Origin of the sequence: Natranaerovirga pectinivora (assembly GCF_004342165.1) — a bacterium.
Taxonomy (GTDB): Bacteria; Bacillota; Clostridia; order Lachnospirales; family DSM-24629; genus Natranaerovirga; species Natranaerovirga pectinivora.
Map to the genome: position 1 here is coordinate 115,344 of NZ_SMAL01000007.1, position 56,080 is coordinate 171,423.

74 protein-coding genes and 1 other annotated feature (2 of these 75 only partly in view) are annotated in these 56,080 nt (G+C 33.2%); of the genes, 67 read left to right on the plus strand and 7 right to left on the minus strand.

All coding sequences use genetic code 11. The features are described from left to right. The 8 genes from EDC18_RS10535 to pseC all read left to right on the plus strand — a co-directional run. Nucleotides 1-6 carry the 3' portion of a glycosyltransferase gene (locus tag EDC18_RS10535; protein WP_132252953.1) on the plus strand. Its footprint begins 1,131 nt before the window's first position, so 6 of the gene's 1,137 nt are visible here — the last part of the coding sequence; its start codon lies beyond the left edge, outside the window; its stop codon occupies nucleotides 4-6. Between the two features lie 41 nt (nucleotides 7-47). After that, nucleotides 48-983, plus strand: a complete 936-nt coding sequence (locus EDC18_RS10540; RefSeq protein WP_132252956.1) for an ATP-grasp domain-containing protein — start codon at nucleotides 48-50, stop codon at nucleotides 981-983. Then, nucleotides 964-1,632: an HAD family hydrolase gene (locus EDC18_RS10545; protein ID WP_132252959.1), complete on the plus strand. Its 669-nt coding sequence runs from the start codon at nucleotides 964-966 to the stop codon at nucleotides 1,630-1,632. Before EDC18_RS10540 ends, EDC18_RS10545 begins: the two co-directional genes overlap by 20 nt. A 4-nt stretch (nucleotides 1,633-1,636) precedes the next feature. Beyond that, nucleotides 1,637-2,356 (plus strand): cytidylyltransferase domain-containing protein, encoded by a 720-nt coding sequence (locus tag EDC18_RS10550; protein ID WP_132252961.1) that lies wholly within the window; start codon nucleotides 1,637-1,639, stop codon nucleotides 2,354-2,356. A 19-nt stretch (nucleotides 2,357-2,375) separates the two neighbouring features. Beyond that, a complete protein-coding gene (locus EDC18_RS10555) occupies nucleotides 2,376-3,410 on the plus strand; it encodes an N-acetylneuraminate synthase family protein (protein WP_207669197.1) in 1,035 nt (344 codons plus the stop codon). A gap of 18 nt (nucleotides 3,411-3,428) precedes the next feature. Next, on the plus strand, nucleotides 3,429-4,406 hold the full coding sequence (gene pseG / locus EDC18_RS10560; RefSeq protein ID WP_132252967.1) for a UDP-2,4-diacetamido-2,4,6-trideoxy-beta-L-altropyranose hydrolase: 978 nt from the start codon (nucleotides 3,429-3,431) through the stop codon (nucleotides 4,404-4,406). Between the two features lie 28 nt (nucleotides 4,407-4,434). Next, on the plus strand, nucleotides 4,435-5,382 hold the full coding sequence (locus EDC18_RS10565; RefSeq protein ID WP_132252970.1) for a dTDP-glucose 4,6-dehydratase: 948 nt from the start codon (nucleotides 4,435-4,437) through the stop codon (nucleotides 5,380-5,382). Nucleotides 5,383-5,821: 439 nt separating this feature from the next. Then, a complete protein-coding gene (gene pseC, locus EDC18_RS10570; RefSeq protein WP_132252973.1) occupies nucleotides 5,822-7,018 on the plus strand; it encodes a UDP-4-amino-4,6-dideoxy-N-acetyl-beta-L-altrosamine transaminase in 1,197 nt (398 codons plus the stop codon). A 121-nt stretch (nucleotides 7,019-7,139) separates the two neighbouring features. Here the strand turns inward: pseC and EDC18_RS10575 are convergent, their stop codons facing one another. Further along, nucleotides 7,140-7,736, minus strand: a complete 597-nt coding sequence (locus EDC18_RS10575; protein WP_132252976.1) for a Fic/DOC family protein — start codon at nucleotides 7,734-7,736, stop codon at nucleotides 7,140-7,142. Nucleotides 7,737-7,738: 2 nt separating this feature from the next. Continuing rightward, nucleotides 7,739-8,071 (minus strand): toxin-antitoxin system HicB family antitoxin, encoded by a 333-nt coding sequence (locus tag EDC18_RS10580; RefSeq protein WP_165878558.1) that lies wholly within the window; start codon nucleotides 8,069-8,071, stop codon nucleotides 7,739-7,741. 159 nt (nucleotides 8,072-8,230) lie between these two features. Here EDC18_RS10580 and EDC18_RS10585 point away from each other — a divergent pair, with 159 nt between their 5' ends. From EDC18_RS10585 to tuf, 20 genes are all read left to right on the plus strand, one after another. Continuing rightward, a complete protein-coding gene (locus EDC18_RS10585; protein ID WP_132252981.1) occupies nucleotides 8,231-9,238 on the plus strand; it encodes a potassium channel family protein in 1,008 nt (335 codons plus the stop codon). A gap of 154 nt (nucleotides 9,239-9,392) precedes the next feature. Further along, nucleotides 9,393-10,025 (plus strand): hypothetical protein, encoded by a 633-nt coding sequence (locus EDC18_RS10590; RefSeq protein ID WP_132252982.1) that lies wholly within the window; start codon nucleotides 9,393-9,395, stop codon nucleotides 10,023-10,025. Between the two features lie 166 nt (nucleotides 10,026-10,191). After that, nucleotides 10,192-10,539 carry a flagellar protein FlaG gene (locus EDC18_RS10595; RefSeq protein ID WP_132252984.1) on the plus strand — a complete coding sequence of 116 codons (348 nt, stop codon included), beginning with the start codon at nucleotides 10,192-10,194 and terminating at the stop codon, nucleotides 10,537-10,539. A gap of 11 nt (nucleotides 10,540-10,550) precedes the next feature. Beyond that, nucleotides 10,551-12,071, plus strand: a complete 1,521-nt coding sequence (gene fliD, locus EDC18_RS10600) for a flagellar filament capping protein FliD (protein ID WP_132252986.1) — start codon at nucleotides 10,551-10,553, stop codon at nucleotides 12,069-12,071. A gap of 1 nt (nucleotide 12,072) precedes the next feature. Beyond that, on the plus strand, nucleotides 12,073-12,468 hold the full coding sequence (fliS, locus tag EDC18_RS10605) for a flagellar export chaperone FliS (protein ID WP_132252987.1): 396 nt from the start codon (nucleotides 12,073-12,075) through the stop codon (nucleotides 12,466-12,468). A 20-nt stretch (nucleotides 12,469-12,488) separates the two neighbouring features. Then, entirely contained in the window at nucleotides 12,489-12,971 is a 483-nt protein-coding gene (locus tag EDC18_RS10610; protein ID WP_132252989.1) for a hypothetical protein, read from the plus strand. A 226-nt stretch (nucleotides 12,972-13,197) separates the two neighbouring features. Further along, entirely contained in the window at nucleotides 13,198-13,347 is a 150-nt protein-coding gene (gene rpmG / locus EDC18_RS10615) for a 50S ribosomal protein L33 (RefSeq protein ID WP_132252990.1), read from the plus strand. Nucleotides 13,348-13,379: 32 nt separating this feature from the next. Then, the gene (gene secE, locus EDC18_RS10620; RefSeq protein ID WP_132252992.1) at nucleotides 13,380-13,577 is read left to right on the plus strand and encodes a preprotein translocase subunit SecE; all 198 of its coding nucleotides are present in this window, start codon (nucleotides 13,380-13,382) and stop codon (nucleotides 13,575-13,577) included. A gap of 19 nt (nucleotides 13,578-13,596) precedes the next feature. Then, the gene (gene nusG, locus EDC18_RS10625) at nucleotides 13,597-14,115 is read left to right on the plus strand and encodes a transcription termination/antitermination protein NusG (protein ID WP_132252994.1); all 519 of its coding nucleotides are present in this window, start codon (nucleotides 13,597-13,599) and stop codon (nucleotides 14,113-14,115) included. 114 nt (nucleotides 14,116-14,229) lie between these two features. Further along, nucleotides 14,230-14,655 carry a 50S ribosomal protein L11 gene (rplK, locus tag EDC18_RS10630; protein ID WP_132252996.1) on the plus strand — a complete coding sequence of 142 codons (426 nt, stop codon included), beginning with the start codon at nucleotides 14,230-14,232 and terminating at the stop codon, nucleotides 14,653-14,655. Nucleotides 14,656-14,720: 65 nt separating this feature from the next. Next, nucleotides 14,721-15,416 carry a 50S ribosomal protein L1 gene (gene rplA / locus EDC18_RS10635; protein WP_132252998.1) on the plus strand — a complete coding sequence of 232 codons (696 nt, stop codon included), beginning with the start codon at nucleotides 14,721-14,723 and terminating at the stop codon, nucleotides 15,414-15,416. 37 nt (nucleotides 15,417-15,453) lie between these two features. Further along, nucleotides 15,454-15,607: a sequence feature (ribosomal protein L10 leader region), on the plus strand. Between the two features lie 61 nt (nucleotides 15,608-15,668). After that, the gene (rplJ, locus tag EDC18_RS10640) at nucleotides 15,669-16,172 is read left to right on the plus strand and encodes a 50S ribosomal protein L10 (protein ID WP_132253000.1); all 504 of its coding nucleotides are present in this window, start codon (nucleotides 15,669-15,671) and stop codon (nucleotides 16,170-16,172) included. A 45-nt stretch (nucleotides 16,173-16,217) separates the two neighbouring features. Then, the gene (gene rplL / locus EDC18_RS10645) at nucleotides 16,218-16,589 is read left to right on the plus strand and encodes a 50S ribosomal protein L7/L12 (RefSeq protein ID WP_132253002.1); all 372 of its coding nucleotides are present in this window, start codon (nucleotides 16,218-16,220) and stop codon (nucleotides 16,587-16,589) included. 687 nt (nucleotides 16,590-17,276) lie between these two features. After that, on the plus strand, nucleotides 17,277-21,146 hold the full coding sequence (gene rpoB / locus EDC18_RS10650) for a DNA-directed RNA polymerase subunit beta (RefSeq protein ID WP_132253003.1): 3,870 nt from the start codon (nucleotides 17,277-17,279) through the stop codon (nucleotides 21,144-21,146). Between the two features lie 17 nt (nucleotides 21,147-21,163). After that, the gene (gene rpoC, locus EDC18_RS10655) at nucleotides 21,164-24,733 is read left to right on the plus strand and encodes a DNA-directed RNA polymerase subunit beta' (RefSeq protein ID WP_132253005.1); all 3,570 of its coding nucleotides are present in this window, start codon (nucleotides 21,164-21,166) and stop codon (nucleotides 24,731-24,733) included. A 154-nt stretch (nucleotides 24,734-24,887) separates the two neighbouring features. Continuing rightward, complete coding sequence (locus EDC18_RS10660; protein WP_132253007.1) at nucleotides 24,888-25,130, plus strand: ribosomal L7Ae/L30e/S12e/Gadd45 family protein; 243 nt, start codon at nucleotides 24,888-24,890, stop codon at nucleotides 25,128-25,130. Nucleotides 25,131-25,141: 11 nt separating this feature from the next. Continuing rightward, on the plus strand, nucleotides 25,142-25,555 hold the full coding sequence (gene rpsL, locus EDC18_RS10665) for a 30S ribosomal protein S12 (RefSeq protein WP_132253009.1): 414 nt from the start codon (nucleotides 25,142-25,144) through the stop codon (nucleotides 25,553-25,555). Between the two features lie 143 nt (nucleotides 25,556-25,698). Beyond that, nucleotides 25,699-26,169: a 30S ribosomal protein S7 gene (gene rpsG / locus EDC18_RS10670; protein WP_132253012.1), complete on the plus strand. Its 471-nt coding sequence runs from the start codon at nucleotides 25,699-25,701 to the stop codon at nucleotides 26,167-26,169. Between the two features lie 247 nt (nucleotides 26,170-26,416). Then, nucleotides 26,417-28,507, plus strand: a complete 2,091-nt coding sequence (fusA, locus tag EDC18_RS10675; protein ID WP_132253013.1) for an elongation factor G — start codon at nucleotides 26,417-26,419, stop codon at nucleotides 28,505-28,507. Between the two features lie 102 nt (nucleotides 28,508-28,609). Further along, nucleotides 28,610-29,803, plus strand: coding sequence for an elongation factor Tu (gene tuf / locus EDC18_RS10680; RefSeq protein ID WP_132253015.1), 1,194 nt, complete (start codon nucleotides 28,610-28,612; stop codon nucleotides 29,801-29,803). A gap of 71 nt (nucleotides 29,804-29,874) precedes the next feature. Here the strand turns inward: tuf and EDC18_RS10685 are convergent, their stop codons facing one another. Genes EDC18_RS10685 through EDC18_RS10695 form a run of 3 tightly spaced genes read right to left on the minus strand, consistent with a single transcriptional unit; the run spans nucleotide 29,875 to nucleotide 31,760 of the window. Further along, a complete protein-coding gene (locus EDC18_RS10685) occupies nucleotides 29,875-30,867 on the minus strand; it encodes a DUF4097 family beta strand repeat-containing protein (RefSeq protein WP_132253017.1) in 993 nt (330 codons plus the stop codon). Nucleotides 30,868-30,885: 18 nt separating this feature from the next. Next, complete coding sequence (locus tag EDC18_RS10690) at nucleotides 30,886-31,443, minus strand: HAAS signaling domain-containing protein (RefSeq protein WP_132253019.1); 558 nt, start codon at nucleotides 31,441-31,443, stop codon at nucleotides 30,886-30,888. Then, nucleotides 31,440-31,760, minus strand: a complete 321-nt coding sequence (locus EDC18_RS10695; RefSeq protein ID WP_132253021.1) for a PadR family transcriptional regulator — start codon at nucleotides 31,758-31,760, stop codon at nucleotides 31,440-31,442. Before EDC18_RS10695 ends, EDC18_RS10690 begins: the two co-directional genes overlap by 4 nt. Nucleotides 31,761-32,438: 678 nt before the next feature. Between EDC18_RS10695 and rpsJ the strand changes: the two genes are divergently transcribed. The 39 genes from rpsJ (at nucleotide 32,439) to rpsI (ending at nucleotide 54,753) form a co-directional block, all read left to right on the plus strand. Beyond that, on the plus strand, nucleotides 32,439-32,750 hold the full coding sequence (gene rpsJ / locus EDC18_RS10700) for a 30S ribosomal protein S10 (protein WP_132253023.1): 312 nt from the start codon (nucleotides 32,439-32,441) through the stop codon (nucleotides 32,748-32,750). Between the two features lie 90 nt (nucleotides 32,751-32,840). Continuing rightward, entirely contained in the window at nucleotides 32,841-33,470 is a 630-nt protein-coding gene (gene rplC / locus EDC18_RS10705) for a 50S ribosomal protein L3 (protein WP_132253024.1), read from the plus strand. A 29-nt stretch (nucleotides 33,471-33,499) separates the two neighbouring features. Next, complete coding sequence (gene rplD, locus EDC18_RS10710; protein ID WP_132253026.1) at nucleotides 33,500-34,120, plus strand: 50S ribosomal protein L4; 621 nt, start codon at nucleotides 33,500-33,502, stop codon at nucleotides 34,118-34,120. After that, nucleotides 34,120-34,419 carry a 50S ribosomal protein L23 gene (rplW, locus tag EDC18_RS10715; RefSeq protein ID WP_132253027.1) on the plus strand — a complete coding sequence of 100 codons (300 nt, stop codon included), beginning with the start codon at nucleotides 34,120-34,122 and terminating at the stop codon, nucleotides 34,417-34,419. Before rplD ends, rplW begins: the two co-directional genes overlap by 1 nt. Nucleotides 34,420-34,481: 62 nt before the next feature. Continuing rightward, the gene (rplB, locus tag EDC18_RS10720) at nucleotides 34,482-35,315 is read left to right on the plus strand and encodes a 50S ribosomal protein L2 (RefSeq protein WP_132253029.1); all 834 of its coding nucleotides are present in this window, start codon (nucleotides 34,482-34,484) and stop codon (nucleotides 35,313-35,315) included. A gap of 44 nt (nucleotides 35,316-35,359) precedes the next feature. Then, the gene (gene rpsS / locus EDC18_RS10725) at nucleotides 35,360-35,641 is read left to right on the plus strand and encodes a 30S ribosomal protein S19 (protein ID WP_132253031.1); all 282 of its coding nucleotides are present in this window, start codon (nucleotides 35,360-35,362) and stop codon (nucleotides 35,639-35,641) included. A gap of 38 nt (nucleotides 35,642-35,679) precedes the next feature. Next, nucleotides 35,680-36,066, plus strand: a complete 387-nt coding sequence (rplV, locus tag EDC18_RS10730; protein WP_132253032.1) for a 50S ribosomal protein L22 — start codon at nucleotides 35,680-35,682, stop codon at nucleotides 36,064-36,066. Between the two features lie 11 nt (nucleotides 36,067-36,077). Continuing rightward, entirely contained in the window at nucleotides 36,078-36,734 is a 657-nt protein-coding gene (rpsC, locus tag EDC18_RS10735) for a 30S ribosomal protein S3 (RefSeq protein WP_132253034.1), read from the plus strand. Further along, nucleotides 36,734-37,174 (plus strand): 50S ribosomal protein L16, encoded by a 441-nt coding sequence (gene rplP, locus EDC18_RS10740; protein ID WP_132253036.1) that lies wholly within the window; start codon nucleotides 36,734-36,736, stop codon nucleotides 37,172-37,174. The genes rpsC and rplP overlap by 1 nt, the downstream gene beginning before the upstream one ends. Continuing rightward, complete coding sequence (gene rpmC, locus EDC18_RS10745; RefSeq protein ID WP_132253037.1) at nucleotides 37,161-37,370, plus strand: 50S ribosomal protein L29; 210 nt, start codon at nucleotides 37,161-37,163, stop codon at nucleotides 37,368-37,370. Before rplP ends, rpmC begins: the two co-directional genes overlap by 14 nt. Nucleotides 37,371-37,392: 22 nt before the next feature. Beyond that, the gene (gene rpsQ, locus EDC18_RS10750; protein ID WP_132253039.1) at nucleotides 37,393-37,650 is read left to right on the plus strand and encodes a 30S ribosomal protein S17; all 258 of its coding nucleotides are present in this window, start codon (nucleotides 37,393-37,395) and stop codon (nucleotides 37,648-37,650) included. A 27-nt stretch (nucleotides 37,651-37,677) separates the two neighbouring features. Then, complete coding sequence (gene rplN, locus EDC18_RS10755) at nucleotides 37,678-38,046, plus strand: 50S ribosomal protein L14 (RefSeq protein ID WP_132253041.1); 369 nt, start codon at nucleotides 37,678-37,680, stop codon at nucleotides 38,044-38,046. Nucleotides 38,047-38,059: 13 nt separating this feature from the next. After that, a complete protein-coding gene (gene rplX, locus EDC18_RS10760) occupies nucleotides 38,060-38,386 on the plus strand; it encodes a 50S ribosomal protein L24 (RefSeq protein WP_243115114.1) in 327 nt (108 codons plus the stop codon). Nucleotides 38,387-38,408: 22 nt separating this feature from the next. Then, a complete protein-coding gene (rplE, locus tag EDC18_RS10765; RefSeq protein ID WP_132253042.1) occupies nucleotides 38,409-38,948 on the plus strand; it encodes a 50S ribosomal protein L5 in 540 nt (179 codons plus the stop codon). A gap of 14 nt (nucleotides 38,949-38,962) precedes the next feature. Then, nucleotides 38,963-39,148 carry a type Z 30S ribosomal protein S14 gene (locus EDC18_RS10770; RefSeq protein WP_132253044.1) on the plus strand — a complete coding sequence of 62 codons (186 nt, stop codon included), beginning with the start codon at nucleotides 38,963-38,965 and terminating at the stop codon, nucleotides 39,146-39,148. A 29-nt stretch (nucleotides 39,149-39,177) separates the two neighbouring features. Beyond that, nucleotides 39,178-39,579, plus strand: a complete 402-nt coding sequence (gene rpsH / locus EDC18_RS10775) for a 30S ribosomal protein S8 (protein ID WP_132253046.1) — start codon at nucleotides 39,178-39,180, stop codon at nucleotides 39,577-39,579. Nucleotides 39,580-39,613: 34 nt separating this feature from the next. After that, nucleotides 39,614-40,156, plus strand: a complete 543-nt coding sequence (rplF, locus tag EDC18_RS10780) for a 50S ribosomal protein L6 (protein ID WP_132253047.1) — start codon at nucleotides 39,614-39,616, stop codon at nucleotides 40,154-40,156. Between the two features lie 18 nt (nucleotides 40,157-40,174). Continuing rightward, nucleotides 40,175-40,543, plus strand: a complete 369-nt coding sequence (gene rplR / locus EDC18_RS10785; protein WP_132253049.1) for a 50S ribosomal protein L18 — start codon at nucleotides 40,175-40,177, stop codon at nucleotides 40,541-40,543. A 16-nt stretch (nucleotides 40,544-40,559) separates the two neighbouring features. Beyond that, nucleotides 40,560-41,069, plus strand: coding sequence for a 30S ribosomal protein S5 (gene rpsE, locus EDC18_RS10790; RefSeq protein ID WP_132253050.1), 510 nt, complete (start codon nucleotides 40,560-40,562; stop codon nucleotides 41,067-41,069). Between the two features lie 12 nt (nucleotides 41,070-41,081). Continuing rightward, the gene (rpmD, locus tag EDC18_RS10795; protein WP_132253052.1) at nucleotides 41,082-41,264 is read left to right on the plus strand and encodes a 50S ribosomal protein L30; all 183 of its coding nucleotides are present in this window, start codon (nucleotides 41,082-41,084) and stop codon (nucleotides 41,262-41,264) included. Nucleotides 41,265-41,293: 29 nt separating this feature from the next. Next, entirely contained in the window at nucleotides 41,294-41,734 is a 441-nt protein-coding gene (gene rplO, locus EDC18_RS10800; protein ID WP_132253054.1) for a 50S ribosomal protein L15, read from the plus strand. A gap of 1 nt (nucleotide 41,735) precedes the next feature. Further along, on the plus strand, nucleotides 41,736-43,019 hold the full coding sequence (gene secY, locus EDC18_RS10805; RefSeq protein WP_132253055.1) for a preprotein translocase subunit SecY: 1,284 nt from the start codon (nucleotides 41,736-41,738) through the stop codon (nucleotides 43,017-43,019). Nucleotides 43,020-43,168: 149 nt separating this feature from the next. After that, entirely contained in the window at nucleotides 43,169-43,801 is a 633-nt protein-coding gene (locus EDC18_RS10810; protein WP_132253057.1) for an adenylate kinase, read from the plus strand. Between the two features lie 4 nt (nucleotides 43,802-43,805). Continuing rightward, nucleotides 43,806-44,558 carry a type I methionyl aminopeptidase gene (gene map, locus EDC18_RS10815; RefSeq protein WP_132253059.1) on the plus strand — a complete coding sequence of 251 codons (753 nt, stop codon included), beginning with the start codon at nucleotides 43,806-43,808 and terminating at the stop codon, nucleotides 44,556-44,558. Nucleotides 44,559-44,571: 13 nt separating this feature from the next. After that, nucleotides 44,572-44,841, plus strand: a complete 270-nt coding sequence (locus tag EDC18_RS10820) for a KOW domain-containing RNA-binding protein (RefSeq protein WP_132253060.1) — start codon at nucleotides 44,572-44,574, stop codon at nucleotides 44,839-44,841. 16 nt (nucleotides 44,842-44,857) lie between these two features. Further along, nucleotides 44,858-45,076, plus strand: a complete 219-nt coding sequence (gene infA, locus EDC18_RS10825) for a translation initiation factor IF-1 (RefSeq protein ID WP_132253062.1) — start codon at nucleotides 44,858-44,860, stop codon at nucleotides 45,074-45,076. Nucleotides 45,077-45,162: 86 nt separating this feature from the next. Further along, complete coding sequence (gene rpmJ, locus EDC18_RS10830) at nucleotides 45,163-45,276, plus strand: 50S ribosomal protein L36 (protein ID WP_132253064.1); 114 nt, start codon at nucleotides 45,163-45,165, stop codon at nucleotides 45,274-45,276. A gap of 226 nt (nucleotides 45,277-45,502) precedes the next feature. After that, nucleotides 45,503-45,871 (plus strand): 30S ribosomal protein S13, encoded by a 369-nt coding sequence (gene rpsM / locus EDC18_RS10835; RefSeq protein ID WP_132253066.1) that lies wholly within the window; start codon nucleotides 45,503-45,505, stop codon nucleotides 45,869-45,871. Between the two features lie 21 nt (nucleotides 45,872-45,892). Next, entirely contained in the window at nucleotides 45,893-46,288 is a 396-nt protein-coding gene (rpsK, locus tag EDC18_RS10840; protein ID WP_132253067.1) for a 30S ribosomal protein S11, read from the plus strand. Nucleotides 46,289-46,311: 23 nt separating this feature from the next. Then, nucleotides 46,312-46,938: a 30S ribosomal protein S4 gene (rpsD, locus tag EDC18_RS10845; RefSeq protein ID WP_132253069.1), complete on the plus strand. Its 627-nt coding sequence runs from the start codon at nucleotides 46,312-46,314 to the stop codon at nucleotides 46,936-46,938. Between the two features lie 83 nt (nucleotides 46,939-47,021). Next, entirely contained in the window at nucleotides 47,022-47,981 is a 960-nt protein-coding gene (locus EDC18_RS10850; RefSeq protein ID WP_132253071.1) for a DNA-directed RNA polymerase subunit alpha, read from the plus strand. Between the two features lie 81 nt (nucleotides 47,982-48,062). After that, nucleotides 48,063-48,599: a bL17 family ribosomal protein gene (locus EDC18_RS10855; protein WP_132253072.1), complete on the plus strand. Its 537-nt coding sequence runs from the start codon at nucleotides 48,063-48,065 to the stop codon at nucleotides 48,597-48,599. Between the two features lie 612 nt (nucleotides 48,600-49,211). Then, complete coding sequence (locus EDC18_RS10860; RefSeq protein ID WP_132253074.1) at nucleotides 49,212-50,066, plus strand: energy-coupling factor transporter ATPase; 855 nt, start codon at nucleotides 49,212-49,214, stop codon at nucleotides 50,064-50,066. Then, the gene (locus tag EDC18_RS10865; protein ID WP_132253076.1) at nucleotides 50,051-50,908 is read left to right on the plus strand and encodes an energy-coupling factor transporter ATPase; all 858 of its coding nucleotides are present in this window, start codon (nucleotides 50,051-50,053) and stop codon (nucleotides 50,906-50,908) included. Before EDC18_RS10860 ends, EDC18_RS10865 begins: the two co-directional genes overlap by 16 nt. Before the next feature lie 73 nt (nucleotides 50,909-50,981). Then, nucleotides 50,982-51,773 carry an energy-coupling factor transporter transmembrane component T family protein gene (locus EDC18_RS10870; RefSeq protein WP_132253077.1) on the plus strand — a complete coding sequence of 264 codons (792 nt, stop codon included), beginning with the start codon at nucleotides 50,982-50,984 and terminating at the stop codon, nucleotides 51,771-51,773. A 22-nt stretch (nucleotides 51,774-51,795) separates the two neighbouring features. Beyond that, on the plus strand, nucleotides 51,796-52,545 hold the full coding sequence (truA, locus tag EDC18_RS10875; RefSeq protein WP_132253079.1) for a tRNA pseudouridine(38-40) synthase TruA: 750 nt from the start codon (nucleotides 51,796-51,798) through the stop codon (nucleotides 52,543-52,545). Further along, nucleotides 52,542-53,675, plus strand: coding sequence for a YibE/F family protein (locus tag EDC18_RS10880; RefSeq protein ID WP_132253080.1), 1,134 nt, complete (start codon nucleotides 52,542-52,544; stop codon nucleotides 53,673-53,675). The genes truA and EDC18_RS10880 overlap by 4 nt, the downstream gene beginning before the upstream one ends. Nucleotides 53,676-53,898: 223 nt before the next feature. Further along, nucleotides 53,899-54,333: a 50S ribosomal protein L13 gene (gene rplM, locus EDC18_RS10885; RefSeq protein ID WP_132253082.1), complete on the plus strand. Its 435-nt coding sequence runs from the start codon at nucleotides 53,899-53,901 to the stop codon at nucleotides 54,331-54,333. A gap of 27 nt (nucleotides 54,334-54,360) precedes the next feature. Next, entirely contained in the window at nucleotides 54,361-54,753 is a 393-nt protein-coding gene (gene rpsI / locus EDC18_RS10890) for a 30S ribosomal protein S9 (protein ID WP_132253084.1), read from the plus strand. 209 nt (nucleotides 54,754-54,962) lie between these two features. On the opposite strand, the gene ymfI is transcribed toward rpsI, so the two are convergent. Both ymfI and EDC18_RS10900 read right to left on the minus strand, forming a co-directional pair. Further along, nucleotides 54,963-55,694, minus strand: a complete 732-nt coding sequence (gene ymfI / locus EDC18_RS10895; RefSeq protein WP_132253086.1) for an elongation factor P 5-aminopentanone reductase — start codon at nucleotides 55,692-55,694, stop codon at nucleotides 54,963-54,965. Next, nucleotides 55,687-56,080 carry the end of a deoxyribonuclease IV gene (locus tag EDC18_RS10900; RefSeq protein ID WP_132253087.1) on the minus strand. The gene runs 473 nt beyond the window's last position, so 394 of the gene's 867 nt are visible here — the last part of the coding sequence; the start codon falls outside the window, past its right edge; its stop codon occupies nucleotides 55,687-55,689. The genes ymfI and EDC18_RS10900 overlap by 8 nt, the downstream gene beginning before the upstream one ends.

Below are 56,080 nucleotides of genomic sequence, written 5' to 3' on the forward strand. Positions count from 1 at the left end.
AAATAATAAAAGGTCCCCTAAAATTAATTTAATAATTGGAGCTAAAAATGAATATATTATTAACTGCAATAGGAAAAAGAGTGCAACTAATTAAGTATTTTAAAGAGAAGTTTAATATTATAGGAGTTGATGCTTCTAATCAAACTCCAGGTAGTCATTTTACCAATAAATTTTACACTGCACCTCCTTGTACCCATAAACAATATATTAATGTTTTACTTGAAATTTGTTTAAAAGAAAAAATTAATATACTAATACCACTTTTGGAAAGTGAATTTTTTTTATTAGATATGAACAGAGAAAAGTTTCAAGAAATTGGTACCTTTATTATGCTTTCTGATATTGATGTATTAACTATATGCAATGATAAATGGGCAACATATAAATTTTTTAAAGAAAACAGTATTAATACGCCAATTAGTCATATAAAAATTATTGACGAAAAATTAGAATTTCCTTTGATAATTAAACCTAGACAAGGTATGGGGAGTAAGCAAGTTTTTAAGGTGAAAGACAAAGAAGAATTAGAATTCTATATTAAAAGAATAGAAAAACCATTGATTCAAGAGTTTGTACAGGGAGTAGAGTATACTATTGATTGTTTCTGTGATGAAGAGGGATGCCCTATTGCAATTATACCAAGAGAAAGAATTGAAATAAGGGCTGGCGAAGTATCAAAATCAAAAACAATTAAGAGTTGGGATATTATTGATGCAGCAGTAAATGTTTGTCGAAAGTTAAAAGCTATAGGTCCCATTACTATCCAATGTATTAAGATGCATACAGGAGAAATAAAGTTTATAGAAATAAATAGCAGACTTGGTGGAGGCGTCCCGTTAGCATTTCAAGCAGGTGTAAATTATGGAGAATTAATGATGCAACTTGCTATGAAAGAAAAGATTTATCCGATGATTGGTGAATTTAAGGAAATTACTATGTTAAGATATGATGAGGCGGTATTTTATGAAAGCTGTAATATTTGATTTAGATGATACATTATATAATGAAAAACAATTTGTATATGGAGCATTTTATGAGGTAGCAGAATATTTAGGATGTAAATATGATTTGACCCCGGCTGTATTGTATCAAGAAATGATAAATGAGTTTAGAATTAATGGTCGAGGTAAAGTATTTAATAAAATATGTTACAAATATAAATTTAAAGAAGATATAAATGTCTTAGTAGAAATATATAGAAGGGCTAAACCACCTCTGAAACTATATGAAGATGGAAAGAAATTTATTCAAAGCAGTAGAGGAAGGTATAGACTTGGATTAATTACAGATGGACTTCATTACGTTCAATGGAATAAAATAAAAACCCTTGGGATAGAGTCATTATTTGATGCCATCATTGTAACAGATGATTTAGGAAAAGAGTATTGGAAGCCTAGTAAAGTACCCTATATAAAAATAGCTGAAGAATTGAATGTTTCATTTAAAGATATGGTTTATATTGGTGATAATCCAAATAAAGATTTTTATAGTGCAAAGGAACTAGGAATGTTAACAATTCGAATTATTAGAGAAGATGGAGATTATAAAGATATTTTTCTAGAAAAAGAGTATGAGGCAAATTACATGGTCAAAGATCTTTTTGATTTAGAAAAATTTTTTATAAAGGAGTGAAGTAATGGTAATTTGTATTGTACAGGCTAGAACAGGATCGACCAGGCTAAAGGGAAAAGTGCTTAAAAAAATCTTGGATATTCCAATGATATTAATAACATTAAAAAGATTAGAAAATGCACGCTATATAGATAAACTTATTTTAGCTACATCTGATAAAGAAGAGGATGATAATTTATATAATATAGTTAAGGGGGAAGGCTACATTGTTTTCAGGGGAGACGAAAACAATGTATTACAAAGATTTGTAAATTGTATTGATGTATATGGTGGAAATACAATCATTCGTATCACTGGTGACTGTCCTTTGATTGATCCTGATATAGTAGACTATGTAGCATCTTATTATAAAATGCATTGTTATGAGTATGTAAGGCTTGATGTGCCTAATAGTTTTATCAGGGGATTTGATGTAGAGATTTTTTCTAGGGAAGCATTATTAAAAACCTATGAATTATCTTCACAAGATAAACATAAAGAACATGTTACTTTGTTTATGTATAATAATCCACAATATTTTAATTTAGGAACAATAAAGGGAAATGATTTTTATAGCAAAGATTACAGGCTTTGTGTAGATACTGCAGAAGATTTTAAGCTAGTAGAAATTATTTTCAGTAAATTTAATAACATTTTTGTTTCTTCTAGAGAGGTAGTGCAATTTTTGGATAGTAACCTAAATATAGCGAAAATGAACCAAAATGTTATTCAAAAAAAATTTTAGTATAAGAGAGGGACACTTAGTGGAAAGAATAACCTTAGATAATAGTAGGGTAATAGGTAAAAATGAGCCTTCATATATTATTGTTGATGTAGCAGCAAATCATAACGGAGACTTGGAGACAGCGAAGGAATTAATTAGAGAAGCGGCTATAGCTGGAGTAGATGCAGTAAAGTTTCAGACTTATGAAGCAGATAAGCTTTATTCAATAAAAACACCTAAATTCTCTAGAGATTCAACGAAACCATATGATCTAATTAAAAGTGTACAACATCCTAGAGAGTGGATTCAAATACTATCTGAATATGCAAAGAAACTAAACATTCAGTTTCTTTCGTCGCCATTTGACTATGAAGCGGTAGATTTATTAGAAGCAATAAACACTCCGCTATACAAAGTGGCTTCTGCTGAGATTGTAGATCTAAAACTTATTAAATATATGGCTCAAAAAGGTAAGCCAATGATTATTTCAACAGGAATGTGTAATATTGGAGAAATAGAAGATGCAATAGAGGTTTGTAGAGAAGTAAATAATAACAATATAATATTGCTACAATGTAATACTGTCTATCCAACGCCTCCTAATATTGTTAATCTAAATGCTATGGATACTTTAAAAACTACATTTAAGCTACCTGTAGGTTTTTCAGATCATACATTAGGTTGGCATGTTCCTATAGCGGCCATTGCTAAAGGCGCGTCAGTTATAGAAAAGCATTTTACTTTAAGTAGGAATCAATTAGGTCCAGATCACTCCTTTTCTATAGAGCCTGATGAATTAATAACTATGGTAAATCAAATTAGAGACGTAGAGAGTGCTCTTGGTAATGGTATCAAAAAAGTTTTACCAGAGGAAATGGAAAGCTATAATTACGGGAGAAGAAGTATTATTGCAGGAAGAAATATACAAAAGGGAACCATTATTACGGAAGAAATGCTTATCATAAAGAGACCAGGATATGGTATAAAGCCAAAGTTAATGAACATTTTAATTGGAAGTAAAGCTAATGTAGATATATTAGAGGATGATGTTATAACTTGGGAAATGATTTTCTAAAATAGGAGAAAGTGAAAAATGAGAGTGATTATAAGAGCAGATGGTGGTAGTAATATTGGTATGGGACATATTATGAGAACGTCAGTAATAGCTCAAAAATTACAGGAGTTTTCAGAAGTTATATATGTGTGTAAAAAAGGCAACGAATTTGAGAATGGAATTCAGTATTTAAAAAAACAAGGGTACGAAGTAAGAGAAACAGATAGAGTTAACATTATATCAGACTTGAGTTTACTAAAAGGGAACTGTCTTATTACAGATAGTTATGATATTGATGAAAAATATTTTGCGCTTACTAAGGATATTTTTCCTATTACTGGATATATAGATGATTTGAATCAGTATAAACTGAATGTAGATTTTGTTATCAATCAAAATATTTATGCTCAAGACTTAATATATGATGTTTGTACAAATACCCAACTTTTTTTAGGTCCTCAATATGCTCTTCTAAGAGATGAATTTTTAAATCCACCTAAAAATAGAATCAATAAAAATATTAAAAATATTATAATTACGTTAGGTGGATGTGACACACAAAATTTAACCGGAGAAATTATAGAGAATTTATATAGAGATTTTTCGGATATAGTTTTTCATGTTGTGGTTGGACCAGGTTTTAGGAATACGGAGCTTAGAAAACTAGAATTAGAGAATGTTAAACTATATTATAATCCTAAAATGGTTGAAATAATGTTAAAGAGTGATTTAGCAATATCAGCTTGTGGAAGTACATTGTATGAGTTAGCAGCTTGTGGTATACCAACCATAGGTGTTATAGTAGCGGAAAATCAAAAGAGAGCCGCCTTAAAGATGAAAGAATTAGGAATCATAGAGTTAGCTGAAGAACATAGTGCATTAAAACAAGCTATTAAAGTTCTGGATTATAATAAAAGAAAAAAGATGTCACAATACTTAAATAAACTAGTAGACGGATTTGGCGCTAAAAGAATATCAGAAGAAATATATAGTCTACTTACCAATGGAGATAAGTAGAAATTATAATCTAGAAAGGAGCATTAAGTTGAAAGTATTAGTAACTGGTGGAGCAGGATTTATAGGACGATGGGTGGTAAAAAAACTTCTTGATGATGGACATATGGTATGGATATTAGATAATTTGTCTAATGGTCGAAAAGAAAACATAGTTAATCTTTTGGAAAATGAAAATTTAAAGGAATTTTGTATAGGAGATATAAAAGATAAAAAGGTATTAAAACATTTATTTGATAACAAATTTGATATTTGCTACAACTTAGCAGCTAGCATTAATGTTCAAGATAGTATTGATGATCCTCAAACTACTTTTGATAATGATGTAGTAGGAACATTTAATATACTTGAAGAATGCAGGAAATATAATACAAAATTAGTTTTTATGAGTACTTGTATGGTTTATGATAGAGCCTTAAATAATGAAGGTATTTCTGAGGAACACTCAACGAAGCCGGCATCACCTTATTCTGGAAGCAAACTATCTGGTGAAAATATGGTATTGTCTTATTGGCATGCATATAAAATGCCTATTGTAATAATTAGGCCATTCAATACCTATGGGCCTTTTCAAAAAACTGGTGGGGAAGGTGGCGTAGTTGCAATATTTATTAAGCAAAAACTTGAAGGTAAGATGCTAAATATATATGGAGATGGAACTCAAACTAGAGATTTGCTATATGTAGAAGATTGTGCGAAATTTGTAGTTGATTCAGGGTATTCAAGTAAGGTAAATGGAGAAATTATTAATGGTGGATTAGGCAGAGATATTACTATTAATGATTTGGCTCATTTAATAGTAAAATCTGAAAAATGTATTAAACATGTACCCCATATACATCCTCAAAGTGAGATACAAAAGTTATTGTGTAATGCTAATAAAGCAAAGAAACTATTACGCTGGGAACCGAGTATAAGTTTAGAAGAAGGAATAAGAAGAACAGAAGAGTGGATAAAAAACAATCCATTGTTAATTTGAATATACTACAGACGATTAATGATTAAGGGAAAAATTAGTTAACAAAAAATTAAAAGAGAATATCTTGTAGAATAAAGTAAAGAACTTTCGGTGGCTGTGTATTAGCCTCTGGTTCTTAATTTAGAAACAATTAGGTCCCTAAGACGATTTTTCTTGCTGCATCTGATATATTTTTTCTTGACCTAGTTTGATAAGGATTGTGCAAGAGCACACGGCACATTGGTATTGCTCTAATGTTAATTAAATAGAGTGTAATTAAATTCATAACAATGACTTTCCTTTGGGCTGTTTTTAGTGTTGTGGTGACTTAGATTATACAAGAAATAGGGGGTCGTTGTTTTTTTATTTAAAACAACTCTCAAATTCTTTAAATAAAAGAGGTAGCAAAAAATTAGTGTAAAAACTTTAAAATTAGCTTCAGGAAGAAAGAGGGATTAATATGAAGGAGTTATTAGCTGTTCAAGGTGGGAAACCTGTGAGAAAGAACTTTCTTCCATATGGTCAGCAATGGATTGGTAAGGACGATATAAAGGCGATAGTAAAAACTTTGAAGAGTGAGTACTTAACTACAGGTCCAAAAATTAGTGAATTTGAAGAAGAAATTGCAAATTATGTTGGAGCAAAATATGCAATTGTATTTTCGAGTGGGACAGCAGCATTGCATGCGGCATGTTTTGCAGCTGAGATTAAGGAAGAAGATGAAGTAATCACTACGCCTATGACATTTGTAGCAACTGCAAATTCAATATTATATCAAGGTGGAAAACCTGTGTTTGCAGATATTGATAGAAGAACGTACAATATAGATCCTAAGGATATTAACGCTAAAATAACAAAGAAAACAAAGGCAATTATTCCTGTAAGTTTTACGGGACAACCTGTTGATCTTGAAGAAATTATAAACAGTGCAAAAAGAAATAATATCCTAGTGATTGAAGATGGATCTCATTCATTAGGCGCAAATTATAAGGATAAAAAGGTAGGAACAATTGCTGATATGACGGTTTTTAGTTTTCACCCAGTAAAAAACATTACTACTGGTGAAGGGGGAGCTGTAACTACAAATAGTAAAGTATTGTATCAAAAGTTGCTATTATTTAGAACACATGGAATAACTCGTGATAAAAATTTAATCAATAATTCTCAAGAGCCTTGGTATTATGAACAATTAGAACTAGGTTTTAATTACAGGATTACTGATATTCAGTGTGCAATGGGAATTAGTCAATTAAGAAAAATAGATTGGTTTATTAATAGAAGGAAAAAAATAGCAAATAAATATAATGAAGCTTTTAAAGATAATGAATTATTATCAGTTCCTTATCAAGAAGATAATTGTTTTTCTAGTTGGCATTTATATATAATTCAATTAAACCTTAATAAGCTAAAGGTTGGAAGAAAAGAAATATTTGAAGCATTAAGAGCAGAAAATATAGGTGTAAATGTCCACTATATTCCAGTGTATTACCATCCTTATTATAACAAGATAGGTTATTATAAGGGGATATGTCCTAATGCTGAATTTATATATGACAGGATTATAACCTTGCCTCTTTTTCCAAAAATGAAAAATAGAGATGTGAGAGATGTAATTGAATCAGTAATAAAAGTTTTAGAATATTTCAAAAAGCACTAAAAATAATAGGATGTATGTATTGTTAAAGGTTTTTGCTCTTTGTCAGTAGTAGGGTGGGATTGGTTTCAGTTTCGCATATTTTCACCCTAACATTTATTTTAGAGCCCGAAACTTAGGTAAGTTAAATTAAGTGTGAAAAATCTCTTATTATATGTTTAAAAAAATCTTTTAAAAGAGTAACATTAGAAGGAGAGGCCTTCATAGCTTCTATATAACTACTTTTATCAAGAGGATAAATGATCTCGTAGCCATTGTAATGTGCTAAGTTTCGGATAAATTCTCTAATAACTCTTCCATTACCTTCTCTAAAGGGGTGAAGCATATTAATTTCTGATTTATAAAAGGCCAATCGTTCACAAAATTCATCAAAGGATAACCCCATCAAATGATTTTCTCTATTCAATAAAGAAAAGACTTTTTTACTTTCATCTTCTATATGTTCAGGATAAGCAAACATTACCCCTTTTGCTATTCTTATTATGCGTAACTCGCCAGCCCAAACGTAGATGTCTTGAAAAATATATCTATGGATGTCTTGTAAGTGAACCAAATCAAAATGTCCTTCAATAGGATTTTGTATGAGCTCATTAATCCTTAAAGCCGTTAAGTCTCTTTCAAGAGATTCTAGTTTTAAAGCATCTTTAATATTAAATTTATTAATTAGAACATCAGTATTGGGATAACAGTAAACAGTATCATTGTTATAAATATAATCCATATCTACACCAACCTATGTTTTTCTAGTATTAATCGACGAGCTTCATCGTTAGAGTACTTCCCGCTTATATTGCCTTTAATAATTTTTAAAGTATCTTCTGGTACATCTAGATTTTCATAAGCCATAGTAGCTTTTATATATTCTATTCCTTTTGTATTAAAGCTAGAATTATTCTCATTAATTTCTTTTGCTATTGCCATTTGATTGTCAAAGTCAGGTATATTTAATTTAATTAAATTGGTAATAAATTCGTTAATAGATACATCCTTTTCAATGCAATTAAGCTTTAAAAGTTTATGAATATCACTATCAAGTCGTATTGTTAATTTTTTCAATTTGATTCACACTCCTATAAGTTAATTATATCACCTATGCCGTCATGACGTCAAACGTATAGATCAATTTAATAGAAGTGGGGTGGTAGCAAAATATTGAATTCTTTGGTAAAATAATGTTAGATTATCATCATTAGATTGTTTACGGAAGGTGCGGTTATGAGAGAGAGTAGGAAGTTTATTTTTATTGTTTTGGCTCTTATTTTTTTAATTATAGGGGGAACATTAGGGTATTTGTTTTTGCTTGGGGTTTCTTTTATTGATGCTTTATATATGACCATTATTACGATTTCTACTGTTGGTTATCAAGAAGTTGCTGAGATGACTGATGCATCTAAGTTATTTTCAATTTTTTTAATTTTATGGGGATTGGGAATTGCAGGTTATGCATTTACGAGTATAGTAGCTATGTTTTTTGAAGGTGAGTTTAGAAAGGCTTGGAGGAAGAGGAAGATGGAATCAAAGATAGCGCAGTTAAAAGATCATTATATATTATGTGGCGCTGGTGAAACAGGGCATACGGTTATAGAGCGTTTTATGGAGAGTAAGGAAGTTTTTGTTGTTGTAGAGAAGGATGAGGAAAAGGTTAAGGAGTTGGAGCGAGAAGGGGTTCTTGCTATTCTTGGTGATGCTACCCATGAAGAGGTTTTGAGTCAAGCTAGGATAGAAAATGCCAAGGGTCTTATTACCAGCTTATCTAATGATGCAGATAATGTTTTTACTGTCCTTACTGCTAGGGAAATGAATAAGGATATTTACATAGTTTCTAGAGCTATTGAAAAGAGTGCAGGTATTAAATTAAAAAAAGCAGGAGCCAATAATAGTATTTCTCCTAACGAAATCGGTGGAAGAAGAATGGCTGCTATTGTTCTTAGGCCGTCTATTGTTTCTTTTCTTGATGTTATTACAAAAGCAGGAGATATAGAGCTTGATTTAGAGGATGTTGTTGTAGGTAAAGGCTCCATTTTAGCAGGCAAGACTTTAAGAGAGGCAAAAGTGCCAGAGCGGACGGGGTTAATGATTATAGCCATTAGGAGAAAGGATGAACGTAAGTTTTTGTTTAATCCTAGTTCAGAAAAGACCCTTGATCTTGGAGATGTCATGATGGTTTTAGGTAGAGAAGAACAAGTGGATAAATTAAAAAAATTGGCTTGTGATTTTTCATAGAGTGAATGGAGCTGGTATGTACGTTGGTATATATTGGCTCTTTTTTTTGGGTGTAGTAGGTTAGATTATATATTCTATAGGCATTGGTTATGTTCTACATATAGTCAAACTCAAATATAATTTAGTGATAAAAATTTTTAGGGTGGGTGTATGTATGGATACAAATCTAAAGCATAGTCTTGGGGATATAACGATGAAGCAAAGTAAAATTAGCTGCCATAATGTTAAAAATTTTAATGCTTATGGTGTTAACATCAACGGTAAGATGTTTTTAAAGAAAGAATTTGACACGAGTGAAGCAGGAATTGAATGTTTTAACAAAGAGAAAGAGGCTAATTTTAAGTTCGGAAAATACCCTTGGATGTCTCATTGGATTCAGAGTGGTGAGAACTGGTTTGTTCGAGAATACTACCCTAAAGAATGTCGATTAGATAAAATTGCTATAAATTTATCGTGTAAAGAAAAAGAAGAAATGGCGGTTGAAGTATTATCTATTGTATTAGATTTGTATAAAGAAGGGTATGCTCACAGAGATATTCATGGAAAGAATTTTTATTATATAGAGGGTCAATTAAAACTCATTAATTATGATAGTATTGTTGCTTATGTAGAGGGATGCAAACCTACATTTGAGAACTGTTACGATTTAACAGGAAAGGGTTTGAAGATCCCTTTTTATATTGGTAATATGCGGTTTTCTAATATGCACCCATTATCAATCTCGAATATACTTGGTATTTCTTTAGAAAAAGCATTACTAAAGTTAAAAGAAAGTAGTCTTTGGTAGATTGTCATACTTGAGGGGGGGTATAAAAATTAAGTTAATGCAATAAGAGCATGATGACTTAATGTAAAATACTTAAGACAAAAATATAAAGATATTCATAAAGTAGTCGATATATTTAACAAAGGACTTTATAAACTAATTTAAAATGTTTAAGGGGGACTCACGGATGAGAATAGAAAGTATGTCAAATACTATGCCCGTTCAAAGTAGTAAAGCTGTTGAAAGTGTAATCAAGGTAGGACAGGATCAGCAGAGTAAAGCGCAAAGTAATCCACAAGATAAACAAGTGCAAGAAAGAGATATTATACACGCAATAGAAAAAGCAAATAAAGAAATACGTACATATGATAGAAAACTTGAATTTTCAATACATGAAGGTACTAAGGAGATAGTGGTTAAAGTTATTAATACTTCAGATGATACAGTAATACGTGAAATACCATCAGAAAGAATACTAGATATGGTAGCTAAAATGTGGGAGATGGCAGGATTACTAGTAGATGAAAAACGATAGGCGGTGAAAGAATGACAATAAGATTTACAGGATTAGCTTCTGGTTTAGATACAGACAATATGATTCAACAAATGATTAGAATTGAAAGAATGAAAGTAGATAGAGTTATTAAGCAAAAAACAAAATTAGAATGGCAACAAGATATTTGGCAAGATATGAATAAGAAGTTATATGATTTTTATAGAAAACCATTATTTGATCTAAGATCTGCTAGTAATTTTAATAAAAAATCAGTTATAAGCTCTAATACAGGCGTTGCAAGTGTTACTGGGAATGCAAGTGCTGTTAATGGCATGCATACACTTGAAGTAGAGAGAATGGCTAAGGCGTCATATTTAACAGGGGCAAAGATGCAAAAGATTACCATTGGTGAGCAGGATGTTAAAATAACTTCTCAGACTAAGTTATCTGATGTAGTAGATTCTGTTGAGGGATCAATAATTCAAATAAGTAGTACAACTAATGGGGAACCAAAGACTATAAATATTGATGAAAATGAAACGGTAGGTAGTTTGATTAATAAAATAAGAGTAAATGATTCAAATATAAATATGAATTTTGATACCAATTTTGACCGTATCTTTATGTCTACTAAAGGTACAGGGGAAAAAATGAGAATTGAAGTGACTGCTGTAGGAGATAAAAGTGAATTAGGTAATGAATTGTTAGAAAAGTTAGGATTAATCGGTTTAGAAACAATTAATGAAGCAGGTGTTAATGCTGAAGTTAAATACAATGGTGCAATTCTAACTTCTGATACAAATAATTTTGCTGTAAATGGATTAACCATTAATGTCTTATCAGAAGGAACAACCAACTTATCTGTAAGCCAAGACACAGATGCAATTTATAAATCAGTAAAAGATTTTATTTTAGCATATAATGAATTGGTGATGGATATAAACGGCAAGATTAATGCAGATACAGCAAGAGGTTATGAACCATTAACTAGTGAAGAAAAAAAAGCTATGTCTGAAGATGAAATTAAAAAATGGGAAGATACCATTAAAAACTCACTATTAAGAAGAGATGGGGTTTTAACAGGGCTATCTCAAACAATGAGAAGTATTTTAGTGACTAGCGATGGTGTTAGCTTAGAGAATGATGCAGCTTTTAAGTTTATATCTCAAATTGGTATTGTAACAGGTGATTATAGTGAGAGAGGGATTCTTCATATAGAAGGTGATTCTGACTTTGGTTTACATGGAGATATGGAAAATAAATTAAGAAAAGCCATAGAAGAAGATTCAGAGGGTGTATCGAAACTTCTGAATGCTTTAGCAAACAAACTTTATGGAACTATGCAAGATAGAATGAAATCTACTCAATTAAGTAGTGCATTAACATTCTACGATGATAAACAAATGCGAAATAAGGTTAGGGAGTTTGACACTGAAATAGCTAGATTAGAACAAAGGTTAATCGATGTTGAAGAACGTTACTATAGACAATTCGCAGCCATGGAAAAGGCAATGCAAGAGGCCAATAGTACAATGTCTTGGTTAATGCAGCAATTAGGAGGAGGAATGTAATATGGTACAAAGCGGGGCAAACGCATATATGAACAATTCAGTTTCAACAGCGTCACCACAGGAATTGACACTAATGCTATATAATGGTGCCATTAAATTTGCTAATCAAGGATTAGTTGAATTGGATAATAAAAATATAGAAAAAGTCAATAATAACTTAATGAGAGTACAAGACATCATAAGTGAATTTAGAATCACACTTAATAGAGATGTCCCAATCGCAAAAGAAATGGACAAACTTTACGAATACATGATTTGGAGATTAACAGAAGCCAATATGAGTAAAGACAAAGCCATGGTAGAAGAAGTAATTGAAATGTTAAGAGAGCTAAGAGATACTTGGAAAGAAGCTATGAAGTTAGCCAAAACAGGTAATAAGCCAGCATCAGGCGAATAGAGAAGAGGGGTATAGCTATTATGGAAGAAACTACTAGCTATATAGAAATATTAATTGATTCTTTAAAACAAAAAAAAGCAGTCCTAATCAAAATAAAAGAAGAAAACCATAAGCAAGCTGATATTGCTAATAAAGAAGATTTTAAGCTTGAAGAATTTGAAGATACCATTACTCAAAAGGATAGCTTAATAAAACAAATTGGTGTTATAGACGATGGGTTTAATATTGTATATGATCGTATTAGAAATACACTTATTAAGGAAAAAGATAAATACAAAGATAAAATCATTGAGTTAAAGCACTTAGTAAGTGAGATTGCTGAGCTAAGTGTATCTATACAAGTAGAAGAACAAAAAAACAAAAGTGCCATTGAAAGAAAACTTTCAAGTTACAAAAAACACATCAAACAATTTAAAACCAGTAAGAAAACTGCAACCAGCTATTATAAAAATATGAACAATCAAAGTGATAGTCAATCTTACTTTGTAGATAAAAAAAATTAAAAAATGTATAGTGATTCTAAACATGGGAAGTCTTTCTTTATATAGAGGATATTCCTGTGTTTAGAATGACATATTACACCTTGAGATTCCAAGTAATTCCAAGTGATTAACAATCAATAAAATACTTGACGAATTAAAAACTTATATGTTATATTATAAAAGCAGTGAAGTAGGGCTTTTTTTTTATGCCTAAATTTCTGATGAAAAATAAGTGGAGGTGGAAGTTGTGCGTGTGAAAATTACTCTAGCTTGTACAGAATGTAAGCAACGTAATTATGACTTAACTAAAGAGAAAAAACAACATCCAGAAAGAATGGAAACAAAAAAATATTGCAAATTTTGCAAATCACACACGTTACACAAAGAAACAAAGTAATGTGTTAAAAAATTTAAGGGATGTGATTTTATATGGGAGAAGCGTCAGCAACTAAAAGAAGTTGGTGGAAAGAATTTAAGGGTGACTTTAAAAAAATCATATGGCCAGATAAAAAATCACTATTCAAACAGACTACTGTTGTTTTACTAGTAACAATTTTTATTGGGGTAATCATTACGATACTAGACTTGATACTTAAATTTGGAATTGGATTGTTACCACTCAAATAAAAAATTAAAGGTGATTTTAATGTCAGATACTACAAAATGGTATGTTGTTCATACTTATTCAGGTTATGAAAACAAAGTTAAGGCCAATATTGAAAAAATTATTGAAAACAGGAAGCTTCACGATCAAATCACAGAAGTTATTGTTCCTTTGCATGATGTTGTGGAACTTAAAAATGGTACTAAAAAACAAGTTCAAAAGAAATTGTTTCCAGGTTATGTTCTATTAAAAATGAATATGACTGATGAAACATGGTATGTAGTACGTAACACAAGAGGTGTTACAGGATTTGTTGGTCCAGCATCAAAACCAGTTCCATTATCGGAAGATGAAATCAAAGCATTAGGAATAAAAATTGATGAGATACAAATTGACATTGCTCTTGGTGATGTAGTAAAAATCATTACAGGACCTTTTGAAGGTTCAGTAGGGGTTGCTAAAGCTATCAATAACCATAAGAGAACGGTTACAGTACACTTATCTGTGTTTGGTAGAGAAACCCCTGTAGAGCTTAACTTTTCAGAGATTCAAAAAATGTAATTAAATATTACGACGTAAGGGAAAACCTAAGCAACAAATATTTGTCTATCTAATGATAGACAGTGGGAGGGACATCCCCCGTTAAATACCACAATTTTCAGGAGGTGCGCTAATATGGCGAAAAAAATTACAGGTTACATTAAATTACAAATTCCTGCTGGTAAAGCAACACCAGCACCACCAGTTGGACCTGCATTAGGACAACACGGTGTTAATATTATGCAATTTACAAAAGAGTTTAATGCTAAAACGGCTGATCAAGCAGGTATGATTATTCCTGTTGTAATATCAGTATACCAAGACAGAAGTTTCAGTTTTATCACTAAAACGCCACCAGCTGCTATTTTATTAAAAAAAGCTGCTAAAATTGAATCTGGTTCTGGCGAACCAAACAGAAAAAAAGTAGCAACAATCTCAAGAGAAGAAGTTAAAAAAATCGCTGAATTAAAAATGGAAGATTTAAATGCTGCTTCAATTGATGCTGCTATCAGTATGATTTCTGGTACTGCTAGAAGTATGGGAATTGTTGTTCAAGACTAATTAATGTTGAAATTTAAAACTGTGGGAGGGTTCACTCCCGATATTACCACAAGGAGGTTAATAGTATGAAAAGAGGAAAAAGATATCAAGAATTAGCTAAATTAGTTGATCGTACAAAAGCGTACGAAGTTAAGGAAGCTATTGATTTAGTTCAAGAAGTTGCAAAAGCAAAATTTGATGAGACAGTTGAAGCACACATTAAGTTAGGTGTTGATAGCCGTCATGCAGATCAACAAGTTCGTGGTGCGGTTGTATTACCACACGGAACGGGTAAAGCTGTAAGAGTTCTTGTTTTTGCAAAGGGTGACAAACAAAAAGAAGCGGAAGCAGCAGGCGCTGATTTCGTAGGAGCGGAAGATTTAATTCCAAAGATCCAGAACGAAGGATGGTTAGAGTTTGACGTAGTAGTTGCTACTCCAGATATGATGGCTGTTGTTGGTCGTTTAGGACGTGTGCTTGGACCTAAAGGTTTAATGCCAAATCCAAAAGCAGGAACAGTTACTATGGATGTAGCTAAAGCAGTAGAAGATATTAAAGCTGGTAAAATTGAGTACAGATTAGATAAAACTAACATTATTCACGTTCCAATTGGTAAAGTATCATTTGGAAGTGAAAAGCTTTCAGACAACTTCCACACGTTAATGAATGCAGTTATAAAAGCAAAACCAGCAGCTGCTAAAGGACAATACCTACGTAGCGTAGCCATTACATCAACTATGGGACCTGGAATCAAAATTAATCCAGCAAAAATAACTGAATAAGTATTGACAACATAGATGTAAGGTGTTATAATTCCAAATGTCAATTGAATATTGGCCGTAGACAGTAGGTGTTATTATTATAACATAAAGGGCAACCGCCTACCGAGGAATTGATTTGACTATTGTATAGTCTTATAAATTAATGATCAACCTCTCTGTCTATTTTGATAGAGAGGTTTTTTGGTAGATAAATGTCCTACGAAAATTAAGGTGGTAACACACTGATAAAGTAAGAAAGGTGGTGCAACCAGTATGGCAAAAATTGAACAAAAATCATCAGTAGTAAATGAAATTAAAGCAAATATCGAAGGTGCTCAATCAATCGTTCTTGTAGATTATAGAGGTCTTACAGTAGAACAAGATACAGAACTTCGTAAAAATTTAAGAGAAGCAGGCATCACTTACAAAGTTTATAAAAACACAATGATGCGTTTTGCTTTTAAAGGTACAGAATTTGAATCATTAAACGATGATTTAGCTGGTCCAAGTGCTATTGCTATTAGTAAAGATGACGCTACAGCTCCTGCAAGAGTTCTTAGCGAAACTGCTAAAAAGTATACTAAACTTGAATTCAAGTGTGGTGTAGTAGATGGACAATACTATGATGGAGAAGGCATTAAATTAATTGCTTCAATCCCATCAAGAGACGAGTTACTTGGCAAGTTACTTGGAAGCATTCAGTCACCAATTACCAATTTGGCAAGAGTGCTTAATCAAATCGCTGAAAAAAACGGTAGCGAAGTAGCTGCTGAATAATAACAAAAAACTAATTGAAAGAAAATTAATCGGAGGTGCTTTATAATGGCAAAATTAACAGTTCAAGAATTTATTGAAGCTATAAAAGAATTATCAGTAATAGAATTAAACGATTTAGTTAAAGCTTGTGAAGAAGAGTTTGGAGTTTCTGCAGCAGCAGGTGTAGTAGTTGCAGCAGCAGGTCCAGCAGCAGCTGAAGAAGAAAAAACTGAATTCGACGTAGAAATCACTAGCGCTGGAGCAAACAAAATTAAAGTAATCAAAGTAGTTCGTGAAATTACTGGATTAGGATTAAAAGAAGCTAAAGAATTAGTAGAAGGTGCTCCAAAAGTAGTTAAAGAAGGAGCTTCTAAAGACGAAGCTGAAGAATTAAAAGCTAAACTTGAAGAAGTTGGAGCTCAAATCACTCTTAAATAATACAGCAATTCTAAAAGCTCTCAGTAATATTTTACTGGGGGCTTTTATACTTGAAGAAAATTTGTTATGATCTATAAGTCAAAAATAAAAAGGTAATAGAGGCAGAAGTTAAGTTGAAAATGATATTGATTACATAAGTAATTAATTTTATATAAATTAAATATAGAAATGTTTGTGAATCTAGATAAAAACAATAACACTTTAATTATAAATTAAACTTGACTTGCTTGACTATATGTGTTAATATTTGATAATGCATTAGTATGGGTAGTTATGCTCATTATTAGAAAACTAAATAAATTAATTTCATTTAATAATAATCTGCTTTTGCAGAGTCATAGGAATAGGAAAGTTCGCTCTGTTTTTTAGAGCTTGAAGTTTCCTGTTTCACACGAAATTAATAATATAAGTCTAAGTGGTAAAAAGTATCTTTTTTAGCAAAAACAGTAAAAATACGTATACTTGGAAAAAACTTGGAAATAATCTTAAAAGTTAACTAGTAAATTTAAAAAGGTAATTTGCAAAGGTCCTTACAAGGATTTGGAAATTATATTTTCAGTGAAGCTTGTGTCTCTTGGGAAGCAAGAGGTAGGCTAAGTCAATATGGTATGATATTTTATGTCTTTATTTACATAATATGTTGTATCTTGTGATAAATTATATTTTTTCAAGGGGTGAAACGTCAATATGGAAAAAAACAGGATTCGTCCTACAAAGATTGGCAAAGGTCAAAGGATGACTTATTCAAGACAAAAAGAAGTTCTTGAAATGCCAAACTTAATTGAAGTTCAAAAAAACTCCTATAAATGGTTTTTAGAAGAAGGGTTAAAAGAAGTATTTGAAGATATTTCTCCAATATCTGATTACAGTGGTAACCTTATTCTTGAATTTGTGGACTTTTATCTTAATGAAGACGATGTTAAATACACAATTGAAGAGTGTAAGGAAAGAGATGCTACATATGCAGCTCCACTTAAAGTAAAAGTAAGGCTTATTAACAAGGAAAAAGACGAAATTAATGAGCATGATATTTTTATGGGTGACTTACCACAAATGACCGAAACAGGAACCTTTATAATTAATGGTGCTGAAAGGGTAATAGTAAGTCAATTAGTTCGTTCGCCAGGTATTTATTATGATGTTCAATATGATAAAATTGGTAAGGAGCTATATTCTGCTACTGTTATTCCTAACAGAGGAGCTTGGTTAGAATATGAAACAGATTCAAATGACATTTTTTATGTTCGTGTAGATAGAACGAGAAAAGTGCCTATTACTGTATTAATCCGTTCTCTAGGTATAGGTACAGATGCAGAAATTAAGGAGCTTTTTAGTGAAGAGCCAAAAATTCTTGCGAGTATTGAAAAAGACAGTACTAAATCCTATGAAGAAGGTTTAATTGAAATCTACAAACGTATTAGACCAGGTGAACCACCAACAGTTGAAAGTTCAGAATCTTTATTAAATAGTATGTTCTTTGATCCAAGAAGATACGATTTAGCAAAGGTTGGACGTTATAAATTCAACAAAAAATTAGCATTTAAAAACCGTGTTAGAGGTTTTGCTTTAGCAGAAGCGGTTGTTTCAGCTGATACAGGTGAAGTTATTGCAGATGCTGGTGAGATTATAACAGAAGAACTTGCAGTACAAATTCAAAATAGTGCAGTGCCATATATATGGGTAAATACAGATGAGCGTAAAGTAAAAGTATTATCCAATTTAATGGTAGACATAAAAGAGCATATTGATGTTGACCCTAAAGAATTAGGCATCACAGAGCCGGTTTATTATCCAGCATTAAAAGAAATATTAGAAAAATATGATGACATAGATGAAATAAAAGAAGTTATTAAGAAAAGCATTAATTCTTTAATTCCAAAACATATTACAAAAGAAGATATTTTAGGTTCAATTAACTATAATATTCATTTAGAGTATGGTCTTGGACATAAAGACGATATTGACCATTTAGGTAATAGAAGAATTCGTGCTGTTGGAGAATTGCTACAAAATCAATATAGAATTGGTTTATCAAGAATGGAACGTGTTGTTAGAGAACGTATGACAATACAAGACATCGAAGGTGTATCTCCTCAAACCCTTATTAATATAAGACCAGTGACAGCTGCAGTAAAAGAATTCTTTGGAAGTTCTCAGTTATCACAGTTTATGGATCAACCTAACCCATTAGCAGAGTTAACACATAAAAGACGTTTATCTGCACTAGGTCCAGGGGGTCTATCAAGAGAGAGAGCTGGTTTCGAGGTTAGGGACGTTCACCATTCTCATTATGGTAGAATGTGTGCTGTAGAAACACCAGAGGGTCCAAATATCGGACTAATCAACTCCCTTGCAACTTATGCAAGAATTAATGATTATGGATTTATTGAAGCACCATATAGAAAAATAGACAAATCTGGTGAAGAACCAGTTGTAACAGAGGAAATTGTTTATTTAACAGCAGATGAAGAAGACAACTACAGAGTTGCTCAAGCCAATGAACCATTAGATGAGCAAGGCAGATTTGTTAACAATCACGTTACAGGACGTCATAATGAAGATATTATTGATGTAGAAAAAGATAAAATTGACCTAATGGACGTTTCTCCTAAACAGGTATTTTCTGTTGCTACATCATTGATTCCTTTCCTTGAGAATGATGATGCCAACCGTGCCTTAATGGGATCAAACATGCAACGTCAGGCAGTACCACTTTTAACAACTGAAGCACCTGTAGTAGGTACAGGGATGGAGCATAAGTCTGCTGTAGATTCAGGGGTAGTAAAGGTTGCTAAAAATGCAGGTATTGTTGAAAAAGCATCTGCTAGAGAGATTATCATTAAAACAGAAGACGGTAAAAAAGATGTTTATAAATTATTAAAATTCTCACGAAGTAATCAAGGTACATGTATTAATCAACGTCCTATTGTTGTAAAAGGTATGCATGTAGAAAAAGGCGAAGTAATTGCTGATGGACCATCAACATCTCAAGGTGAATTAGCAGTAGGTAAGAACCCACTGATTGGATTTATGACTTGGGAAGGATACAACTTCGAGGATGCTATTTTAATAAGTGAAAGACTTACTCAAGATGATGTTTATACATCTATCCATATAGAAGAATACGAAGCAGAATCAAGGGATACAAAATTAGGACCAGAAGAAATAACAAGAGATGTACCAGGTGTAGGTGATGAGGCCCTTAAAGATTTAGATGAGCGAGGAATCATTAGAATTGGTGCAGAAGTGATATCAGGAGATATTCTAGTTGGTAAAGTTACACCAAAAGGTGAAACGGAATTAACAGCAGAAGAAAGATTGTTACGAGCTATTTTCGGTGAGAAGGCTAGAGAAGTAAGAGATACTTCCTTAAGAGTGCCTCATGGAGAATCAGGAATAATCGTCGATGTAAAAGTATTTACAAGAGAAAATGGGGATGAATTACCTCCAGGTGTAAATCAATCTGTAAGAGTATACATTGCTCAAAAGAGAAAAATTTCAGTTGGGGATAAAATGGCAGGAAGACATGGTAATAAAGGGGTTATCTCTAGAATATTACCAGCGGAAGATATGCCTTTCTTACCAAATGGTAGACCACTGGATATCGTACTAAATCCACTAGGGGTTCCATCACGTATGAACATCGGTCAGGTATTAGAAGTCCATTTAGGATTAGCGGCAAAAGCCTTAGGTTTTAACATTGCTACACCTGTATTCGATGGTGCAAACGAGTTTGATATTATGGATACTTTAGACTTAGCTAATGATTATGCCAATATGCCTTGGGATGAATTTACAGATAAATGGAAAGACGTGTTACACCCAGGTATTTATGAGTATTTAGAGAACAATAAAGCTCACAGATTAGAATGGGCTGGCGTACCAATTACTAGAGACGGTAAAATACCTCTTAGAGATGGACGTACAGGAGAATATTTTGATAGTAAAGTAACTGTAGGATATATGCATTACCTAAAACTTCATCACTTAGTTGATGATAAAATCCATGCTCGTTCAACTGGACCATACTCACTGGTTACACAACAACCATTAGGTGGTAAAGCTCAGTTTGGTGGACAAAGATTTGGAGAGATGGAAGTTTGGGCACTAGAGGCATATGGCGCAGCATACACACTTCAAGAAATATTAACAGTAAAATCGGATGACGTAGTTGGACGTGTTAAAACTTATGAAGCGATCATTAAAGGTGAAAACATTCAAGAACCAGGGACGCCAGAATCCTTTAAAGTATTATTAAAAGAGCTTCAGTCATTAGCACTTGATGTTAAAGTATTAAAAGATGATGCAACTGAAATCGAAATTCACGAAAGTATTGATGAAGCTGATGAAGATTTAGTAGTTAATATTGAAGGAAGAGAAGATGAAATAATAGAAGCATCAAGGCCATATAGTGAGTTTGTACCAAATTCTGATGACGAAGATTCGTTATTTGCAGATGAAGAAGATGACGACAGTGATGATATAGATTTTGACTTAGAGAAAGAATTTATAATAACATCTGAAGACGACGATTCACTATTCGATGACGAAGATTAGAAAGGGGTGTCGTTCCAATGCCAGCTGGTAATTTAGATCAAGCAATAAACTTTGATGCAATCCGTATAGGTTTGTCTTCTCCAGAACGTATAAGAGAATGGTCTCGCGGAGAGGTAAAAAAACCAGAAACCATCAACTACAGAACATTAAAACCAGAAAAAGAAGGTTTGTTCTGTGAAAAAATATTCGGGCCTAGTAAAGACTGGGAATGTCACTGTGGTAAATATAAAAAAATACGTTATAAAGGTGTTGTTTGTGACCGTTGTGGCGTAGAAGTAACAAAATCAAAAGTAAGAAGAGAGAGAATGGGGCATATTGAATTAGCTGCTCCTGTATCTCATATTTGGTATTTCAAAGGGATACCAAGTAGAATGGGACTTATCCTTGATATGTCACCAAGAATCTTAGAAAAAGTACTGTATTTTGCATCATATATTGTATTAGATCCAGGTGAAACAGGATTGCAATACAAACAAATTCTTACTGAAAAAGAATACCGTGATGCATATGATAAATACGGTAATAAATTTAGAGCTGGAATGGGTGCAGAATCCATTAAAGAAGTTCTAGAAAACATTGATTTAGAAAAAGAAGGTAAAGAACTTAGAAAAGGTCTTAAAGAAGCAACTGGACAAAAAAGAGCAAGAATTATTAAAAGACTAGAAGTAGTTGAAGCTTTCCGTGGATCTACTAATAGCCCTGCTTGGATGATTCTTTCTGTAATACCAGTAATACCACCAGACCTAAGACCAATGGTACAGTTAGATGGTGGTCGTTTTGCAACATCAGACCTTAACGACTTATACAGAAGAGTAATTAATAGAAACAATAGATTAAAAAGGTTATTAGATCTTGGAGCACCAGATATCATTGTAAGAAATGAAAAAAGAATGCTTCAAGAAGCAGTTGACGCACTAATTGATAATGGTCGTCGTGGAAGACCGGTTACAGGACCAGGTAACCGTCCATTAAAATCATTATCAGACATGTTAAAAGGTAAGCAAGGTCGTTTTAGACAAAACTTACTTGGAAAACGTGTTGACTATTCTGGTCGTTCAGTTATCGTAGTTGGACCTGATTTAAAAATATACCAATGTGGTCTTCCAAAAGAAATGGCTATTGAATTGTTCAAACCATTTGTTATGAAAAAACTTGTTGGAGATGGATTAGCACATAATATTAAATCAGCTAAAAAGATGGTAGAGAGACTTCAATCAGAAGTTTGGGATGTATTAGAAGAAGTTATTAGAGAGCATCCGGTTATGTTAAACCGTGCCCCTACACTTCACCGTTTAGGTATTCAAGCATTTGAACCTGTACTAGTAGAGGGTAAAGCCATTAAGCTTCATCCACTTGTATGTTCTGCTTATAATGCAGACTTTGATGGGGATCAGATGGCGGTTCACGTTCCATTATCAGTAGAAGCTCAAGCTGAATGTAGATTCTTATTATTATCATCTAATAACTTATTAAAACCTTCTGATGGAGCACCAGTTGCGGTACCATCACAGGATATGGTACTTGGAATATATTACCTTACTCTTGAAAAAGATGGTGAAAAAGGTGAAGGTAAAAGTTTCAAGAGCGAAAATGAAGCAATTCTTGCCTATGAAAATGGAGTAGTTACTCTACATGGTAAAATAAATGTAAGAAGAACAATGACAATTGATGGAGAAATCCAATCAAAAATTGTTAAAACTACAGTTGGTAGAATAATATTTAATGAGGCAATACCTCAAGATTTACGATATGTAGATAGAACAATAAAAGAAAACTTATTCGAATATGAAGTAAACTTCTTAGTAGGTAAAAAACAACTGCAAAGTATATTAGATAAAATTATTAATTTCCACGGATCTACTATGACTGCTGAAGTTTTAGATAATATCAAAAAACTTGGTTTTAAATACTCTACAAGAGGTGCTATATCAGTTTCTGTATCTGACATGGAAGTACCAGAAGCAAAACCTGAGATTCTTGCAGAAGCAGAAAAAACTGTTGAAAAAATAACAAAGCAATTCCGTCGTGGTTTCTTAACCAATGAAGAACGTTACCAAAAAGTTATTCAAACATGGAAAGAAGCCGATGATAAAATAACAAAAGCGCTACTATCAGGACTTGATAAATATAATAATATATTTATGATGGCTGATTCAGGAGCCCGTGGTTCTGATAAGCAGATTAAACAGTTAGCTGGTATGCGTGGTCTTATGGCCAATACGTCAGGTCACACATTCGAGTTACCAATTAAATCAAACTTCCGTGAAGGTCTTGACGTATTAGAATACTTCAACTCTGCTCACGGTGCTAGAAAAGGTCTTGCAGATACGGCTTTACGTACTGCTGACTCAGGATACCTTACTAGACGTCTAGTTGACGTTTCTCAAGATGTTATCATTAGAGAAATTGATTGTGGACATAGCACTGGATATATACCAGGGTTAGAAATAAAAGCATTTAAAGATGGTGCAGAGGTTATTGAAAGCCTTCAAGAAAGATTAACAGGCAGATATGCTGTTGAAGATATAGTCCATCCAGAAACAAAAGAAGTACTTGTTAAATCAAATAAAATGATCTATCCATTAAAAGCTGCAAACATTGTGGATGCTGGTATAGAAAAAGTTAAGATAAGAACTGTATTAACTTGTCGTTCAAATCTTGGAGTATGTGCTAAGTGTTATGGTGCCAATATGGCAACAGCACAGCCAGTTCAAGTTGGAGAAGCAGTAGGTATTATTGCAGCTCAATCCATCGGGGAACCTGGTACACAGCTTACAATGAGAACATTCCATACAGGTGGTATTGCCGGAGAAGATATCACACAAGGTTTACCTCGTGTTGAGGAGTTATTTGAAGGTAGAAAACCAAAAGGTCTAGCAATTATTGCAGAATTCGGTGGTATTGCTGTAATAAAAGATACTAAGAAAAAACGTGAAGTTATCATTACAAATAATGAAACTGGGGAATCAAAAGCTTACTTAATACCTTATGGTTCAAGAATCAAAATCCAAGATGGAGATATTCTTGAAGCAGGGGATGAGCTAACAGAAGGTAGTATCAATCCTCACGATATTCTTAAAATCAAAGGCGTTCGTAGTGTTCAAGACTATATGATCAAAGAAGTTCAAAATGTTTATAGGTTACAGGGTGTTGAGATTAACGATAAACATATTGAAGTAATTGTTCGTCAAATGCTTAAGAAAATAAGAATAGAAGATGCTGGAGATGCTGATTTCTTACCAGGAACATTAGTAGATAGACTTGAGTTTGAAGCTGCAAATGAAAAGTTAAGAAATGATGGCTTAGAAGAAGCAGTAGGAAATCAAGTATTACTTGGTATTACAAAAGCTTCATTAGCAACAAACTCCTTCTTATCAGCTGCATCATTCCAAGAGACAACTAAAGTCTTAACAGAAGCTGCGATAAAAGGAAAAATAGATCCACTAATTGGATTAAAAGAAAACGTAATCATTGGTAAATTAATTCCAGCAGGTACGGGAATGCCAAGATACCGTGATGTTGAAGTATATAAAACTAACTATGATTACGATAATGATAATGAAGAGCTAGACTTAGATCTAGAGTAAAAAGTGAAGCCTTAGGGCTTCATTTTTTTACTTGCTATACCATAACAAAAAAAGAAAACTCAAAAAAACCTTGACAATTGTATTTATATTTGATAAAATTCATCAGTGTGCATTCTTGAAAATAGTTTATGAACCTAAAGAGGTGAGGGATTAAATGCACAGATTAAAACAGGAACCTAAAGTAATAGGGACCAAACAAACCATTAGAGCACTTGATAAAGGGATTGCAGAAACATTATTTGTTGCAAAAAACGCACAAAAGCAAGTAACTTTAAGAGCTCTAGAACTTGCTGAACGTCAAGGAATTGATGTAGTATTTGTTGATACTATGGAAGAACTTGCCAAAGCATGTGAAGTTGAAGTTGAAACGGCAACCGCAGCACTTATAAAAAATTAGGAGGTGAAATAATGCCAACTTTTAACCAATTGGTAAGAAAAGGAAGAAAAACTGTTGAGAAAAAATCAACTGCTCCAGCACTACAAAAAGGATTTAATTCATTAAGAAAAAAATCTACTAATATCTCTGCACCACAAAAGAGAGGTGTTTGTACAGCAGTTAAAACAGCTACTCCTAAAAAACCAAACTCAGCGCTTCGTAAGATTGCCAGAGTTCGTCTTACTAACGGTATCGAGGTAACTGGATACATTCCTGGAGAAGGTCACAACTTACAAGAGCATAGTGTTGTTCTTATAAGAGGTGGTAGGGTAAAAGACTTACCAGGTACAAGATATCATATCGTTAGGGGTACTCTAGATACAGCTGGAGTAGCAAATCGTAAACAATCAAGATCTAAATACGGAGCTAAAAGACCAAAAAAATAAGCGGTAATTAAAAGTGCCAGGTAAAGCATTCTATACCTGTATGGTTGCAGGATTATATATATATAGTAAGCAAAAACCAGGCACGATCACACAGTGTGAGTACCGAAGATTTAATTCTATTAATTGATTAAGGAGGGAAGACCGTGCCACGTAAAGGACATATTCCAAAAAGAGATGTATTACCAGATCCATTATACAACAACAAAGTGGTTACAAAGCTAGTTAATAACATTATGTTAGATGGTAGAAAAGGAATTTCTCAAAAGATAGTTTACGGTGCATTTGCAAAAGTTGCTGAAAAAACAGGCAAAGATGCACTTGAAGTATTCCAAGAGGCTATGAATAACATAATGCCAGTTCTAGAAGTTAAAGCTAGACGTGTTGGTGGTGCTACTTACCAAGTACCTATGGAAGTAAGACCAGACAGAAGACAAGCATTAGCGTTACGTTGGATAACACTTTATTCACGTCAACGTGGAGAAAAAACTATGATTGATCGTCTTGCAGGAGAACTTATGGATGCTGCTAACAATATGGGCGCTTCAGTTAAGAAAAAAGAAGATATGCACAAAATGGCAGAAGCTAATAAAGCATTTGCACATTACAAATGGTAATTTGGAAGTATTGATTTGAAACTTGCTTGCAAGGATTTAAAATAATACTTTTAACGAAACTTATAGAGCTTACATCAGTAGGAGATATAAGTTGAGTCTTTTGTAATAGAAATAATTAATTAAGTTTATACTAATTCTTGAGCACAATAGTAATATTGTGCAAAAAGGATTTTAACTAATGATAAACAACATCGAAACGAAAAATTAATGGTCACATATGTGTACGAAATATTAAGGAGGAATTACCTTGTCAGGAAGACAATTCCCACTAGAGAAGACTAGAAATATTGGTATTATGGCACACATTGACGCAGGAAAAACAACGTTAACTGAACGTATTTTATTCTATACAGGACGTAGCCACAAAATCGGTGAAACTCACGAAGGTGCTGCAACTATGGACTGGATGGAACAAGAGCAAGAAAGAGGTATCACAATTACTTCTGCTGCAACAACTTGTTCTTGGTTAGAGAATAGAATAAACATTATTGATACACCAGGCCATGTTGACTTTACAGTTGAAGTTGAACGTTCTTTACGTGTATTAGATAGTGCAGTTGGTGTTTTCTGTGCCAAAGGTGGAGTTGAGCCACAATCAGAGACAGTATGGCGTCAAGCTGATAAATATAAAGTACCTAGAATGGCATTTGTAAATAAAATGGACATTATGGGTGCAGATTTCTACAATGCTGTAGAAATGATGAAAGATAGATTAGGTGCTAATGCAGTACCAATCCAATTACCAATTGGAAAAGAAGAAGATTTCCTTGGTATTATTGACTTAATCAAAATGAAAGCATATATCTACAAAGATGAATTAGGTCAAGATATTTCTGAAGAAGATATTCCAGCAGATATGCAAGATGAAGCTGATGAGTATCGTTTAGCTATGGTTGAAGCCATTGCAGAAACGGATGAAGATCTAATGATGAAATATTTAGATGGTGAAGAATTAAGTGAAGAAGAATTAAAAGCTGCACTTAGACTAGCTGTTATAAATGTTCAAATCATCCCAGTTATGTGTGGATCTGCATACAAAAATAAAGGGGTTCAAAGATTACTTGATGCTGTTATTGCATATATGCCAGCACCAGTAGATATCCCACCAATCAAAGGTATATTACCAGATTCATTAGAAGAAGCAGATAGACCTTCATCAGATGAAGAGCCTTTCTCTGCATTAGCTTTTAAAATCATGGCTGACCCATTCGTTGGAAAACTTGCTTTCTTTAGAGTTTACTCTGGAACACTTAACTCAGGTTCTTATGTATTAAACTCAACAAAAGATAAAAAAGAGCGTGTAGGTCGTATACTACAAATGCATGCTAACAAAAGAGAAGAAATTGATAAAGTTTACTCAGGAGATATTGCTGCTGCAGTAGGTTTAAAGATTACAACTACAGGTGATACTCTATGTGATGAAAAGGCTCCTATTATATTAGAGTCTATGGATTTCCCAGAGCCAGTTATCTCTGTTGCTATCGAACCAAAAACAAAAGCATCTCAAGAAAAAATGGGTATAGCTTTACAAAAATTAGCTGAAGAAGATCCAACTTTTAAAACATTCACTGATGAAGAAACTGGTCAAACAATTATTTCTGGTATGGGTGAGCTTCACCTTGAAATTATCGTAGACCGTATGCTTCGTGAATTTAAAGTTGAAGCTAATGTAGGTCAACCACAAGTTGCATACAAAGAAACAATTACAAAAGCTGTTGACGTTGATGGAAAATTCATTCGTCAGTCAGGTGGACGTGGACAATACGGACATTGTAAAGTTAAATTTGAGCCAATGGATGTTAACTCAGAAAAAAGTTATGAGTTCGTTAATTCAACTGTTGGTGGAAGTATTCCTAGAGAGTATGTTCCAGCTGTTGATAACGGTATCCAAGAAGCAATGCAAAGTGGTAACATCGCTGGATATCCTGTATTAGGTATTAAAGCGAATGTTTATGACGGTTCATACCATGATGTTGACTCATCTGAAATGGCATTTAAAATAGCTGGATCTATGGCTTTTAAAGAAGCTATGAAAAAAGGTGAAGCAACTTTAGTAGAACCAATTATGAAAGTTGACGTAATCGTTGCTGAAGAATACATGGGAGACGTTATTGGAGACATTAACTCTCGTCGTGGACGTATCGAAGGTATGGAAGCGAGAAATGGTGCACAACTTATCAAAGGTTATGTTCCATTATCTGAAATGTTTGGATACGCAACAGACTTACGTTCAAAAACTCAAGGTAGAGGAAATTACTCAATGCAATTTGATCATTATGAGCCTGTACCAAAGGGTATTCAAGAAAAAATTATTTCTAATAAAGCTAAAAATGACTAATATTAGAAAAAACTTGAAATTATACTGCTTTTAAAATATAATGTATAATGAATAAAGAAAAAATATGGCATATCGCCTATATATATTAAGGAGGAATTATCAATGGCTAAAGCTAAGTTTGAAAGAACTAAACCACACGTTAACATTGGTACAATTGGACACGTTGACCATGGTAAAACTACATTAACAGCTGCGATTACTATTACATTAAATAAGAGATTAGGTACTGGGGAAGTTGTAGCATTCGATAAAATCGATAAAGCTCCAGAAGAAAGAGAGCGTGGAATCACAATTTCTACTTCTCACGTTGAGTATGAAACTGAAAACAGACACTACGCTCACGTAGACTGCCCAGGACATGCTGACTATGTTAAAAATATGATCACTGGTGCTGCTCAAATGGACGGAGCTATCTTAGTAGTTTCTGCAGCAGATGGTCCAATGCCACAAACTCGTGAGCATATCTTACTTTCTCGTCAGGTAGGTGTTCCATACATCGTTGTTTTCTTAAACAAATGTGATATGGTTGATGACGAAGAGTTATTAGAATTAGTAGAAATGGAAGTTAGAGAGTTATTAAGCGAATATGACTTCCCAGGTGATGATACACCAATCGTTAAAGGATCTGCTTTAAAAGCATTAGAAGATCCAAGCAGTGAGTGGGGAGACAAACTTCTTGAATTAATGGCAGAAGTAGACTCTTACATCCCATCTCCAGAAAGAGATATTGACAGACCATTCCTTATGCCTGTTGAGGACGTATTCTCAATCACAGGACGTGGAACAGTTGCAACTGGTAGAGTAGAGCGTGGAACACTTCACGTATCTGACGAAGTTGAAGTTATCGGTATCGTAGAAGAGAAAAGAAAAGTAGTAGTTACTGGAGTAGAAATGTTCCGTAAATTATTAGATTCAGCTCAAGCTGGAGATAACATCGGTGCATTACTTCGTGGGGTTCAAAGAACTGATATTGAAAGAGGTCAAGTATTAGCTAAGCCTGGTTCAATTACACCACATACAAAATTCAAAGCTCAAGTATACGTTCTTAAAAAAGAAGAAGGTGGACGTCATACGCCATTCTTCACAAACTATCGTCCACAATTCTACTTCAGAACAACTGACGTAACTGGTGTTTGTAACTTACCAGACGGAGTAGAAATGTGTATGCCTGGAGATAATATCGAAATGTCAATCGAGCTTATCAATCCAATCGCTATGGAAAAAGGTTTACGTTTCGCTATCCGTGAGGGTGGAAGAACTGTAGGCGCTGGTTCAGTAGCTGATATCGTAGAGTAATCTATAATAAGAATATAATTCGTAAGATTTATATAGAAAAAGCATCCAATTTATTGGATGCTTTTTTCATGTTAATAAGTAATATCTAAATTTCCGGATACTGAATTTGCTTTAATGCTTAAGTTAGAGGGGTTATTTCCAATAACACCTGACATTTGCCTTTTCCCTTGTGTCCTATATACCATAGAAAACTGGTTATTGAATTTACCAGAGACAGTACTAAAGTCAAGGTCAAACTCACTGCTGGCAGGCAATTTAAGATTGGTTTTACCAGAAGTTGTTTTGATCACAATATTATTATTAAAAGTTTCAATAGTGCCATGTAAATTCCCTGATACAGAAGAGAAGTTTAGTTTGCCTGGATTTCCTGAAAGGGTAGCATTCCCTGATGTTGTACTGATTTCTGTAGAATTACTTTTTATATTAGATATTTCAATTCTACCTGATACAGAACGAAAATATATAGAATCACATATTACTGAGGTTTTAAATCTTCCAGAAGTAGTGTAATAATTAATATCAGTTGCTTCTATATTATAAGCAGTAAGATTACCTGAAGTTGATTTGAAACTAAAGTTATTGAAATGGTAATCCATTATACTAACAGAGCCAGATATTGTAGACACATCTAAGTTACCCATATAACTAGTAGGTAAGTAAATATCAAGAACAGTATTGTTACGAGTAACAGTATTGGTAATAGACTTAGGATATTCAAAGGCTATATTTACTGTTGTGTTAGATTCTGACACCTTAAGGGTTGGAATGCTTTTTTCATTGTTTGTGGTTATGGTACCATGATAATGAACTCTTCCAACAGTATCTTCTGTATTAATAAAATTAATTTTAGTACTTACGCTATTAATATTAAGGTCAACTAATTCTTCTAGGGAAAATAAAATCTCCTCTTCTACATCATAAGTGGTTCCACCTAAAACAGCATTAAAAGCATTATTTAAAGTAAAGCCACCTGATAAGAAAAAGAAAGCACTACCAATGGTTAAAGAAAGAATCATAACAATCAATAAAGACACACTTACCTTTTTTAAATTCATTTTAGACATAAAATACCTCCGCACCTATTAATTTTTTATTTTAATAACTTTAATATTCCATCTTAAGTAACCAAGGGCTAAATCATAGAACCACTTAGATAGACTGTATACCCCAATGAGTGAAAGTAAACCCAAGGATGTAGTAAATATAGAATAAAACACAAATCCAGTAGACTGAAAGAAGTCGTTAAAGTTAAATAAGGATGTAAAGAAAGAAACTAAACCCATTCCTGTAATAGAAATAGCTGCTGCAAATAAAGATATTATTAAGATAAGCATTATCATAAAGGGCCATATGCCAATTAACAAATTAAAGAAACCAAGGCCTAATGCTGCCATAATGGCACCTATGATACTAGATAATGATTTTTTTGTTTCTGCTTCTTTGATTAGTGTTTCTACTTTAAACTGCTTTGCCAATTGTTTTGGAGAACCTAATGCCTTTATAATTTCTTCTTCGGATTTTCCTTCTAAAAGGCCTAATCTAAAATGTTCCCTGTAGTCAAATAAGATTTCCTCTTTATCATCGTTATTAATATTGCCTAATGATTCTTCTAGTAAAGATAAATATTCTTTTTGTGTCATTCTTTTTCTCCCCCTTTAATAATTAGATCAACGCCCTTTGAGAAACTAATCCACTCATTCTCTAAACTTACAACAGTTTCTTTTCCTTGTTCTGTTAGTTGATAATACTTTCTAGGCGGTCCCTCATTTGACTCTTGTAAATAGGTTGTTAAGTAACCACCATCTTTTAGTCTTTTTAACAGAGGATAGATGGTCCCTTCAGAAATAACTATATTTTTAGAGATTTCATTTACAAGTTCATAACCATAACAGTCTTTTTTGGATAGAATGGATAGAACGCAAAGCTCAATAACGCCTTTTTTAAATTGGATATTCATTTGTCACCTCCAGTAGGTTTAACAAAAATAAAGTGCATACCATATATTGACAAATATATAATATCACAAGCTACCTTAGAATGCAAGGTACTAAAAATATTTATATGCTATGTATATGCATTGGATGGAAGAATGTTTCTTATTATAAATAGATGAATTATGATATAATAATTAAAAATTAAATATTTTTTATTGGGTACTGGCGATTAGAAAGTATACAATACTTTCTACTCTTTGCTGTGGTTAATCATAAGGTAATCAAAAGAGATGGTTTTTTTAATTAATAAAGCTAATAATCACAAAGGTGAGTTTTGATTACATTATTTATAACTACCGATGCTTAAATAATAGGATAATTTTAGTGTTTTTAAGTAAAAAATTTATGTCAAAAAAAATTAAAAAAAAGATAAAAAAACACTTGAAATTAATAAAACAATGATGTATACTAAGTAATGTTGTGACATTGATAGCAATGAAGTGTGAGGTTGCCGATGTAATCGGGTATAATTCCACAGAGCGAATGTCAAGTTCAATGAAACTGGCGACAAGTCACTGTACAATTTATTCAATGCAAATATAGCAAAGAGTGCTGCGTGGGTGTAAGGACACACACGGAGGGATGTACAGTCACCACTTGTCGTACTGATTAAATAGTGCGAAAAGGAGGCGACTTTTTTTATGGCAAGTCAAAAAATGAGAATCAACTTAAAAGCTTACGATCATCAATTAATCGATCAAAGTGCGATGAAAATTATCGAAACAGCAAAGAAAACTGGAGCTCAAGTTAGTGGACCAATTCCATTACCTACTAGAAAAGAAATAGTGACGATTCTTAGAGCGGTACATAAGTACAAAGACTCTAGAGAGCAGTTTGAGCAAAGAACGCATAAAAGATTAATTGATATTTTAATGCCAACAGCTAAAACAGTTGACGCATTAATGAGACTAGAGCTACCTGCAGGGGTAGACATCAAAGTAGATATGAAGTAAGTCCTTTGAGGTTTATATATATGTATAGGCCATCTAGGATGATTACATGAAAAGTGTAATCCGCTGTAGATTATTAGGAGGTGTAAGGAAATGAAAAAAGCAATTTTAGCTAGAAAAATAGGTATGACACAAATATTTGACGAAGAGGGCATATTAACTGCTGTAACAGTATTAGAAGCAGGTCCTTGCGAAGTTGTTCAAGTAAAAACTGTTGAAAATGATGGATACAGTTCAATTCAAGTTGGATTTGATGACAAGAAAGAAAAACTTATCAACAAACCAATTAAAGGACATTTCGATAAAGCAGGTGTATCTTACAAAAGATTTGTAAAAGAATTTAGATTTGATAATGCTGCTGAATACGAAGTTGGAAATGTTATCAAAGCAGATGTCTTTGCAGCAGGTGATAAAATTGATGCAACAGGTACTTCTAAAGGTAAAGGTTTCCAAGGTGCAATAAAAAGACACGGATTATCAAGAGGTCCAATGTCTCACGGTTCTAAATATCACCGTCATGCAGGATCAATGGGATCTTCATCATTCCCAAGTAAAGTATTTAAAGGTAAAAAATTACCAGGTCATATGGGAGCTCAAAAAGTTACTGTTCAAAACTTAGAAATAGTAAGAATTGATGCTGAAAAGAACTTAATCCTTGTAAAAGGTGCGGTTCCAGGACCTAAAAAATCAATCGTAACACTTAAAGAAAGTGTTAAAGCATAATTAACGCTTGAAGGAAGGAGGAATTACAGATGGCTACAGTATCTGTGTACAATATGCAAGGAACACAAGTTGGAGAGTTAGAACTTAATGATTCTATATTTGGTGTAGAGGTTAATGAACACCTTATGCATCAATCAGTAATTCAACAACTTGCAAACAAACGTCAAGGGACACAAAGTGCAAAAACACGTGCTGAAGTACGTGGTGGTGGAAGAAAACCATGGAGACAAAAAGGAACAGGACGTGCTAGACAAGGATCAATCCGCTCTCCTCAATGGACAGGTGGTGGTGTTGTATTTGCACCAAAACCAAGAGATTATTCATTCAAATTAAACAAAAAAGAAAAAAGAGCTGCTTTATTATCAGCGTTAACTACAAGAGTTTTAGCTAATAAAATCGTTGTTCTTGATGAATTAAAATTTGATGAAATCAAAACTAAAAATATGAAAGCTGTATTAGACAACTTAAAAGTTAATAAAGCACTAGTTGTTTTACCAGACAATAACCAAAACGTTGTTTTATCAGCAAGAAACATACCAAATGTAAAAACTGCATTTACAAACTCTATAAACGTATATGATATTTTAAAATATGATACATTTATAGTGACTAAAAATGCTGTTGCTACAATCGAGGAGGTGTACGCATAATGGCAGATTTAAAATACTATGATATCATCCTCAAGCCTGTTGTTACAGAAAAAAGTATGGAAGCTATGGGAGAAAGAAAATATACATTTTTAGTTCATCCACAAGCTAACAAAATCCAAATCAGAGAAGCTGTAGAAAAAATGTTTGAAGGAACTAAAGTTAAAAAAGTTAATACTTTAAACAACGATGGAAAAGCTAAAAGAAGAGGAATGACAGTAGGTAAAACAGCAAAAACAAAAAAGGCTATTGTGCAATTAACTGAAAACAGTAAAGACATAGAATTTTTTGAAGGAATGTAATTCATTTTAAATAGAACACGCTCGGATGCGTTGAGTTATAATTATTGAAAGGAGTGAAAAAAATGGGAATAAAATCATTTAACCCATATACCCCTTCTAGAAGACATATGACTAGTTCATCTTTTGAAGAAATTACTAAAAAGACTCCAGAGAAGTCTCTTACAGTAACTATCAAAAAAAATGCTGGTCGTAACAACCAAGGGAAAATCACAGTAAGACATCGTGGTGGCGGTACAAGAAGAAAGTACAGAATCATCGATTTTAAAAGAAATAAAGATAGTATTCCAGCTGTAGTAGTTGGTATTGAATACGATCCAAATAGAACAGCAAACATAGCATTAATTCAATACGCTGATGGAGAGAAAGCATATATTTTAGCACCAATTGGATTAAAAGTTGGCGCTAAATTAATGAATGGTCCACAAGCTGAGATTCGTGTTGGAAACTGTTTACCACTTGAAAATATTCCAGTAGGTACTAGTGTTCACAATATCGAAATGTTACCTGGTAAAGGTGGTCAATTAGTTCGTTCTGCAGGTAATGTAGCTCAATTAATGGCTAAAGAAGGTAGATATGTAACATTAAGATTACCATCAGGAGAAATGAGACTTATCCTTTCTAAATGTCGTGCGACGATTGGTCAAGTAGGAAATGCTGATCACGAGTTAATCACAATTGGTAAGGCAGGACGTAAACGTCATATGGGTATTCGCCCTACAGTTCGTGGTTCTGTTATGAACCCTAATGACCATCCACATGGTGGTGGTGAAGGTAAATCTCCAATCGGTCGTCCAAGTCCAATGACACCTTGGGGTAAACCAGCGATGGGTCTTAAAACTAGAAAGAAAAATAAGCCTTCTAACAAATATATCGTTAGAAAAAGAGGCAGTAAATAATAAGAATATAACATTCTATAGGATATTAAGGAGGTTAGTATGTTATGGCTCGTTCACTAAAAAAAGGACCATTTGCTGATGAATCATTACTTAAAAAAGTAAATGCTTTAAATGAAAGTGGTCAAAAACAAGTGATTAAAACATGGTCACGTCGTTCAACTATATTCCCAGAATTAGTAGGACATACAATTGCTGTTCATGACGGCAGAAAACACGTGCCAGTATATGTAACTGAAGATATGGTCGGACATAAATTAGGAGAATTCGTTTTAACAAGAACTTATAAAGGTCATGGAAAAGACGAGAAAAAATCTAGAGTTCGTTAATCAGTTAAAAAAGTTACCAATTGAAAGGAGGTCTAACCATGGCAAAAGGTCATAGATCACAGATAAAAAGAGCTAGAAATGAGAATAAGGATACTAGACCAAAAGCAAAGTTGTCTTTTGCTAGGGTTTCAACAACAAAAGCGGCGTTTGTTCTTGACGCGATTAGAGGTAAAGACGTAACTAGTGCTCTTGGTATTTTAGCTTATACTCCAAGAACAGGTGCTAAATTAATAGAAAAACTATTAAAATCAGCAGTTGCAAATGCAGAAAATAATAATGGGATGAACCCAGAAAACTTATATATAGATGAATGTTATGCGGATAAAGGTCCAACTATGAAAAGAATCAGACCTAGAGCTCAAGGAAGAGCTTATAGAATTGAAAAGAAATCTAGCCATATAACAATTATTCTTAATGAGAGATAAGGAGGTAAAGAATGGGACAAAAAGTTAATCCTCATGGCTTAAGAGTCGGTGTTATTAAAGATTGGGATTCAAAATGGTACGCGGAGAAAGATTTCGCGGATTTACTAGTAGAAGATTATAAATTAAGAGAATATATTAAGAAAACTTTATATACATCTGGAATTTCAAAAATTGAAATTGAAAGAGCTTCAGAAAGAGTAAAAATTTCTGTTCATACAGCTAAACCAGGTATTGTTATCGGTAGAGGTGGAAGTGCTATTGAAGAATTAAAAAATACACTTAAAACTATGACTGATAAAACAGTAATTCTTAACGTTGTAGAAATTAAAACTCCTGACAAAGATGCTCAATTAGTAGCTGAAAATGTTGCGCTTCAACTTGAGAATCGTGTATCTTTCCGTAGAGCGATGAAACAATCAATGGGAAGAACTATGAAAACTGGAGCAAAAGGAATCAAAGTTTCTGTATCAGGTCGTTTAGGTGGGGCTGAAATGGCACGTACTGAACACTATAGTGAAGGAACTATTCCTCTTCAAACACTTCGTGCAGATATCGATTACGGTTTTGCAGAAGCTGATACAACATACGGTAAACTTGGTGTTAAAGTATGGATATATCATGGTGAAGTTCTTCCAGGTCAGGCTAAAAAGGAAGGGAGAGATAACTAATGTTAATGCCAAAAAGAGTTAAACGTCGTAAACAATTCCGTGGCAATATGCGTGGTAAAGCTCTTCGTGGTAATCAAATTACTTACGGGGAATTTGGTATTGTAGCTACGGAACCATGTTGGATTACGTCTAATCAAATAGAAGCTGCCCGTATTGCAATGACTCGTTATATCAAACGTGGTGGTAAAGTTTGGATTAAAATATTCCCAGACAAACCGGTTACAGCTAAACCAGCTGAAACTCGTATGGGATCTGGAAAAGGTTCTCCTGAGTACTGGGTAGCAGTAGTAAAACCAGGCCGTGTTATGTTTGAATTATCTGGGGTACCTGAAGAAACTGCAAGAGAGGCACTTCGTCTTGCAACTCATAAGTTACCATTAAAGTGTAAAATTGTTTCTCGTGCAGAATTAGAAGGCGGTGATATCAGTGAAAAAAACTAAGTTTGTAGAAGAAGTTAACGGAAAATCAACAACTGAACTTAGAAAAGATTTAGTAGCTGCTAAGAAAGAATTGTTTAATTTAAGATTTCAGAACGCAACTAATCAACTTGATAATACAAGTAGAATAAAAGAAGTTAGAACGAATATCGCAAGAATTCAAACAATTATCACTGAGAAAGCAAAGGCTGCAGAGTAAAATCCGGAAGGGAGGAATAAACATGTCAGATAGAAACCTTAGGAAAATGCGTACAGGTAAAGTTGTTAGTGATAAAATGGATAAAACTGTTGTAGTAGCAGTAGAACGTAGTGTAAAACATCCATTATACAAAAAAGTAGTAAAAAGAACATACAAATTAAAAGCACACGACGAAAATAATGAATGTCGTATCGGAGATAGAGTAAGAGTAATGGAAACAAGACCATTATCAAAACAAAAAAGATGGAGACTTGTAGAAATTATGGAGAGAGCAAAATAATTTCTTTGCTGAAAGGAGGTTTAATCTATGGTTCAACAAGAATCGAGACTTAGAGTTGCTGATAACACTGGTGCTAAAGAAATTCTTTGTATTAGAGTGTTAGGTGGATCAACTAGAAGATATGCTAACGTTGGTGATGTAATCGTTGCTTCTGTTAAAGATGCAACACCAGGTGGTGTTGTAAAAAAAGGTGACGTTGTTAAAGCTGTAGTTGTAAGAACAAGAAAAGGTGTACGTCGTAAAGATGGATCATACATTAAGTTCGATGAGAACGCAGCAGTTATTATAAAAGATGATAAAAACCCAAGAGGAACACGTATTTTTGGTCCTGTTGCTAGAGAATTAAGAGAAAAATCATATATGAAAATATTATCATTAGCTCCAGAAGTATTATAAGGAGGTGTAACTTGTGGCAAAAATGAAAATCAAATCAGGTGATACAGTTCGTATTATTGCTGGTAAAGATAAAGGTAAAGAAGGCAAAATTATTAAAGTAGATAAAAAGAGCGAACGTGTTTTCGTTGAAGGCGCAAACATGATCACTAAGCACGCTAAACCAAGTGCGGCAAATCAACAAGGTGGAATCATTCAACAAGAAGGTGCAATCCACGCGTCTAACGTAATGTATGTTCATAAAAACAAACCTGTTAGACTTGGAGTAAAAGAAGTTGAAGGAAAAAATGGCCAAGTGAAAAGAGTAAGATTTGCTAAGTCTACTGGAGAAGTTATAGATTAAAACAGGAGAGGAGGTCATTTAATTGAGTAGAATTAAAGAAATATATAATACTGAAATTATTGACGCTATGGTTAAAAAATTCGGTTACAATAATAAATTAGCTGTACCTAAAATTGAAAAAATCGTTATCAATATGGGTGTTGGTGAAGCAAAAGATAATGCAAAAGCATTAGAAGGCGCTTTAAAAGATTTAGAAACTATCTCTGGACAAAAACCTGTAACGACTAAAGCTAAAAAATCAGTTGCAGCATTCAAGTTAAGAGAAGGAATGCCAATTGGTGCTAAAGTAACACTAAGAGGACAAAAAATGTATGACTTTATTGATCGTTTAATAAATTTATCATTACCTCGTGTACGTGACTTTAGAGGTGTTAACCCAAATGCATTTGATGGTAGAGGAAACTATGCATTAGGTATCAAAGAACAATTAATTTTCCCTGAAATAGAGTATGATAAAATCGATAAAATCAGAGGAATGGATATTATATTTGTTACTACAGCACAATCAGACGAAGAAGCACGTGAACTGTTAACATTATTTGGTATGCCATTCACAAAATAGTTAGGAGGGATTCCATGGCAAAAAAGGCGATGAAAATCAAACAACAACGTGAACCTAAGTTTTCAACACAAGCTTATAGCCGTTGTAGAATCTGTGGTCGTCCACATGCATATTTAAGAAAATATGGTATTTGCAGAATCTGTTTCCGCGAATTAGCCTATAAAGGACAAATTCCAGGAGTTAAAAAAGCAAGCTGGTAATAGTGATATAAAGGAAGGAGGCAATATCAATGACAATGAGCGATCCAATTGCAGATATGCTTACAAGAATTCGTAATGCTAATATAGCAAAACACGATACAGTAGACGTACCTGCATCAAAAATAAAAGTAGCTATTGCAGATATTCTTCAAAAGGAAGGTTACGTAAAAAATTACGAACTAATTGAAGATGCACATGTAAAAACAATACGTATTAAATTAAAATACGGTAGAGATAAAAGTGAAAAAGTTATTACAGGAATCAAAAGAATTTCAAAACCTGGTTTAAGAGTTTATGCAGGTAAAGATGAATTACCAAGAGTTTTAGGTGGACTTGGAACTGCAATAATTTCAACTAACAAAGGTGTTATTAGCGATAAAGAAGCTAGACAACAAAACGTTGGTGGAGAAGTTATAGCATTCATTTGGTAATTAATACAACTGTTAATTATAAGGAGGTGTATTTATGTCACGTATTGGTAAAATGCCAGTAGAAATACCTGCAGGAGTAGAAGTGAAAATTGCAGAAGATAACAAAGTGACAGTTAAAGGTTCTAAAGGAACCTTAGAAAAACAGTTACCAGTAGAAATGAGCGTTAAAGTTGAAGACAATCAAATAGTGGTAACAAGACCTAATGATTTAAAAAGAATGAAGTCTTTACACGGATTAACAAGAACTTTAGTAGCAAACATGGTTGAAGGTGTATCAAACGGATACCAAAAAATTCTTGAAATCAATGGTGTTGGATATAGAGCGGCAAAACAAGGCAATAAATTAGTATTATCTTTAGGATACTCTCATCCAGTTGAGATGGAAGACCCAGAAGGTATTGAAACTGTTTTAGAAGGACAAAACAAAATCTTTGTTAAAGGAATTGACAAAGAAAGAGTTGGTCAATTTGCAGCAGAAATTCGTTTTAAGAGACCACCAGAGCCTTACAAAGGTAAAGGGATTAAGTACTCTGACGAAGTAATCAGACGTAAAGAAGGAAAAACAGGTAAGAAATAGTAAAGGGGTGAAAACCACATGATCAATAAGCCATCAAGAGTATTGAATCGTCAAAAAAAGCATAGAAAATTACGTCATAATATCGTTGGAACAGCTACTAAGCCACGTTTAGCGGTATACAGAAGTAATGATAATATATATGCTCAAGTTATTGATGACATCGCAGGACATACATTAGTGGCTGCTTCAACAGTTGAAAAAGAAATCAAAGGTAAACTTGATAAAACAAACAATGTAGAAGCTGCAAATGTTGTTGGAGAAATCGTAGCTAAAAGAGCGTTAGATAAAGGCATTACAAAAGTAGTATTTGATAGAGGCGGATTTATTTATCACGGAAAGATCAAAGCATTAGCAGATGCAGCAAGAGAAGCTGGTCTAGAATTTTAAGCAAGGAGGGAAAATAATGAACCGTACAAAAATTGATGCTAGCAAATTAGAGCTAAAGGAAAGAGTAGTATCAATCAAACGTGTAACTAAAGTAGTTAAAGGTGGACGTAATTTCCGTTTTGCTGCTTTAGTAGTTGTTGGAGACGAGAACGGTCACGTTGGTGCAGGACTTGGTAAAGCAACAGAAATTCCTGATGCAATACGTAAAGGTATTGAAGATGCTAAGAAAAAACTTATCAAGGTAACTTTAGATGATAATGGAAGTATTACTCATGATTATCAAGGAGACTTTGGTAGTGCATCTGTATTATTAAAAAGAGCTCCTGAAGGTACTGGAGTTATTGCTGGTGGACCAGCACGTGCCGTGCTTGAGTTAGCAGGTATAAAAAACATTCGTACTAAATCTTTAGGGTCAAATAACAAGCAAAACGTTGTTATTGCAACAATTGCAGGTTTAAGACAATTAAAAACTCCAGAAGAAGTAGCTAAACTTAGAGGTAAATCCGTAGAAGAGCTATTAGGGTAGGGAGGTCGTAATATGGCTAGTAAATTAAAAATTACTTTAGTTAAGTCTACAATAGGTGCAATTCCTAAACACAGAGCTACAGCTGAAGCTTTAGGACTTACTAAATTAAATAAAACAGTAGAACAACAAGATAATGCTGCAATAAGAGGTATGGTTCAAAAAATCAACCACTTAGTAAAAGTAGAAGAAATTTAATAAAAATCTCGTAGCAAGGAGGTGTTAACATGAATTTGACAGAATTAAAACCAGCTGAAGGTTCTAGAGAAAGTAACTTCAGAAGAGGTCGTGGACACGGATCCGGTAATGGTAAAACGGCAGGTAAAGGTCATAAAGGTCAAAATGCTCGTTCAGGTGGTGGTGTAAGACCAGGATTTGAAGGGGGCCAAATGCCTTTATATAGAAGAATACCTAAACGAGGATTCAACAACAGAAACACAAGAGAAATTATCGGTATCAATGTAGAGGTACTAAACGTATTCGATAATGACGCTGTTGTTACAGTTGATCTTCTTAAAGAACAAGGTATTATCAATAACCCTAAAGATGGTGTTAAAATCCTTGGAAACGGTGAGTTAACAAAAAAATTGACAGTTAAAGTAAACGCATTCAGTAATACTGCTAAAGAAAAAATAGAAGCCGCTGGCGGGAAGGCTGAGGTGATTTAATATGTTTAAAACACTTCGAAATGCATATAAAATACCTGATTTAAGAAAAAGATTAATGTATACTTTAATGATGTTAGTAGTAATACGCCTAGGTGCTGTAATTCCAGTACCAGGCGTAGACGCTAGCATTATAAAAAATTGGTTTGACACACAAAATGAAATGTTTAGTTTATTTGATGCAATGACAGGTGGTGCTTTTGCAGATATGTCATTATTTGCAATGGGGATCATACCTTACATTACTGCTTCAATCATAATGAATTTACTTACAATAGCTATTCCTAAGTTAGAAGAGATTCAAAAAGAAGATGAAGATGGAAGACAAAAAATCAATAAGTATACTAGATATTTAACTGTAGCATTAGCATTAATCCAATCAACAGCTACAGCAATCGGTTTTGGTCGTGGTGGATTAATTAGACCATATAATACATTTAACGTATTAGTATTCATACTAGCGACAACAGCAGGTACTGCATTACTTATGTGGATTGGTGAGAGAATTACTGAAAAAGGAATTGGTAATGGTATTTCACTAATTATTTTAATAAACATATTATCACGTTTACCTATAGATATTAGAATAGTTTATAATCAAATTATTTTAGGAAATGAACTTATTGTTAATATACTTCTAATAACATTAGTTTTAGCTGTTTTTATTGCTATGGTAGCTTTCGTTGTTGCATTACAAGTTGGAGAAAGAAGAATACCAGTTCAATATGCTAAAAAAATGCAAGGAAGAAAAGCTGTAGGGGGACAATCAACACATATACCATTAAAAGTTAACACGGCAGGTGTTATTCCTGTAATCTTTGCTTCATCACTTCTTCAGTTCCCAGCTGTAATCAGACGGTTTTTTCCAGGGGAGCCTGCAGGTTTTTGGGCAAGATTTTTTGACTTTATAAATTATACAAACTGGACAGGTGCAATTCTATATGCTGTACTTATTATATTCTTTGCTTACTTCTATACTTCAATAACATTTAATCCTATTGAAGTTGCAAACAATATGAAGAAAAACGGTGGGTTTGTACCAGGTATTAGACCAGGAAAACCAACAATTGATTATTTAAATAAAATAGTTAATAATATAGTATTAGTAGGAGCTCTTGGGTTAACTATAATAGCGATTATACCAATTATTGTACAAGGTGCATATGCCTTACAAATTTCATTTTTAGGTACGTCATTAATTATCGTAGTTGGTGTTGCTCTTGAAACGGTTAAACAAATAGAAGCTCAGATGCTAATGCGTCACTATAAAGGGTTCTTAAAATCTTAAAAAACATAGTCGAGGATCGAAAATTTTATTTTCGGTACTCGACATCATACCATGTTTATGTTTTTTATATTCTATTTGAATTACATGCATAAATGTGGCAATAATGGTAATAGATTATTATAATGCCCTTAATAGCGTGGAGGTAGAAAATGAGAATTATTATGTTAGGAGCACCTGGCGCTGGTAAAGGTACTCAAGCTAAAAAAATAGCTGATAAATATCAATTGCCACATATTTCAACTGGTGATATATTTAGGGCTAATATTAAAAATGAAACAGAAATTGGGTTAAAAGCAAAAGAATATATGGATAAAGGACTTCTTGTTCCAGATCAAGTTGTTGTTGATCTTGTAGCAGATAGATTATTAAATGATGATTGTAAAAAAGGTTATATTTTAGATGGATTCCCAAGAACAACGCCTCAAGCCATTGCTCTTGATGAAGCTGTTGAAAGTATAGATTATGCAATCAACATAGAAGTTCCTGATTCTGAAATACTCAATAGAATGTCAGGAAGAAGAGTATGTTTATCCTGTGGAGCAACTTATCACATTGAAAGTAATCCAACTAAGGAAGAAGGTACTTGTGACGTTTGTGGTAGTGAAGTCGTTCAAAGAGACGACGATCAAGAAGAGACAGTTATAAAAAGATTAAGTGTTTATCATGAACAAACACAACCTTTAATTGACTACTATTCTGAAAAAGGAATTGTAGTGAATGTTGATGGAACTAAGATAATGGATGATGTAACTGAGGATATTATTAAAATTTTAGGAGCGTAATAATATGCCTATTTCTATAAAATCAAAAAATGAAATCGAACTAATGAGAGAAGCTGGCTTAATTGTTGCTAAGACTCATGAGTTACTAAAAAAAACTAGTGAACCAGGTATTTCTACTTGGGAATTAGATAAAATAGCTGAAGACTTTATAAAAAGTCATAATGCAACCCCGTCTTTTAAAGGATATATGGGTTATCCAGCATCAATATGTGCATCTATCAATAATGAGGTAGTACATGGGATACCTAGCAAGAATAGAATCTTAAAAGATGGAGATATAATATCTATTGATATTGGGGCTTTTTATAATGGATATCACGGTGATGCTGCAAGAACTTTAGCTATTGGAAACATTAGTGATGAAGCAAGTAAACTCATTAAAGTAACAGAAGAAAGTTTTTATAAAGGCATAGAATTAGCTAAAGAAGGATGTCACCTCTTTGAAATATCTGCAGCCATCCAAACATATGTTGAAGCTTATGGATATTCTGTTGTTCGAGATTTGGTAGGTCATGGTATTGGTCGTAAACTACATGAAGAACCTCAAATACCTAACTTTAAGCAAAAGGGTAGAGGCCCTAAGCTAGAAGCTGGCATGGTTTTAGCAATAGAACCAATGATCAATATGGGTCGTTATGAGGTGCGTTGGCTTGACGATGATTGGACAGTTGTAACAATGGATGGTTCTTTATCAGCTCACTACGAAAATACAGTGCTTATTACAGAAGAAGGCTATGAACTTCTTACAGTACTATAGCAGGGGTGAGAATATGGAAAACTTTCAAATTGGTCAAATTATAAAATCAAAAGCAGGTAGAGACAAAGATAGGTTATTCGTTATTATTGATATAAAAGGTGAGTATGTCTATTTGGTTGATGGTAATTTAAGAAAGTTAGAAAAACCAAAGATGAAGAAAATTAAGCATATTCAACCGACAAATAACATTGTAGAATCCATACAAGAAAAAATTATCAATGACCAAAAGATTTTAAATGCAGAAATAAGAAAAACCATACAGCTTTTTCAAACAGAAAATTAGTAAGGAGGTTGTTCGTTTGTCAAAGAAAGACGTCATAGAAGTAGAAGGAACTGTACTAGAGAAATTACCTAATGCAATGTTCCAAGTAGAATTAGAAAATGGTCATAAAGTTTTAGCACATATAAGTGGAAAGTTAAGAATGAATTTTATTAGAATCCTCCCTGGGGATAAAGTAACTATTGAAATGTCACCTTATGATTTAACTAAAGGAAGAATTATTTGGAGAGATAAGTAATAAAATAGTTGAAAAATAGCTAATAAAATGATAGAATACTCAAGGCACTTGTGTTAAACGGACTTTCATTGAAAGGAGAGATTATAGTGAAGGTTAGAGCATCCGTTAAACCGATCTGTGAAAAATGTAAAATCATCAAGAGAAAAGGTAGAATTAGGGTTATATGTGAAAACCCAAAACACAAACAAAAACAAGGTTAATTTTGATACAAATTTTCTAGTGTAAAAACGTAAAAATAAGTAAAAAAAACCTTGCAAATTATATGGTATTACTATATAATTAATATTTGTGTAAATATAATAAAAGCGGCTGCAGCGAAACACTTGGTATAGTTGTACTAGGTGGGGATAATGCTGATAGAAGATAAATGATTCATATTACAATTAAGTATCTAGAATATTCATTCAATGGAGGTGTAAAGTAAACATGGCTCGTATTGCTGGTGTTGATTTACCAAGAGAAAAACGTGTAGAAATCGGCCTTACCTACATTTATGGTATCGGAAGAGTAAGCTCTGTTCGTATTTTAAATGAAGCAGGTATCGATGTTAATACTCGTGTTAGAGATTTAACTGATGAAGAAGTAGCAAAAATCCGTGAAATCATTGATAAATCGCAAATGGTTGAAGGGGATTTAAGAAGAGAAATAGCCCTTAACATCAAAAGATTACAAGAAATCGGATGTTATCGTGGAATTCGTCATAGAAGAGGACTTCCAGTTCGTGGTCAAAAAACTAAGACTAATGCAAGAACTAGAAAAGGTCCAAGAAGAACAGTAGCTAATAAGAAAAAATAACCCATAAGGGAGGTTTGATGAATGGCAAAGAAAGTGTCCAAAAGAGCGACTAAAAAACGCGTAAAGAAAAATATAGACCGTGGACAAGCGCATATCCAATCCACGTTTAATAATACAATCGTTACTTTGACGGATACACAAGGTAACGCACTTTCATGGGCAAGTGCTGGTGGCTTAGGGTTTAGAGGCTCAAGAAAATCTACTCCTTATGCAGCGCAAATTGCAGCGGATACAGCAGCAAAAGCAGCAATGGTTCATGGTTTAAAAACAGTTGAAGTAATGGTAAAAGGTCCAGGATCTGGAAGAGAAGCTGCTATTCGTGCTTTACAAGCAGCTGGTTTAGAAGTAACAAGTATTAAGGATGTGACACCAGTACCACACAACGGATGTCGCCCACCAAAACGTAGAAGAGTTTAATGGTATAGGAGGTGTAATTAAAGATGGCTAGATATATAGGTGCAGTTTGTAGACTTTGTCGTAGAGAAGGTGGAAAACTATTCTTAAAAGGCGATAGATGTTTTACAGCTAAATGTGCAGTAGATCGTAGACCATATGCTCCAGGTCAACACGGTAAAAGCCGTAAAAAATTATCTGAGTATGGTTTACAATTACGTGAAAAACAAAAAGCAAAAAGAATTTATGGTGTATTAGAAACGCCTTTTAGAAATCTTTATGCAGAAGCAGATAGAAGAAAAGGTACAGCAGGGGATAACTTATTAATATTACTAGAAACTAGATTAGATAATATTGTATACCGTGGTGGATTAGGACGTTCAAGAACTGAAGCAAGACAAGTGGTTCGTCATAACCATATATTAGTAAATGGTAAAAGAGTTAATATTCCATCTTACCAATGTAAACCTGGTGATGTTATAGAAATTAGAGAAAAAACAAGAGGTATACAAAGATTTAAAGATATTATTGAAACAACTGGGTCTAGAATTACTCCAGAATGGTTAGAATCTGATAGAGAAAGTTTAACAATCAAAGTATCAGATGTACCAACAAGAGACCAAATTGATACAGTAGTAGAAGAAAGACTAATCGTAGAGTTATATTCTAAATAATCTATAAGAGTTAATAATTATTTGATTAGTAGAAAATGACTACCCTCAGAAAAAAGTAAACCAATTAAAGGAGGGTTCTTTAAGTGTTTGATTTTGAGAAACCAAAAATTGAAATTGCAGAGATATCTGAGGATAATAGATATGGAAAATTTATTATCGAACCTTTAGAAAGAGGATATGGTACTACACTTGGTAATTCATTAAGAAGAATTATGCTTTCTTCATTACCAGGGGCAGCTGTTAGCAGCGTAAAGATTGAAGGTGTACTTCATGAATTTAGTACGATTCCAAATGTTAAAGAAGATGTTGTAGAAGTCATAATGAATATTAAAAATATTGCTATTAGAAACAATAGCAGTAGTTCCGAGCCTAAAGTTGCGTACATTGAATTTGAAGGTGAAGGCGTTGTTACAGCAGGTGACATACAAGTAGATGCGGACATTGAAATTATGAATCCTGAACTAGTAATTGCTACTTTAAATGGTGGCGCAGATAGTAAACTCTTTATGGAGCTTGCTATTAACAAAGGAAGAGGATACGTTGGTTCAGATAAAAACAAACATAGTGATCAGTCTATTGGAGAAATAGCTATAGATTCTATTTTTACCCCAGTAGAGCGTGTTAATCTAATTGTAGAAAACACACGTGTAGGTCAAATAACTGATTATGATAAGTTGTCTTTAGAAGTATGGACAAATGGAACTCTAGGTCCTGACGAAGCTGTAAGTCTTGCTGCAAAAGTTCTTAATGAGCATCTTAACTTGTTTATAGATCTTTCAGAGAATGCTAAAAATGCAGAGATTATGGTAGAAAAGGAAGATAATGAAAAGGAAAAAGTACTTGAAATGAGTATTGATGAATTAGAATTATCTGTTCGTTCATATAACTGTTTAAAAAGAGCAGGTATTAATACTGTTGAAGAACTTATCAATAGAACACCAGAGGACATGATGAAAGTTAGAAATCTGGGACGTAAATCTTTAGAAGAAGTATTGGCTAAGTTAAAAGAGTTAAGCCTTGTTCTAAAACCAAGTGATGAATAAATATCAGGAATTATATAATATTAGGGGAAGCTCGCAGTAATATATTTGCGACCTTTCAAAAAGCAAAGGAGGTCTAGAGTAATGGCAGGCTATAGAAAACTTGGAAGAACTTCTGATCAAAGAAAAGCTTTACTTAGAAATCAGGTTACAAATTTAATTTACCACGGTAAAATTAAAACAACTGATACTAAAGCTAAAGAAGTTCGCAAGATCGCTGAAAAATTAATTGCAATGGCAGTTAGAGAAAAAGATAATTACACTGAATTGACTGTAACAGCTAAGGTACCACGTAAAACAGCTGACGGTCAAAGAGTTAAAGAAGAAGTGAATGGCAAAAAAGTTACTGTTTTTGATGAAGTTGAAAAATCAATCAAAAAAGATAACGCAACGCGTTTACATGCAAGAAGACAAATGTTAAAGGTATTATATCCAGTTAAGGAAGTACCAGCTGAAAACGCAAAAAGAAAAGCTAATACTAAAGAAATTAATTTAGTTGATAAATTATTTGATGAGATTGCACCAAAGTATGTAGATCGTAATGGTGGATATACAAGAATTATTAAGATTGGTCCACGTAAAGGTGATGCAGCTGAGGAAGTAATTTTAGAATTAGTGTAATAGTATATATGGGGATTAAGCGAATAGCTTAGTCCCTTTTTAAATATTTATTCTTTTTGGTGTTGTCAATGGGGACGAATATCAAGTGTTATATATATAAGATTAATCGACTCTTATCCATCCTTGGATAAGAGGGTCGAGCTACGCCATCTTTGGCTCCGCGGTCAAATCTTATATATATAACACTTGATATTCTGCGAGTGGATATTTAGATATGTTTAAAAATTATTATCAGTTGGGACGAATCTGGACTGCTATATATATAAGATTAATGGACCCTTATCCATCCTTCAAGAAAGTGATTGTATCACTTTCAAGTGAAACATAAAAATTCAATTCCTTGCAAGCAAAATGAATTTTTATATTTCAGGGTAATAGGGTCCAGCTACGCCATCCTTGACTCCGCGGTTAAATCTTATATATATAACACTCCATATTCTGCCTGTGGTTTTTTTACGCGTTGTGATGTCTTAGAACGTGGAAAATATTTAAAATTATAAAACAGATTTTTATGATGCTTTCTACAATTTTTGTGGTTTAAGGTGTTGTAATAAATTTTTCTAAAGTTTATAATCTTATAAAAGGATTCTTATTAGATTTGAGGATGATTGTATGGATAAGTTTGTTAATGGACAGGGTTTGGTTTTTGAGTATCATAGTCATAATGATGAAGAGGAAACTGGGGCGTTTTTTAGGGCCCTTGATGGGGTTTCTATTGAGATTAATAGAGGTGAGTTTATTGCTGTTCTGGGACATAATGGCTCTGGGAAGTCTACTCTTGCTAAGCTGATTAATGCTTTGTTAAAGCCTACTGAGGGGACGCTTTGGATTAAGGGGTTGGATAGTAAAGAGGATGCTCATATTTGGGATATTAGACAGAGTGCTGGTATGGTTTTTCAGAATCCAGATAATCAAATTATTGGGACCATTGTTGAGGAAGATGTTGCTTTTGGGCCTGAGAATTTGGGGATTCCTTCTAATGAAATTAGATTCCGTGTGGATAATGCTTTAGATAGAGTTGGTATGAGTCAGTATAAAGACCATTCTCCTAATAAGCTTTCTGGGGGTCAGAAGCAAAGGATTGCTATTGCAGGTGTTATGGCAATGAAGCCGGAGTGTATTGTTTTAGATGAGCCAACGGCTATGTTAGATCCTAGAGGTAGAAAAGAAGTTATTGAAACCATAAAGATGCTTAATAAAGAAGAACATATTACAGTGATTCATATTACACATTATATGGAAGAAGTGACTCAAGCGGATAGGATTATTGTTATGGATAATGGCAAGATTGTAATGGAAGGTGCGCCTAGGGAAATTTTTAAAAGAGTGGATGAGTTAAAAAGTTTAAAACTGGATGTGCCTCAAGTAACGGAGCTTGCTCATTTATTACGAAATGAGGGTATTGAACTTCCAGAAGGTATTTTAACAATTGAAGAAATGGTTGGTGCTTTATGTCAATTAAGATAGAGAATGTTAATTATTTTTATGGTAAGGGTACACCTTATGAAATGCATGCGTTAAAAGATATTACCTTAACCATTCCTAAGGGCCAATTTATTGGTCTTATTGGACATACAGGTTCTGGTAAGTCTACTTTGATACAGCATTTGAATGGCCTTGTTAAGGCCACAAGTGGACAAATTTATTATGATGATAAAAACATCTACGGGGAAACTTTTAAATTGAAAGATTTAAGACAAAAAGTGGGATTGGTATTTCAGTATCCAGAGCATCAGCTTTTTGAGATGACGGTGTATAAAGATATTGCTTTTGGTCCTCATAATCTTAATTTAAGTGCTGAAGAAATTAAAAATAGAGTGTATAACGCTGTAGAAAAAGTTGGATTAGACAAAGAGATACTAGAAAAGTCTCCTTTTGAATTGTCTGGTGGTCAAAAACGAAGGGTTGCTATTGCCGGTGTTCTTGCCATGGAGCCAGAAGTTCTAATTTTAGATGAACCCACTGCAGGATTAGATCCAAAAGGAAGAGATGATATTCTCAATGAGATTAACAAATTACAAAAAGAGACTCAAAAAACCGTTGTTTTAGTGTCTCATAGTATGGAAGATATAGCAAAATATGTGGATAGAATTATTGTAATGGATAAGGGTAAAGTGAAGTTTGATGATATGCCTAAAAAGATATTTAAGCACTATAAAGAACTTGAAGAAATAGGACTAGGAGCACCACAAATTACGTATTTAATAAATGAACTTATTAAAAAGGGTTTTGATATAAAAGAAGATATAACAACAATTGAAGAGGCGAAATTAGAGCTTATAAAATGTCTAAAGAATCGTTACATTTAGATATGGCAAGTCACTTTCTCTTGAAATTTATGGGATTTTATTTTTAAAAACCTAAGAAAGGAAAGGAAGTCAAATGATAAGAGACATTACAATTGGACAATATTATCCAACGTATTCTATAATACATCAATTAGACCCAAGAGTTAAAATAAACGGGACCTTTGCTTTTATTTTATCCATATTTTTTGTGGGGAATTTTTATGGATATATAGTGGCAGCATTGTTTTTATTTGGAACCATTAGGATTTCAAAAGTACCTGTCAAATTTATTCTAAAAGGGCTAAAAGCTATATTTATGATTTTGTTATTTACAGTACTATTAAATATGTTTTTAACCCCAGGAGAAAATGTTTTGTTAAAAGCAGGCCCATTAACCGTTACTGATAAAGGGTTTGAATTGGCTATTTTTATGGCTATTAGGTTAATATTTTTAATAATGGGATCTTCATTATTAACATTAACCACTTCGCCAATACAGTTAACAGATGGCATTGAAAGACTATTGTCTCCACTAACCAAAATTAAAGTACCTGCCCATGAAATTGCTATGATGATGACCATTGCTTTAAGATTTATTCCAATTTTATTAGAAGAAACAGACAAGATTATGAAGGCTCAAATGGCAAGAGGTGCAGATTTTGATAGCGGTAACATTATTAAGAAAGCAAAAAGCTTGATTCCATTATTAGTGCCTCTCTTTATATCAGCATTTAGAAGAGCCGATGATTTGGCAATGGCTATGGAAGCAAGATGTTATAGAGGCGGAGAAGGAAGAACTAAGCTAAAAGAATTGATATATGAAAGAAAAGATTTTATAGCATATTGTATATTATTGGCATATTTTGTTATGATAATAATCGTATAGATTTTTTTGAGAGTGTGATAAGATGAAAAGAATTAAATTAATAATAGCATATGATGGAACCAATTATTGCGGGTGGCAAATACAAAACAATGCCATAACCATACAAGAGAAAATTGAAGAAGCTTGTAGAAAATTGTTTTCCCAGGAAATAAAATTAATAGGTGCAAGCAGAACAGATACAGGGGTTCATGCTATGGGACAAGTAGCCGTTTTTGATGTGGATACTACTATACCATGTGATAAAATTGCATATGCATTAAATGCAAGATTACCAGAGGATATTGTGATACAAAAATCAGAAGAAGTGCCTTTGGAATTTCATCCTAGATATGATGCAATTAAAAAAACTTATAATTATTTAATCTTAAACCAAGAGTTTATATTACCCCAACATAGACATTATGCTACGTTTATATCTAAAAAATTAGACTTAGGGGAGATGAAAAAAGCAACCAAACTATTTATTGGAAAAAAAGATTTTAATGCATTTTGTTCTGCTCATTCTTCTGTTAAAAGCACTGTAAGAACAGTTTATGATTTAGAAGTGAAGAAAGAGGATTCATTTATTAAAATAGTCATAACAGGAAATGGATTTTTGTACAATATGGTTAGAATTATTGCAGGCACTTTAATTGATATTGGGCTACATAGAATTACCATTGAGGATCTAAATAGAATTATTGAAAGCAAAGATAGAGCAAATGCAAGTGCAACTGCTCCAGCGAAAGGTTTAACATTAGAGAAAATATATTACGGGGAGGAAAAAATATGATATTAAGAAAAACAATAAGCTCTTTTTTAATAGTACTTATTTTGTTATTAGGAATAAGTTCAAATGTATTAGCTAATGAAGAAAGAGATGAATTATACACAGGGGAAGTTATTAGTATCATTAGCGATGAAAAAATAGAATATGAGACATCTGGAGGTGCATATACTTTTAGACAACAAGTTATGAAAGTGAAGCTTTTAGATGGTAAGTATCAAGGGCAATTGGTTGAGGTTGTAAACGACATTGATGATATGATGGCTTATCAGTTGATTGTTAGTAAAGGGGATAAGGTTATTGTTTTTCTTTCAGAGTATGACAATCAATTCCGTATATTTGACATGAAACGAGATTCACAGATTTTGTGGTTGGTTATTCTATTTATGGCAATTATGTTGATTATAGGTGGTTGGAAAGGGTTTAAAAGTATTCTTTCTTTATTAATAACCCTAATTGCAATCGTAGGGGTTTTCCTACCGAGAGTTTTAAAAGGAGATAATCCTCTAGTACTATCTATTATAATATCAATAATCGTTACATTTTTTACCATACTAATTATTTCAGGCGTTAATAAAAAGTCAATTACTGCTATTATGGGAATATCTTTTGGTGTTATTTCTGCGGGACTTATTGCCTTGATTTTTGGACAATTAACTCATTTGACAGGCATTGCATCAAGTGAGGCACAAATGCTAATGTATATTCCACAAGTATTGAATGAAGGCCTTCAATTGGATTTTGGAGATTTATTATTTGCAAGTATATTACTTGGGACATTAGGAGCGGTTATGGATGTCTGTATCTCTATAGCTTCTGCAATTAGTGAAATATACGATGCAAATCCAGCACTGAAGGTTAGACAATTATTTTGGTCGGGTATGAATATTGGTCGAGATATAATGGGAACCATGTCTAATACACTAATATTAGCCTATGTTGGGAGTTCAATACACATAATGTTATTGTATTTAGCCTATGAGTTGCCTTTAAAAGATATATTGAACCAAGAGTTGGTTGCTACAGAGATCGTAAGAGCTTTAACAGGAACTATTGGTCTCGTTCTTTCTATCCCATTAACAGCATTAACAGGTGCAATCTTATATAAAAAAAATTTTTTTAAAAGAGCTAATTAAGAGGATAAAAAAGAAAAGACTTATAGTTTTCCAGTACTTGTAAATTAAAAATTAAAATTATTACAAAAAAATAAAAAAAACATCATATCGTCTTGACACACGTGGTCGATTGTACTATAATAATTTGGTATGAGTTTAAAATGTTAGAAAGACCCATTAGCCCCGGGTTTTAGATAGATTTACTCATGAAAGAATAGTTGATAGATGAATAGGAGGGAACTCGATGAGCAGTTTTATGGCGAAAGCAGAAACAGTTGAGAGAAAATGGTATGTTGTCGATGCAACTGGCCATACTTTAGGACGTTTAGCTTCTGAAGTAGCAGCAGTGCTTAGAGGAAAACATAAACCAATCTTTACACCTCATGTTGATACAGGTGATCATGTTATAATTATTAATGCAGATAAAGTTAAATTAACTGGTAAAAAACTTGATCAAAAATTATACAGATACCATACAGGTCATCCAGGTGGTTTAAGAGAGATTACTTATAAAGAAATGTTAGCAAACAAACCAGAAGAAGTATTTATGCATGCAGTAAAAGGAATGTTACCTAAAAATGTTTTAGGAAGACAAATGCTTACTAAATTGCGTGTATACAGAGGAACAGAGCACGGACATGCAGCACAAAAACCAGAAGTACTAGAAATCAAATATTAGTGATTTGTACTGAAAGGAGGAAATGAATTGGCAACGGTTAAATATTATGGAACAGGTAGAAGAAAAACGAGTATTGCTAGAGTGTATTTAGTACCAGGTAATGGTAATATTACAATCAATAAATCAAATATAGATGAATATCTTCCATTGGAGACTCTAAAATTTATTGTACGTCAACCATTAGAATTAACTCAAACAACAGACAAATTTGATGTTTTAGTTAGTGTACATGGTGGAGGATTTACAGGCCAAGCTGGAGCGATCAGACACGGAATTTCTAGAGCATTATTACAAGTTGATGCAGAATTACGTCCAGCTCTTAAAAAAGCAGGTTTCTTAACAAGAGATCCAAGAATGAAAGAAAGAAAAAAATACGGTTTAAAAGCAGCGAGACGTGCACCACAGTTCTCAAAAAGATAATGAAAAACCCCACAATGTGGGGTTTTTTTGCGTTATAAGTCAACTAAATTCTATTATTAATATTGAGTAAAGCAACAATAGACAAATCGTCCATGTCAGTAGTTCGCCCTTGGGGAGGCAATATTATATATTTGGCGTCGACCGGCTGAAAGGAAAGGCAGCCAAATATATAATATTGCCTCCCCAAGGGCGAACGTAAGCTACCAGAATTAAATCCACCCTCCATCAAGTCGAATAACCTGCCCAGTCAAATAATTGGCACCATCACTAGCCAAAAAACAAACCAAATCAGCAACTTCTTCAGCTGCCCCCATCCTATTACTAGGAATCTCATCAACCAAAGCCTGTTTCTCATCCTCATCTAAAAAACGATTCATATCCGTCTCAATAGCACCACAAGCAATAGCGTTTACTTGAATATTACTAGGAGCAAGTTCTTTACCTAAGGCATTGGTAAATGCATTTAATCCACCTTTAGAAGCAGAATAAGCTACTTCACAAGAAGCACCAACTTCCCCCCAAACAGAAGAAATATTAATGATTTTACCCATTTTGTTCTGCAACATTTTAGGAATCACATAATGGCAAGTATTAAAAACACTGGTTAAATTAGTATTAATCACATTATGCCAGTCTTCAATAGACATGTCAGATAACAAACCTATGTAGGAGATGCCAGCATTATTGACCAAAACATCAATTGAACCTAGGGTATTATAAAAGTGATCTAATATATTGGATGCTGTATTAAAATCACTTATATCACCAACCATTTGGGTGACAGTAACACCTAATGCTTTTATCTCTTGTTCCACTTGTTGGAGCAACCCTTCATTATTTTTACATATAATACCGATATTATAACCTTCCTTAGCAAACTTTAAAGCAATGGCCTTACCGATTCCTCTTGAAGCTCCTGTAATAACCACAGACTTACTCATTCGTATCACCTCGTAATAAATGAATTTCTTCTTTATATAAATTCTGTGTTTTACTTATCCAAGGGGTTTCAAGAATTAATGGTTTATCCTTAGCAACTTCATGATGAACAATATTATAAATGGCATCAAAACCAATATAATCTTTTCCTTTAGGGTTGTTACCATCAGCACCTATATTGGCATGACGATCTTTTTTTGCACCTATAGGATTAAGAGAACCATTAAGATGAAATACTTTAAGCTTTTCTAGACCGATGATTTTATCAAATTCATTTATAACACCATCAAAATCATTAACAATATCATAGCCACTGTCATGGGTATGACATGTATCAAAGCAAACGCCAATTTTATCATTATGGGTAACTTTGCTTATAATTCTTTCT

Coding starts and splice junctions, on each gene's coding strand:
- EDC18_RS10540 (WP_132252956.1), top strand. CDS start 48: ATGAATATATTATTAACTGCAATAGGAAAAAGAGTGCAACTAATTAAG.
- EDC18_RS10545 (WP_132252959.1), top strand. CDS start 964: ATGAAAGCTGTAATATTTGATTTAGATGATACATTATATAATGAAAAA.
- EDC18_RS10550 (WP_132252961.1), top strand. CDS start 1,637: ATGGTAATTTGTATTGTACAGGCTAGAACAGGATCGACCAGGCTAAAG.
- pseG (WP_132252967.1), top strand. CDS start 3,429: ATGAGAGTGATTATAAGAGCAGATGGTGGTAGTAATATTGGTATGGGA.
- pseC (WP_132252973.1), top strand. CDS start 5,822: ATGAAGGAGTTATTAGCTGTTCAAGGTGGGAAACCTGTGAGAAAGAAC.
- EDC18_RS10575 (WP_132252976.1), bottom strand. CDS start 7,736: ATGGATTATATTTATAACAATGATACTGTTTACTGTTATCCCAATACT.
- EDC18_RS10585 (WP_132252981.1), top strand. CDS start 8,231: ATGAGAGAGAGTAGGAAGTTTATTTTTATTGTTTTGGCTCTTATTTTT.
- EDC18_RS10590 (WP_132252982.1), top strand. CDS start 9,393: ATGGATACAAATCTAAAGCATAGTCTTGGGGATATAACGATGAAGCAA.
- EDC18_RS10595 (WP_132252984.1), top strand. CDS start 10,192: ATGAGAATAGAAAGTATGTCAAATACTATGCCCGTTCAAAGTAGTAAA.
- fliD (WP_132252986.1), top strand. CDS start 10,551: ATGACAATAAGATTTACAGGATTAGCTTCTGGTTTAGATACAGACAAT.
- fliS (WP_132252987.1), top strand. CDS start 12,073: ATGGTACAAAGCGGGGCAAACGCATATATGAACAATTCAGTTTCAACA.
- EDC18_RS10610 (WP_132252989.1), top strand. CDS start 12,489: ATGGAAGAAACTACTAGCTATATAGAAATATTAATTGATTCTTTAAAA.
- secE (WP_132252992.1), top strand. CDS start 13,380: ATGGGAGAAGCGTCAGCAACTAAAAGAAGTTGGTGGAAAGAATTTAAG.
- nusG (WP_132252994.1), top strand. CDS start 13,597: ATGTCAGATACTACAAAATGGTATGTTGTTCATACTTATTCAGGTTAT.
- rplK (WP_132252996.1), top strand. CDS start 14,230: ATGGCGAAAAAAATTACAGGTTACATTAAATTACAAATTCCTGCTGGT.
- rplA (WP_132252998.1), top strand. CDS start 14,721: ATGAAAAGAGGAAAAAGATATCAAGAATTAGCTAAATTAGTTGATCGT.
- rplJ (WP_132253000.1), top strand. CDS start 15,669: ATGGCAAAAATTGAACAAAAATCATCAGTAGTAAATGAAATTAAAGCA.
- rplL (WP_132253002.1), top strand. CDS start 16,218: ATGGCAAAATTAACAGTTCAAGAATTTATTGAAGCTATAAAAGAATTA.
- rpoB (WP_132253003.1), top strand. CDS start 17,277: ATGGAAAAAAACAGGATTCGTCCTACAAAGATTGGCAAAGGTCAAAGG.
- rpoC (WP_132253005.1), top strand. CDS start 21,164: ATGCCAGCTGGTAATTTAGATCAAGCAATAAACTTTGATGCAATCCGT.
- EDC18_RS10660 (WP_132253007.1), top strand. CDS start 24,888: ATGCACAGATTAAAACAGGAACCTAAAGTAATAGGGACCAAACAAACC.
- rpsL (WP_132253009.1), top strand. CDS start 25,142: ATGCCAACTTTTAACCAATTGGTAAGAAAAGGAAGAAAAACTGTTGAG.
- tuf (WP_132253015.1), top strand. CDS start 28,610: ATGGCTAAAGCTAAGTTTGAAAGAACTAAACCACACGTTAACATTGGT.
- EDC18_RS10685 (WP_132253017.1), bottom strand. CDS start 30,867: ATGTCTAAAATGAATTTAAAAAAGGTAAGTGTGTCTTTATTGATTGTT.
- EDC18_RS10690 (WP_132253019.1), bottom strand. CDS start 31,443: ATGACACAAAAAGAATATTTATCTTTACTAGAAGAATCATTAGGCAAT.
- EDC18_RS10695 (WP_132253021.1), bottom strand. CDS start 31,760: ATGAATATCCAATTTAAAAAAGGCGTTATTGAGCTTTGCGTTCTATCC.
- rpsJ (WP_132253023.1), top strand. CDS start 32,439: ATGGCAAGTCAAAAAATGAGAATCAACTTAAAAGCTTACGATCATCAA.
- rplC (WP_132253024.1), top strand. CDS start 32,841: ATGAAAAAAGCAATTTTAGCTAGAAAAATAGGTATGACACAAATATTT.
- rplD (WP_132253026.1), top strand. CDS start 33,500: ATGGCTACAGTATCTGTGTACAATATGCAAGGAACACAAGTTGGAGAG.
- rplW (WP_132253027.1), top strand. CDS start 34,120: ATGGCAGATTTAAAATACTATGATATCATCCTCAAGCCTGTTGTTACA.
- rplB (WP_132253029.1), top strand. CDS start 34,482: ATGGGAATAAAATCATTTAACCCATATACCCCTTCTAGAAGACATATG.
- rpsS (WP_132253031.1), top strand. CDS start 35,360: ATGGCTCGTTCACTAAAAAAAGGACCATTTGCTGATGAATCATTACTT.
- rplV (WP_132253032.1), top strand. CDS start 35,680: ATGGCAAAAGGTCATAGATCACAGATAAAAAGAGCTAGAAATGAGAAT.
- rpsC (WP_132253034.1), top strand. CDS start 36,078: ATGGGACAAAAAGTTAATCCTCATGGCTTAAGAGTCGGTGTTATTAAA.
- rplP (WP_132253036.1), top strand. CDS start 36,734: ATGTTAATGCCAAAAAGAGTTAAACGTCGTAAACAATTCCGTGGCAAT.
- rpsQ (WP_132253039.1), top strand. CDS start 37,393: ATGTCAGATAGAAACCTTAGGAAAATGCGTACAGGTAAAGTTGTTAGT.
- rplN (WP_132253041.1), top strand. CDS start 37,678: ATGGTTCAACAAGAATCGAGACTTAGAGTTGCTGATAACACTGGTGCT.
- EDC18_RS10770 (WP_132253044.1), top strand. CDS start 38,963: ATGGCAAAAAAGGCGATGAAAATCAAACAACAACGTGAACCTAAGTTT.
- rpsH (WP_132253046.1), top strand. CDS start 39,178: ATGACAATGAGCGATCCAATTGCAGATATGCTTACAAGAATTCGTAAT.
- rplF (WP_132253047.1), top strand. CDS start 39,614: ATGTCACGTATTGGTAAAATGCCAGTAGAAATACCTGCAGGAGTAGAA.
- rplR (WP_132253049.1), top strand. CDS start 40,175: ATGATCAATAAGCCATCAAGAGTATTGAATCGTCAAAAAAAGCATAGA.
- rpsE (WP_132253050.1), top strand. CDS start 40,560: ATGAACCGTACAAAAATTGATGCTAGCAAATTAGAGCTAAAGGAAAGA.
- rpmD (WP_132253052.1), top strand. CDS start 41,082: ATGGCTAGTAAATTAAAAATTACTTTAGTTAAGTCTACAATAGGTGCA.
- rplO (WP_132253054.1), top strand. CDS start 41,294: ATGAATTTGACAGAATTAAAACCAGCTGAAGGTTCTAGAGAAAGTAAC.
- secY (WP_132253055.1), top strand. CDS start 41,736: ATGTTTAAAACACTTCGAAATGCATATAAAATACCTGATTTAAGAAAA.
- EDC18_RS10810 (WP_132253057.1), top strand. CDS start 43,169: ATGAGAATTATTATGTTAGGAGCACCTGGCGCTGGTAAAGGTACTCAA.
- map (WP_132253059.1), top strand. CDS start 43,806: ATGCCTATTTCTATAAAATCAAAAAATGAAATCGAACTAATGAGAGAA.
- EDC18_RS10820 (WP_132253060.1), top strand. CDS start 44,572: ATGGAAAACTTTCAAATTGGTCAAATTATAAAATCAAAAGCAGGTAGA.
- rpsM (WP_132253066.1), top strand. CDS start 45,503: ATGGCTCGTATTGCTGGTGTTGATTTACCAAGAGAAAAACGTGTAGAA.
- rpsK (WP_132253067.1), top strand. CDS start 45,893: ATGGCAAAGAAAGTGTCCAAAAGAGCGACTAAAAAACGCGTAAAGAAA.
- rpsD (WP_132253069.1), top strand. CDS start 46,312: ATGGCTAGATATATAGGTGCAGTTTGTAGACTTTGTCGTAGAGAAGGT.
- EDC18_RS10855 (WP_132253072.1), top strand. CDS start 48,063: ATGGCAGGCTATAGAAAACTTGGAAGAACTTCTGATCAAAGAAAAGCT.
- EDC18_RS10860 (WP_132253074.1), top strand. CDS start 49,212: ATGGATAAGTTTGTTAATGGACAGGGTTTGGTTTTTGAGTATCATAGT.
- EDC18_RS10865 (WP_132253076.1), top strand. CDS start 50,051: ATGTCAATTAAGATAGAGAATGTTAATTATTTTTATGGTAAGGGTACA.
- EDC18_RS10870 (WP_132253077.1), top strand. CDS start 50,982: ATGATAAGAGACATTACAATTGGACAATATTATCCAACGTATTCTATA.
- truA (WP_132253079.1), top strand. CDS start 51,796: ATGAAAAGAATTAAATTAATAATAGCATATGATGGAACCAATTATTGC.
- EDC18_RS10880 (WP_132253080.1), top strand. CDS start 52,542: ATGATATTAAGAAAAACAATAAGCTCTTTTTTAATAGTACTTATTTTG.
- rplM (WP_132253082.1), top strand. CDS start 53,899: ATGAGCAGTTTTATGGCGAAAGCAGAAACAGTTGAGAGAAAATGGTAT.
- ymfI (WP_132253086.1), bottom strand. CDS start 55,694: ATGAGTAAGTCTGTGGTTATTACAGGAGCTTCAAGAGGAATCGGTAAG.